This is a genomic window from Alphaproteobacteria bacterium, from assembly GCA_040218575.1.
Taxonomy (GTDB): domain Bacteria; phylum Pseudomonadota; class Alphaproteobacteria; order JAVJRE01; family JAVJRE01; genus JAVJRE01.
In genome coordinates this window covers 573,862-631,532 of sequence record JAVJRE010000007.1, presented here as the reverse complement: position 1 = coordinate 631,532, position 57,671 = coordinate 573,862, and the positions used below count along the sequence as shown (strand labels likewise).

Sequence of the window (57,671 nt, the reverse complement as noted above, 5' to 3'; positions counted from 1 at the left end):
GGCCACGCGGTCAGCGTCATCGTCCACATGCTGCGGCAGGCTGATCCGGGTGAAATCACCCTGTGCCCTGTGGGGCCTCTGACCAACATCGCCCAGGCCATGGTCATGGCGCCGGATATCGTGCCGCGCATCGCCCGCATTGTTCTCATGGGCGGCGCCACCTCGCTCGGCAATGTGACGCCGTCGGCAGAGTTCAACATCTATGCCGACGCGGAGGCGGCGCGCATCGTCTTTGAGGCCGGCGCACCCATCGTGATGTTTGGTCTCGACGTCACCATGCAGGTCATCGCCAGTCCGGCGCGCATGGCCGCCACTCACGCGCTCAAAGGGCCGGTGGCCGACGCCGTTCGCGCGCTGGAGCTGTCGCGGCCAGCGGCGGTGGAGCGCTTCGGCACTGCCGGGGTTGCTCTGCACGACGCCTGTGTCATCGCCTGGCTGCTGCAGCCGGAGCTGTTTTCCGGCCGTGAGGTTCATGTGGATGTGGAAACGCGCGGAGAGTTTACCCGTGGCCGCACGGTGGTCGACTGGTGGGGCCGGCAGAAGGACCGTGCGCCCAATGCTCTGGTTATGGACCGGGCCGACGCCGATGGCTTCTTCGCCTTGCTGGCCGACTGTATCGCCCGCTACGGCTGAGGCTGGCCGCCGGCGGCCGCCACTCTCAACCAAATGTGACGAGGCGTGGTTTGCCGCCACCGCCTGCAGCCTGTTTCCTGTGGCCTGATCCCCCCGGCCAAAAGGATGCGCCATGCCTCGCTTTTCCATCCGCCCCAAGCGGTTCCGTCTGCTGATCCGGCCGGCGCTGTTGGTCGCCCTGGTCCTTGGCCTGGCTGCCCCGGCGGTGGCCCAGGACGAGGCCGACCTTGAGAGCTATTTCGCCCGCAACTGGCCACAGACCAATCTCGCCAAGCGCTCGGTGAGCCTGTCGGAGGTGATCCCGGTGCTCCGTGCCGACGGTATTCCGTCCATTGACGATCCGACCTTTGCCGACGCCGCCGGCCACGACTCACTGGATGACATAGAGCCGGTGCTGTCAGTGGAGATCAACGGCGATGCCCGCGCCTATCCGCTGCAGATCATGACCTGGCACGAGATCGTCAATGACGTGGTGGGTGGGGTTCCCGTTGCCGTCACCTATTGCCCCTTGTGCAACACGGCACTCATCTTTCGCCGCGACGTGGATGGCCAGGTGCTGGAGTTCGGCACCTCCGGCGCGCTGCGCCACTCCGATCTGATCATGTATGATCGGCAGACGTTCAGTTGGTGGCAGCAGTTCACCGGCGAGGCCATTGTCGGTGATCAGACCGGCACGCTGCTGGACATCGTGCCGTCGCGGCTGGAATCCTTCGCCCGCTTCCGGGAGCGTCATCCCGATGGCCAGGTTCTGGTGCCGGCCAGCGGCATCCTGCGCAGCTACGGTCGCAACCCCTATCCCGAATATGACAGTGGCTCCACACCATTCCGCCAGTTCTTCGGCGGCCCCTTGCCGGAAAATATCGCGCCGCTGGCCTATGTGGTGAAGGTGGAGGATCAGGCCTGGTCACTGGACCTGCTGCGTCAGAGCGGGCGCATCGAGGCCGGCGATCTGGTCATCACCTGGACCCCCGGCATGGCCTCGGCCTTGGACGCCAGCCGCATTTCCTCCGGTCGTGACCTCGGTAATGTGGTAGTGCAACGGCAAACCGCCGAGGGCCCCCGCGATGTCGCCTACGAGCTGACCTTCGCTTTCGCTTTCCATGCCTTCAATCCCGACAGCCCCATCGTCACCGAATAGGCGCCGGCAAAGAACAGGAACCACAGCCGCCTCTTGGCAGAACCGGTCATCGGCTCCATCCTTGTGCCATGGCCGATGACCGCAAGACAGATCGCCGCTCCCCGCCGACCACCGCGTCGGATACCGCGCCGGACACCACGCCTGCGCCGACCGGCGCCGGTGCGGTGGCCGATTTTCTGGCGCAGGTGGCGGCGCTTGATGACCGCTCAACCGGTGGCGTTCGGGCACGGCGGGGCCGCCTGATCTTTGCGCTGGATGCCACCGCCAGCCGCCAGCCTACATGGGATTCCGCCTGTCACATTCAGGCCGAGATGTTTGAGGCCACGGCTGCGCTGGGCGGCCTCGACGTGCAGCTCGTCTACTATCGCGGATTTCGCCAGATCCGGGCCAGCCGCTGGATTGCCTCGGCCCGCGCCCTGACTGACCTCATGCTGCAGGTGCAGTGCCAGGCCGGCCACACCCAGATTGGCCGCCTGCTGCGTCATGTGCACAAACAGGCGCGCACGGCGCCGGTGGATGCGGTCGTCTTTGTGGGCGATGCCTGCGAAGAGGATATTGACCAGGTGGCGGACGCGGCCGGCCGACTCGGCCTGCTGGGCGTGCCGGTGTTCATTTTTCATGAAGGCAATGACCCGGCCGCTGGTCGTGTCTTTGCGGAGATTGCCCGCCTGACCCGCGGTGCCTGCTGCCACTTTGACCGGGCCAGCGCCGGTCAGTTGCGGGCGCTGCTGGGGGCGGTGGCCGCCTATGCCGCCGGTGGCCGGCCGGCCCTGGCGCGCTATGGCGAGCGCGAGGGCCAGGTGGTGCGTCTGATTGCCAGCCAGCTCGGCGCGGATGGCCCGGCGGATTGATGTGAAACGCGCTATAGTGGGCTGACATGCTTCCCTGGCTCATTCTCGTGCTCGGCGTCGGTGCCGGTCTCTATTTTCTCGCTCGCTGGTTTCTTCAGGCGGATCCGCACACCATTGCCCGGGCGCTGCGCTGGGGCGCCATTATCGCTGCAGCGGCCATTGCGGTGTTCTTCGTCTGGGCCGGGCGATGGACCTGGCTGCCGGCGGTCCTGCCCTTGCTGCTGCCCTGGCTGGCGCGGGCCAGGAATCGCTCGCGCTGGGCGCGCAACGCTGGCGGGCCATCGGCCGGCGGCCGTTCGGCGGTGGAAACCCGCTTCCTGCGCATGGCGCTCGACCATGGCAGTGGCGCCATGTCTGGCCAGGTTCTGGCCGGCAGCTATGCGGGCCGTTCGCTGGAAAGCCTCGACCTGACGGAATTGCTCGATCTCTACGGGGAATGCCGTGGCGACGCCCAGTCGGCCGCCGTCCTCGGCGCCTGGCTCGACCGGGCCCACCCCGGCTGGCGCGAGGCGGCCGGGGAAGGCGCCGCCGGCGGAAGCTCCGCGGGTGATGGCCGCCGCCAGTCGCGACCCGGGTCGCGCCGGTCGGGTGCGGCCAGCGCTGGCAGTGGCGCCATGAGCCGCATGGATGCTCTCTCTATTCTGGGGCTGGACGAGGGCGCGGATCGTGACGATATCGACCGCGCCTATCGCCGCCTGATGTTGAAACTCCATCCCGATCAGGGTGGCTCCGACTGGCTGGCCAGCCGCATCAATGAGGCCAGGTCGGTTCTGCTGGACGCCTGACCCGGCCGGGCCGCCTGACCTCTCCGCGCAGATCGTCTTTGACCAAACCGGCCGCCCCGGCTATCACCACCTCATGCCGTCCGCCGCCCCCATCCTGCGTAAAGCCGTTCTGCCGGTGGCCGGCGCCGGCACCCGTTTCCTGCCGGTGACCAAGGCCGTGGCCAAGGAACTGCTGCCGGTGGTCGACCGCCCGCTGGTGTCCTATGCGGTGGAGGAGGCGGTTGCCGCCGGCGTCAGCGAGATCATTTTCATTACCGCGCCCGGCAAGCCCGCCATACAGGACTATTTCTCGCCGGCCCCGGCGCTGGAGGCCCTGCTGGCGGAGCGCGGCGAGACCCACCGTCTGGAGGTATTGCGCGCCGCCGTGCCGGCGGGGGTGCGCTTCTCTTATGTGCAGCAGGACCGGCCGCTTGGTCTTGGTCACGCGGTGGCCTGCGCCCGCGCGCTGGTGGGCGAAGAGCCCTTTGCCGTTCTCCTGCCTGATGAATTGCTGCGCGGCGATCCGCCCTGCCTGGCGGCCATGGCTACCGCGTGGCGCCGGGCCGGCGGCAACTGTGTCGCGGCGCTGGAGGTGCCTGCCGCCGACGTCAGCCGCTACGGAGTCATCGCGCCGGCCGGTCCGGCCAATGATGACGGGTTGATCCCGCTGGCCGGCATGGTCGAAAAGCCGGCGCCGGAAGACGCGCCGTCCAACCTCATGCTGCCCGGTCGCTATATCCTGCAACCCCGCCTGTTCCATCATCTGGCGGCCGGCCGCCGCGGCGCCGGCGGCGAGATTCAACTGACCGATGCCATGGCGGCGCTGCTGGCCGAACAACCGGTCTTCGCCTACAGGTTTGACGGCCAACGCTTTGACTGCGGCGGCAAGGCCGGGTTTCTGGCGGCCAATCTGGCGCTGGCCCTTGAACGGCCGGAACTGGCGGCGGAGGTGCGGCAGCTTCTGGCGGGCCTCACGCCCGCTGCCGACGCCTAGCTCCGGAAGGAAACCGAACGATGCGCATTGCCATGGTGGGGGCCGGCTATGTGGGGCTGGTGTCGGGCGCCTGTTTTTCGGAGTTTGGCGCCGATGTTGTCTGCGTCGACACGGACGCGGCCAGAATTGCCCGCCTGCAGGCCGCCGACATGCCCATCTTCGAGCCCGGCCTGCCGGAACTGGTTCGCAACAATATGGCGGCCGGCCGGCTTTCCTTCACCACCGATCTGGCGGCGGCCGTAAACGGGGCGGATGCGGTATTCATTGCCGTCGGCACGCCGTCGCGGCGCGGCGACGGTCATGCCGACCTCAGCTATGTGGAAGCTGCCGCCAGCCAGATCGCCCCGCTGCTCAAGGGCTTCACGGTCATCGTCAACAAGTCCACCGTGCCGGTGGGCACCGGCCGTCGCGTGGCGGAGATTATCACCGCCGCTGGCGGGCGCGACTTCGCCATGGTGTCAAACCCGGAGTTTCTGCGCGAAGGCTCGGCCATTGGTGATTTCATGCGGCCGGACCGCATCATCATCGGCAGTGATGATGATCGCGCCCGCGCTGTCATGCGAGAGATATACCGGCCGCTCTTTTTGCGCGAGACGCCCATCCTGTTCACCGATCTGGAAACGGCGGAGCTGGCGAAATATGCCGCCAACGCCTTCCTGGCGCTCAAGATCACCTTCATCAACGAAATCGCCGACCTGTGCGAGAAGGTGGGGGCCGATGTTCAGGATGTGGCCCGCGGCATCGGTCTCGACGGTCGTATCGGCGCCAAGTTCCTCCATCCCGGCCCGGGATTCGGTGGCTCCTGCTTCCCCAAAGACAGCCGCGCCGTGGTGCGCACCGCAAGCGATGCGGGCGCGCCGCTGCGGCTGGTTGAAACCCTGCTGCAGGTCAACGAGCAGCGCAAGCAAGCCATGGCCGGCCGCATTATCGCGGCGCTCGGCGGCACCGTGCGGGATCGCCGGATCGCCATTCTCGGCCTGACCTTCAAACCCAACACCGACGATATGCGCGAAGCTCCCAGCCTCCATATCATTCCGGCCCTGCAGGCCGCCGGCGCCCATGTCTGCGCCTATGATCCCGAAGGCATGGACGAGGCCCGTCCGCTGCTGCCGGGGGTGCAATGGTGCACGGACTCCTGGCAGGCGCTGACCGGCGCCGACGCGCTGGTCATTGTCACGGAGTGGAATGAGTTTCGCGGTCTGGATCTGGCCCGCGCCCGCCGCCTTATGCGCCAGCCGGTTCTGATTGACCTGCGCAACATCTACAGCCCCGCTGACGCGGCGCAACAGGGTTTTCGCTATACCTCGCTGGGCCGGCCGCCGGGCATACCGGCGGCTGAGGCGCCGCCAACGGATACGCCGACAACCGGGGATCATCCGTCGTCGTGACGGCCCATCGGCTCGATCCGTCAATCCTCCGCGAATATGATATTCGTGGCATCGTCGGCGACACCCTCAACGAGCCGGACTTTGCGGCTATCGGCTGGGCCTTCGCGGGCCGGGTCATCGCCGCCGGTGGCCGCCGGGTGGCGGTTGGCTATGACGGACGGCTTAGCTCGCCGGCGCTGGAGGCGGCCCTGGTGGACGGCTTGATCGGCGGCGGCGTTGATGTGGCGCGGATCGGCCGTGGCCCGACTCCGATGCTCTATTTTGCCGTCTGGCGGCTGGATCTCGATGGCGGTCTGATGGTCACCGGTTCGCACAATCCGCCCGATCACAACGGCATCAAGATGATGCTCGGTCGTCGCTCCTTCTATGGCCCGGACATCCAGGCCCTGGGGCGGGAAGCCGATACGCTCGCCGCCGTCGCATCTGGCGGTTCGCCAGGTGTGGCGCCCGGCGTGGCGCGCGTGGAGTCGCTGTCACAGGACTATCTCGATCGCCTGCTGCAGGAAGCGCCTGACGGCGGCCGGCCCCTGGCCATCGGCTGGGACCCCGGCAATGGCGCGGCCGGTGATGCGGTGCAGGCGTTGACGGCGGCGCTGCCAGGCCGTCATCCGGTGATCAATGGCGACATTGACGGACGTTTTCCGGCGCACCATCCCGACCCCACCGTGCCCGCCAACCTGGTTGAGTTGCAGGCACTGGTGCTCGACCAGGGGCTGGAGGCGGGGCTCGCCTTCGATGGTGATGGCGACCGCCTTGGGGTGGTTGACGGGCAGGGGCGCATCCTGTGGGCGGACCAGCTTCTGGTGCTGCTGGCCCAGGACGTGCTGCGCCACAATCCCGGTGCACCCATCGTCGCTGACGTCAAGGCCAGCCAGGTTCTGTTTGACCGCATCGCCGCCATGGGCGGAAAACCGGTCATGGCGCGCACCGGCCATTCCATCATCAAGTCGCGCATGGCGGAGCTTGGCGCGCCGCTTGCCGGCGAAATGAGCGGGCATATCTTTTTCGCCGATCGCTACTATGGCTATGACGACGCGCTCTATGCGGCCATGCGCCTGCTGCGGATTCTTGCCGCCTCTGACATGACCCTGGCGGTGTTTCACGACTCTCTGCCGAAGGTGGTCAACACGCCGGAAATTCGTGTGCCGGTGCCGGCGGTGCGCAAGTTCGCCATTGTCGAGGACGTGCGGACCAGGCTGACCGCCGCCGGTGCCACCCTGTCTGATCTGGACGGCGTGCGCGTTTCCACGGCGGATGGCTGGTGGCTGCTGCGCGCGTCAAATACATCGGAAATGCTGGTCGCTCGCTGCGAGGGGCCGGACACGGCGGCGCTCTCGCGTCTGGTCGCGGCACTCTCAGACCAACTGGCGAAAAGCGGCGTTGCCCGGGATACTCTGGACGCCGTGGCGGAGTCCGCCGGGCTCTGAGAGGCCGGGCCTTGAGACGGCCGGGGCGCTAGTTGGAGGCCAGCTGGCCACCGCTGCCGGTCACCACCACCAGGCAATCCATCGAACGCTGCTGCAACAGGGCGCAGGCGCGCTGTGCGTCGTTCTGCGCCAGGCCGATCAGACGGGCGCGATAGAGGGGCCCGCTGTCGCCGGCGATCTCGTCAACGCTGATGTGCGCCGCACCGACGATGGTGGCGGCGTTGCGGAGCGCACGGGTAGCCGCCAGATGAGCTGGCGCAAAGCGAGAGAAGGCGCCCACCTGGATGCCATGGCTTCGCTCCGGTCCGTCATTGGCTATGGCCAGCGGAGGGCTACCGGGCTTCACGGCCACCAGGATGGCGGGCAGGGCGGAGATCCGGTCGAATCCGTTATTGAGCAGGGTCGCCATGTGGGCATCGCGTGACGCGGCGGTGCGCCCGCCGAGGACAACGCCAATCAGGCGGCGGTTGTTGCGCACCGCCGATGTGGCGATCTGAAAACCCGATGCGGCGATATAGCCTGTCTTCACGCCGTCGGTACCGGAAAAACTGGACAGCATGCGGTTGTGGCCGCGATAGGTCTTGCCCTGCCAGGTGAAGCTCTGCTGGCTGAACAGCGGGTAGTACTTCGGAAAGTCCCGCTGCAGGGCATAAACCAGCCGCGCCATGTCGGCGGCGGTGGTCAACTGGCCCTGGTTGGGCAGGCCGGATGCATTCTGGAAGGTGGTGTCGGCCATTCCCAGTTCCCGCGCCTTGCCGGTCATGATGCGGCGGGCGAAGTTGCGCTCGCTCTCGCCCAGCGCTTCCGCAACGACCGTGGCCACGTCATTTGCCGACTTGACGATCAGGGCGTTGATGGCGTCCCGCACCGAAATGGTGGAACCCGCCGCCAGGCCGAGCTTCGACGGCGAGCGGCCGGCCGCCGTGCGGGATACCGGCAGTTTCTGATCCATGGTCAGGCGGCCGGTCTCCAGCGCCTCGAAGACCAGATACAGGGTCATCATCTTGGTCAGCGAGGCCGGATAATTCCGCGTCGCGGCGTTCTCCTGATGCAGGATCTGGCCGGTCCGCGCGTCAATCACGATGGATGCATAGCGCGCCTCGGCAGGCGCCACGCCTACCGCCAGCACGCCACTCAGCACCATCAGGCCACCCAGCACCAGGCCAGCCAGTCCGCGCACACGCAGGCGCTGACCGCGGCGCGCCTCATGACGGGCGTCGCCGGCCTGCTCTGGGCCAGTGTGATCTGGCCGCTTATCGGATCTGGTCGTCCCCTGCACGACCCGCCTCCTGCCCTTGTATGGCCGCCACAGATCGTCCCCTCCCGGGACAGACGATATGCTAGCGAAATCAATGGGATTCTAGCTAAACTTGCAGTATTCCGTCCACCCCTGACTAAAAACCCAGTGCTTCTGCCGCCTTGCCGCCGCACCAGCCGCCGCACCACGCCCACATCTGCCCCGGTGCCCCCGGGTCGCCCCAGAAGAGCATTCTGCAACGGCGGTCGCCCGCCACTGTGCGGTGGTCGTGGTTAGGGAAGGGTAAAACCGGCCGGTCAACCGGCTCGCCATGGCCAACCGCACAGCGCTCACAACCGCCATGCCCGTTCGCCGGACCGCTCGTCACATTCCGGTCACAACGTGGCACCAATCAAGCCTTTCTTGACTGTCGCCCTTTGCGGCGGCCGGCTCCATCCCATATGATTCCCATGTGGTTAAAGCCTGCTTTACGTCTCCTGTGTCAGACTGCTGCGGCGGCGTCAGCCGCACCGTGCCGGCAGGGTGTGCCATGCGGCATGGCTGTGTGGATGAAAATGCAGTGACGATGATGTCGGTCCCGCCGGTCCCTGCGGTCCCGCCCGCACCAATGTGCGCGGCAGGGGGTTCGCGCGGGCCGATCCTGCGGTCCCGGCCGGCGCCGGGTCTGGCTCGTCCATCGGTGCCGCCATCACAGCCCGGCACGCCGGACAGGACGGATCCAGGCGGTCCTGAGGGGCCGGGCGACGCTGATGGCGGCCGCGACGGTCGGGGCGGGCGCGGCGATGATACGGGGGTCGTGGTGGAGACCCGGGTGCGGACGAAGAAGCCGTCCATGTACAAGGTCCTGCTGCTCAATGATGACTACACGCCCATGGAGTTTGTCGTTCTGGTCCTGGAACGCTTTTTTCACAAGAACCAGGAAGAAGCGACGCAGATCATGCTGCATGTCCACCGGCGCGGTATTGGTATCTGCGGCGTCTATACCTACGAAGTCGCCGAGACCAAGGTGAATCAGGTGATTGAGTTCGCGCGGGAGAACCAGCACCCGCTGCAGTGCACGCTGGAGAAGGAATAGGGCGCAAGCCCGGAGAGGAGCCGTCGCCGATGCTGTCACGCAACCTGGAGCAAAGTCTCCGTCGCGCCCTCGCTCTGGCTAATGAGCGGCGGCACGAATATGCGACTCTGGAACATCTACTGCTGGCGCTGACCCAGGATCAGGACGCGGTTGCAGTGCTCAAGGCGTGTGGCGTTGACGCGGAGCGGCTGACCCAGGACCTGACGGAATATGTGGATGGAGAGCTTGATGGTCTGCGCACCGACCACTTCATCGAGGCCAAGCCCACCGCCAGTTTCCAGCGTGTCCTGCAGCGAGCGGCGATTCATGTTCAGTCGTCGGGCCGCGAGGAAGTCACCGGCGCCAATGTGCTGGTGGCTATCTTCTCGGAGCGTGAGTCCCACGCCGTGTACTTTCTCCAGCTCCAGGATATGAGCCGGCTCGACGCAGTGCAGTATATCTCGCACGGTATCGCCAAGGTGCAGGGACTGTCGGAGCCGCGCCCGGTGCAGGGTGCCGAAGAGGAGGGTGGCGAGCCGGCGGTCAAGGGCCAGGAGGCCTTGCAGGCTTATTGCGTCAATCTCAACAAGAAGGCGCGCGACGGTCGCATCGATCCGCTCATCGGCCGCGAAGCGGAAGTGGAGCGCACCATCCAGGTGTTGTGCCGACGCACCAAGAACAACCCGCTCTATGTGGGGGATCCCGGCGTTGGCAAGACGGCCATTGCCGAAGGGCTGGCCCTGCGTATCGTCAAGGGCGATGTGCCGGACGTCCTGGCCGACGCCACGATTTACTCGCTCGACATGGGATCGCTGCTCGCTGGCACCCGTTATCGCGGCGACTTCGAGGAAAGGCTCAAGGCCGTCCTGTCAGAGCTGGAAGCCATTCCCGGCGCCATCATGTTCATTGATGAGATTCACACGGTCATCGGCGCCGGCGCCACCTCCGGCGGCTCCATGGACGCTTCCAATCTGCTCAAGCCGGCGCTGGCTTCGGGCACTGTCCGCTGCATCGGCTCGACCACCTACAAGGAATACCGCAGCTACTTCGAAAAGGATCGCGCCCTTGTCCGTCGTTTCCAGAAAATCGACGTCAATGAACCGTCGGTCGAGGATACAGTGAAGATTCTGCGCGGTCTGAAGCCCTACTATGAAGAGCATCATGGCGTGCACTACACCGCCGACGCCCTGCGTACGGCGGTGGAGCTGTCACACCGCTATATCGGCGACCGCAAGCTGCCGGACAAGGCGATCGACGTGATCGATGAGGTTGGCGCCGCCCAGAAGCTGCTGCCGCCCAGCCGGCGCAAGAAGACAATTTCGGTCAAGGACGTGGAGGCGGTCGTGGCGAAGATCGCCCGCATACCGCCGAAGACCGTGTCGAACGATGACAAGTCCGTTCTGGAGAACCTGCAACGGGACCTTAAGACCATGGTCTTCGGTCAGGACCCGGCCATTAACGCGCTGTCCAGTGCCATAAAGCTGGCCCGCGCCGGTCTGCGTGAACCGGAAAAGCCCATCGGCTCCTACCTCTTCTCCGGTCCTACCGGCGTCGGCAAGACCGAGGTGGCGCGCCAGCTTGCCCGCGCCATGGGAATCGAACTGATCCGCTTCGATATGAGCGAGTATATGGAGCGTCACACCGTGTCGCGCCTGATTGGCGCGCCGCCGGGCTATGTGGGATTCGACCAGGGCGGCCTGCTGACCGATGCCATTGATCAACATCCCCATGCGGTTCTGCTGCTGGATGAAATCGAGAAGGCCCATCCTGACCTGTTCAATATTCTTTTGCAGGTCATGGACCACGGCAAGCTGACCGACCACAACGGCAAGAACGTGGACTTCCGCAACGTCATTCTGATCATGACCACTAACGCCGGCGCGGCCGACATGGCCAAGCCGGCTATTGGCTTCGGCGGCAGTGTGCGGGTCGGCGACGACGAGGAAGCCATCAACCGCATGTTCTCGCCGGAGTTCCGTAACCGGCTTGATGCCACAATTCCCTTTGCCAACCTCTCTATGGAGGTGATGCAGCGCGTGGTGGACAAGTTCGTCATGCAGTTGGAGGCGCAGCTTGCCGACCGCCATGTCACTATTGAGCTGACCGACCAGGCGCGCCTGTGGCTGGCGGAAAAGGGGTTCGATCCGGCCTTCGGCGCGCGACCGCTGGCCCGTGTCATCCAGAGCAAGATCAAGCAGCCGCTGGCGGAAGAGCTTCTGTTTGGCGCGTTGGAGAAGGGCGGCGCCGTCACCGTCCATGTGAAGGATGACGCACTGGTCTTCGAATATCAGAAGGATGTGCCGGCGCTTGCCGCGCCAAAAACGGAGAAGCCGACGGCGAGCAAAGCGCGCTCCCGTGGCAAGGCGGGTGGTGCCGGCGGTGGCGGCAAAGAGAAAGTCACGCCACGGCGCTAGGCGCACTCAGGTGTCATCTGACTCCCGTCGCCTGGTGGATGGCCTGGAACTGCGGTTGGCCGGTCCGCAAGATGCGGCGCTGTTCGACCATATGGATGACGAGATCTTCGATCATCCCGTGGCCTACGCTCACTTGCAGGCTTATCTCGCCGCACCGGGCCACCTGATGGCCATTGCCCGGGTCGTGGCCGACGGGATGACGCCCGGCCGCGGGCCGGCCGGGCTCCTGGTCGGTCAGGCTCGCGCCATGGTTCATCACCACCCGGACGGCGCGCCACAGCTCTATGTGGACAATCTTGGTGTAGCGCCCCATTGGCGTCGTCGCGGCGTCGCCAGCCGCCTGCTGGCGATTCTGGCGGCGGCCGGCCGTGCCCGCGGTTGTCAGGAATGGTGGGTGGCGACTGAACCGGATAACCGGGCGGCCTGTGCGCTCTATCTATCGCTGGGATTGCGGCAGACCCGGGCTGCGGTGTTCGACGGCCCGCTCTAGCCGGCGGCGGACAGCAGCCCGCGGTCGTCCGGGCGGCCGTGCACAGGACGCGTATCGGGGCGCGCCACCATCTCTTCGGGCGTACGGAACACACCGGCGCGCATGACCCGCCGGCCCCATGCCTTGTCTCCAGACAGCATGATCATCGGTGCCGCCGCCACCAGGCCCAGCAGCACCGGCGCCAACCACCAGAAGAACAGCGGCGCCGCGGCCAGGGTCACGCCGCCCCAGACCAGGCCCACAAGGCCGGGCAGTCGCCCGGCGCGCAGCGCCAGGGTCCGGTCCGCCGCCCCTTCGCCGCGCCGGGGGGAGCGCCAGCCGACGGCGCGGCCGGCCAGAATCCCGGCCACGAAACGGCTGTGGTAGAGCATGATCACCGGTGCCATCAGCACGGCGAACAGGCTTTCCGCCAGGGTGCTGGCGGTCAGGGTCAGACCGCCGCCGAAGCCGGCTCGTGCGGTCTGGCTGGTCAGGGCCAGGATCAGGGCCAGGACCTTCGGCAGGAACAGCATGGCGGCGGTGGCAATGAACAACGCCCGGATTTCGTCCGGCTTGCCCACAAGCCAGTCGGGGAAGAGCTGTCGTCCGGCGGTGAAATAGTCGTGTGTGCCCAGGCTCCAGCTCATGGCTGAGACAGTGGTCAGCGCCAGGAGTCCAAGCCAGATCGGCGAGGCCAGGAAGGCCAGCGCGCCAAGCAGCAGGTTGAGCCGGCTCATGACGTGCAGGCCCGGCAGGGCCAGCAGCCGCAAGTGCTGCAGATTGCCCTGGGCCCAGCGGCGCTCGCGCGCCAGATAATCGAACAGGTCGCCTGGCAGGCCTTCATAGCTGCCGCCAAGGTCGGCCCGGACATAGGTGCGATGGCCGGCCCGCCGCAGCAGCGCGGCCTCGACGAAATCGTGGCTCATGATGTCGCCGCCCATGGGCGGCGGCCCGGGCAGCGGCGTCAGCATGGCGTGGCGGTGGAAGGGGGCCAGGCGGACCAAGGCGTTGTGGCCCCAGTAGTTGGATTCGCCGCGCTGCCACAGGGCATGGCCGGTGGCCAGCATAGGGCTCGACAGGCGGGCGGCGAACTGAATGGCGCGTCCGAAGATCAGCGACTGACCGACCGGCAGGGGCACGGTCTGGATGATGCCGGCGTCGGCCCGCCGGCTCATGTCGGTGATCAGGGCCAGGATCGTCTCGCCGGTCATCACGCTGTCGGCGTCGAGCACCAGCATGGCGTCATAGTCGGCACCGTGCGCGTGGCAAAAGGCGGCGATGTTGCCGGCCTTGCGCCCTTCATTGCTGGTCCGCCGGCGATAGTGGAAGCGCTCCGCCGCGCCAAGCCGTCTGGCCAGGGCCCTGGTTCCCTCCGCTTCGCCGTCGAACAGCGCGGCGTCGTCGGAATCGCTGAGGACGAACACATGGAAATGGGCGAACTGGCCGGTGGCTTGCAGCGAGCGGCAGGTGGTCTCCAGGCAGCCCAATGCCGCCGCCGGGTCTTCGTTGCGGATGGGCATGACGATGGCGGTGCGCAGGGTCGCCGCTGCGGCCGCTGCCGCCGGTTCCGCCAGAGCTGGCGGATAGCGGCGCAGGGTCAGCGGGTCCAGGCGCACAAGCCGCAGCACGAAGCCCGCCACCGCCGTCCAGAACGACAGGGCGATCCAGCCGAAGGTGATGACGAACAGCGGCAGGATAAGGGCCTCGGTCAGGCTCAACCCGTTGGCCCGCAGAATGTCGAACAGGATCAGCCCGCCACCAAGCACCGTGGTGGCGACCAAGGCGAAGAACAGCGGCCGGACCACCACGTCGTGGGTGGCGTCACCCACTACCGGCCGGCGGTGCTCAGCGGGCGGCGTGACGTTTCGCGGCAGGCCGTGAGCGGCGGCGGTCTCAGCGGAGGTCATGACGGCTCCACACCGCGGTCCATGTCTCGCTCAGGCGCTGGCCGTTGAGGCTCAGGAACAGACGCATGTCCACCGCATCGCCGCCGTCCGGCGTGATGGTAAACGAGACGCGCCACAGGTCGGTCCCGGGCACCGCCGCCACGTGATCCACGCGGGCCAGCGCCCCTGTCACCTGCAGGTCGGCGGCGACCGGCTGGCTCGGGTCGAGCCCGTCCAGTGCGCCGCCCGTGAAATCCACCACCAGGCGGCGCACCGTACGCGGCGGCTTCACGGCCGATCCGGGCACCGATGCCCATCCTTCGCGCGTGCGCACCGCATGGCCCATGTGGCCGTGCCCGTCCGGCATGGTCGACAGCGCATACTGGCGGTAGCGAACCTCCAGTGGCGCTTGGCGTGTCAGTGGCGCGGCCGGCTGCCAGAAGGCGACAATATTGTCGTTGATCTCTTCGGGGCTGGGAATTTCCACCACATGCACGGCGCCGGGGCCCCAGCCGTCCACCGGCTCCACCCACAGACTGGGCCGGCGTTCATAGTGCGCCTCGCTGTCCAGATAGTTGGCGAAGTCCCGATCACGCTGCATCAGGCCGAAACCGGCCGGACCGCCTGCCGCGTCATCCAGCAGGGTCGTGACCCGCAGACGGGCCGGATTGGCCACCGGCCGCCACAGCCATTCGCCGCGGGCGGTGTGCATCAGCACACCGTCGGAGTCGTGCACTTCCGGGCGGTAGTCGTCGTGATAGGGGCGGCGGTTCTCGCCATAGAGAAACATGCTGGTCAGCGGCGCCAGGCCCGGCCGCAGCGGCTCGTCCGCGCGGGCGAACAGACGAAGGCGCGTGTCCACTACCGTCTGCGCGCCCGGCCGGATGTCAAACCGGTAGGCACCGGTCAGCGAGGGGCTGTCCAGCAGGGCATAGACCGTGATCGTCCCGCTGTCCGCTGCCGGCTTGACCAGCCAGAACTCGCGGAAGGTGGGGAATTCTTCGCCCTCGGGACTGGCGGTGCCCAGCGCCAGGCCGCGTGCCGACAGGCCATAGACCTGGTTGCGCGCCAGCAGCCGGAAATAGGACGCACCGAGAAAGACTGCCACCTCATCCCGCACATCCGGCCGGTGCAGCGGATAGAGAATCTTGAATCCGGCATAGCCGATGGCCGCAGCCGCATCGCTGTTGGCGCTGCCCAGGGCCTCGCCAATACCGCTCTGGCCATAGTCGAAGAGCGTTTGGTCGAAAGGCAGGGCATGAGTCCCGGATTCGTCAACCAGATTGATCTGAACCTGTGTCCGGAACAGGAACCCCAGGTGAAACAGTTCGACGGAGAACGGTGTTTCGTCGCGCCACAGCGCCTGGTCCTTGCGGAAGCGGATGGTGCGATAGGCGTCATAGTCAATATCCGCCAGGGCGCCGGTCAGCTCCACATCGGCGGTCTGGAAGGGCGCGTTGGCCATGTTTTCGGCCTGCGCCGCCACCTGCTCGAACAGGCTATCAGCCAGGCTGCCGGCCAGGGTGCCGGCTGATGGGGTGGGGGTCTGGCCGCTGGCCGGCGGGCCGGCGAGAATAGCCGCCGTCGCCACAAGCAGCACAATCAGTCCCTTTGCCGGGCGGATGGCCGCCGGCCAAACTGTCCATCTCGTGTCCATGCCTGTCACCTGAAAGGCGGTAAATCGGGCACGCGCTGGTTCTGGCTTGTGGGGTCTGTTCCGCTCCGGAAGGCGCGGTCGCGATCATCAAGGACGGCGTGTCGTCAGCGCTGAATCAGCACTGTGATTTTGGCGCAATTGTGACAAAACCATCCCGTGACGGCGGTAATTTACAGGCCCGCTCAGTGCTTTCCGTCACCCTCCTGGCGGAACGGGGATTGCGTCGCCACCGCCTCCATCTCGTGCCGCATGGCGCGTTCCTCGCGCCGGACGAAGTTCTCCACCGCCTGGCGGAATCCCTCGTCGCGGATCCAGTGGGCGGAGTGGGTGGCCACCGGCAGATAGCCGCGCTGCACCTTGTGCTGGCCCTGGGCGCCGGCCTCGACCCGGCTCAGACCGTGGGCGATGGCATAGTCGATGGCTTGGTAGTAGCAGGCCTCGAAATGGAGAAAGCGGAAATCGGCGATGCAGCCCCAGTTGCGGCCGAACAGGCAGTCGCGTCCCACAAGATTGAGGGCGCCGGCCACCGGCTGGCCATCGTCCTCGGCCATGATCAGCACCACCTGATTGGCCATGGTTTCGCCCAGCCGGGCAAAGAACTCCCGCGTCAGATAGGGATAGCCCCATTTGCGATCGCTGGTGTCCATGTAGAAATGGAAGAAGGCGTCCCAGTGGCGCGGTTTGATGTCGTCGCCATTGAGCGCCCGCACGATCAGGCCTTCGCGCACCACCGCCGCGCGTTCCTTGCGGATGGCTTTACGTTTACGGCTGTTCAGGGCGCCGAGAAAATCATCGAACGTCTCATAGCCGTCGTTGTGCCAGTGGTACTGCATGCCAAGGCGCGGCAGGAACCCGGCCTCCACCAGCGCTGCCTGCTCGTCCTCCCGGCAGAAGGTCACGTGGACGCTTGACAGGTCCATGCGCCGCGCCACCTCCATCATGGCGGCGGCCAGCGCCTGGCGCAGGCGCGGCGTGTCAATCGCGCCGCCGGTCAGCAGCCGTGGCCCCGGCACCGGCGAAAAGGGCACCGCCGCCTGCAGCTTGGGATAATACCGGCCGCCGGCCTGCTCCCACGCCTGGGCCCAGCCATGGTCGAACACATACTCGCCCTGGGAATGGCTTTTGAGATACATCGGCGCGGCGGCGATCAGCCGCCCTTCGCCATCCTCCACCGCCAGGTGCTGCGCCTGCCAGCCCTGGCTGGCGACGGCCGATCCGCTTTCCTCCAGGGCCAGCAGAAAGGCATGGCCGACAAACGGGTTGCCCGCCGGATCGGCCAGTGCGTCCCACTGGCCGGCATCCAAAGTGGCGATGCTGTCAATGACCCGGATCTGCACCGGATCGGCGCCGTCGGGCATGGTTCAGGGCCTCCGGGGCAGGGCGCTCACCGGACCTCGAACAGGCCGTCGATCTCCACCGCCACGTCGAACGGCAGGCTCGGCGCGCCCACCGCGAAACGGGCGTGGCGTCCGGCCTCGCCGAACACCTCCACCATCAGGTCCGAGGCGGCGTTGATGATCGCCGGGTGCTCGGTAAAGTCGGCCGTGGCGTTGACGAAGCCGCCAAGCCGCAGGACCCGCACCACCCGGTCCAGATCGCCGTCCACCGCCGCCCGCACCTGGGCCAGCAGGTTGATGGCGCACAGCCGCGCCGCCGCCTGGCCGTCGGCGTTGCTGACACCGCCACCCAGCTTGCCCACATAGGGCCGCTTGCCGTCCCGGACCGGAATCTGGCCGGCGACGATGACCTGATTGCCGCTTCTCACCCATGGCACATAGTTGGCCGCCGGCGGCGGCGCCTCGGGCAATGTGATGGCGAGTTCTGAGAGACGGGCAGCAATGCGTCCGGCCATGGCGGGCTCCCTGAAATTGAAATCGGGGCCCAAGCATAGGCGCTGACCGACGCTCTAGCCAGCCGTCCACGGCAAGGCGTTGCGAACAAAAAAAGGGGCGGGAGGGTCATCGCGGTGACCTCTCCCGCCCAGTGTCAGGGAGAACGAACGGAGGGCGGTTCTCCCGTCAGCTGCAGCCCGTGGTGGAGCCGCAGGTGACACATTTGAGGCAGGTGCCGTTACGCACCAGGGTGAAGTTCCCGCACTCGGGACAGGAATCACCCTCATACCCCTTCATTCTGGCTTCGGCCCGGCGCTGCCCGGCCTGATTGGCGATGGTGCCGGCGCTGGTCACCGTCACACTGTCGGCCACCGTCGTGGCGATTGTGGCGGTCCCGCCGCCGCCGTTGATGGTGTCGCTGACGCTGCGGCTCTCGCTGTGCCGGGCGGTCACGGTCTGGCCTGCGCCATGGGTGCCGGTGGCTGCCGCTTCATCATCGTGCAGGCGCGCGGTGGCCAGCGGCCGCGACGTCTGGCCGCCTTCCACCACCGTCAGGCGGTTGCGGATGAAGCCGCTGCTGACCCGGCTGCGCCAGGCTTCCGCCTCGGCGTGCATCAACCGGCTCTGCGCCTCGCCACCGCCCATGGCGTCGTGCGCCATGTCGTCGGGCACCGCATGGGCCAGGTCATCGCGACCCATATAGCTGATGGCCAGCTCGCGGAAGATATAGTCCAGAACGCTGGTCGCCATTTTGATGGCGTCATTGCCTTCGACCATGCCCTGCGGCTCGAAACGGGTGAAGGTAAAGGCCTCTACATATTCCTCCAGCGGCACGCCGTATTGCAGGCCGATGGAAATGGCGATGGCAAAGTTGTTCATGAGAGAGCGGAAGCTGGCCCCTTCCTTGTGCATGTCGATGAAGATTTCACCGATGCCGCCTTCCTCATATTCGCCGGTGCGCAGATAGACCTTGTGGCCGCCGACCACTGCCTTCTGGGTATAGCCCTTGCGCCGCGAGGGCAGGGGCTTGCGGCTGATCCGTTCCACCACTCGCTCGATGATGCGCTCGGCCACCACCGCGGCGCGTTCGGTCGCTGGCGCGCCGGCGACCCGTTCGGCCACCGTCGCCGTCTGGTCCTCATCTTCCTCATCGGTATCCGCTTCGCCCAGCAGGCTGGCATTGAGCGGTTGCGACAATTTGGAGCCGTCGCGGTAAAGCGCATTGGCCTTGAGGCCAAGCCGCCAGGACAGCACATAGGCCGCGCCGCAATCATCCACTGTGGCGCTGTTGGGCATGTTGATGGTCTTGGATATGGCGCCGCTGATGAAGGGCTGCGCCGCGGCCATCATGCGAATATGGCTTTCCACCGACAGCGAGCGGGTGCCGGTGCGGCCGCACGGCGAGGCACAGTCGAACACCGGCAGGTGTTCGGGCTTCAGATGCGGCGCCCCTTCAAGGGTCATGGTGCCGCAGCAATAGGCGTTGGCCGCTTCGATCTCCGCCCCGCTGAAGCCCAGCGCCGGCAGCATGTCGAAGGTGACATCGTCCATCGCCGCCTTGTCGAGGCCCAGAACCCGGATGCAGAAGTCCTCGCCAAGGGTCCATTTGTTGAAGGCGAAGCGGATGTCGAAGGCGCTGGCCAGGCTGTGTTCCAGGCGCTCGATCTGCGCCTCGGCAAAACCCAGGGCCTTCAGCCGCTTGTGGTTGATGCCCGGCGCGTCCTTCAGGCTGCCATGGCCGACCGCATGGGAGATGATGTCGCTGATCTCCCGCTCGTCATAGCCAAGGCGGCGCAGGGCGTCGGGCACCGTGCGGTTGATGATCTTGAAATAGCCGCCGCCGGCCAGGGTCTTGAACTTGACCAGGGCATAGTCGGGCTCGATGCCGGTGGTGTCGCAGTCCATGACCAGGCCGATGGTGCCGGTCGGCGCAATGACGCTGACCTGGGCGTTGCGGAAGCCGTGGGTTTCGCCAAGCTCCAGCGCCCGGTCCCAGGCCCGCTCGGCGGCGAAGGTCACTTCCGGCTCGGGGCAATGAGCGGAATCCAGCGGCACCGGCGCCACCGACAGACCCTCATAGCCGCTGCCCTGGCCGTGCGCCGCGCGGCGGTGGTTGCGGACCACCCGCAGCATGGCCTCGGCGTTCCTGGCATAGCCCGGGAAGGGCCCCAGTTCGCTCGCCATCTCCGCCGATGTGGCATAGGAAACGCCGGTCATCAGCGCCGTAATGGCGCCGGCCAGGGCCCGTCCCTCCACACTGTCATAGGGCAGGGCCGAGGCCATCAGCAGCCCGCCCAGATTGGCGTAGCCAAGGCCCAGTGTGCGATAGCGCCATGACCGTTCGGCGATGGTCCGTGACGGGTATTGCGCCATCAGCACGGAGACTTCCAGCACCACCGTCCACAGCCGGACCGCATGTTCGAACGCGTCCACCTGCAGGGTGCCGTCCTCGGCCTGGAAGGCCATCAGGTTGAGGCTGGCCAGATTGCACGCGGTGTCGTCCAGGAACATGTACTCCGAACACGGATTGGACGCGTTGATGCGGCCGTCTTCGGGGCAGGTGTGCCACTCGTTGATGGTGCTGTCGTACTGCACGCCGGGGTCGGCCGAGGCCCAGGCCGCATGGCTGATCTGCTCCCACAGGGCGCGCGCCGGCAGGGTGTGCGAGACGTCGCCGTCGGTGCGCCGGATCAGGGCCCAGTCGCGATCCGCCTCCACCGCCTCCAGGAAGGCGTTGGTGACGCGCACGGAGTTGTTGGCGTTCTGACCGCTGACCGTCAGATAAGCGTCGGAATCCCAGTCCGTGTCATAGGTGGGGAAGTGAATCTCGGTATAGCCCTGACGGGCGAACTGGATCACCCGCGCCACATAGTTTTCCGGCAGCATGGCGCGCCGTGCCTCGCGGATCGCCTTCTTCAGCACCGGGTTGCGCTTGGGGTCAAAGCGCGCCGCCTCGTCCAGCGCCACCGCCTCGTGGCACGCCGCCATGATGGCGTTGAGACAACGATTGGCCAGCTTGGAGCCGGCCACCAGGGCGGCCACCTTCTGCTCTTCGATCACCTTCCAGTTGATGAACTTCTCGATGTCCGGATGGTCCAGGTCGACGCACACCATTTTGGCCGCCCGTCGCGTGGTGCCGCCGGACTTGATGGCGCCCGCCGCCCGGTCGCCGATCTTGAGAAAGCTCATCAGGCCGGATGAACGGCCACCGCCGCTCAGCGACTCGCCTTCACCGCGAATGGCGGAGAAATTGGAGCCGGTGCCGGAGCCGTATTTGAACAGTCGCGCCTCGCGCGTCCACAGGTCCATGATGCCGCCTTCATTGACCAGATCGTCGCTGACGCCCTGGATAAAGCAGGCATGGGGCTGCGGCCGGGCATAGGACGACATCGATGCCTGCGCCTCGCCGCTGGCGCCGCCGGCGGCCAGCTCGTCCACGAAGAAATGGCCCTGCGACGGCCCGTCAATGCCATAGGCCCAGTGCAGGCCGGTATTGAACCACTGCGGCGAATTGGGTGCGGCCATCTGCCGGGCCAGCATGAAGCGCATTTCGTCGAAGAAGGTCCGGGCGTCTTCCTCGGACGAGAAATAGCCACCCTTCCAGCCCCAGTAGGTCCAGGTGCCGGCCAGACGGTCAAAGACCTGCCGGGCGCTGCGTTCGCCGCCGTTGCGTGAGTCCGGATTGAGGCTGGCAAGCGCCGCACTGTCCGCTTCGTGGCGCCACAGCCAGTCGGGGATGTCAGCCTCCTCAACCGGCTTCAGCGCCGCCGGGACACCGGCCTTGCGGAAATACTTCTGGGCCAGAACATCCGATGCCACCTGGCTCCAGTCCGCGGGAACCTCAATATCCTTCTGGCTGAATACGATGGAGCCATCGGGATTGCGGATCTCGCTGGCCGCCCGGCGAAAGGCGATCCCCTCATAGGGTGACCGGCCGGCGGTGGTGAATCGGCGTTCAAAGCGCATGCTGCCCCCTGGCGTTCAGGCCGTCCTTGTGGCCGGCTCTGTTTCCCCTGTGGCAGGCCCGTCTTTGAGAAAGCCCCGCGACTCCTCATTGATCGGAAGCCTTTGTGCTTCCCGGCTTGCCACCGCACAAGATGTGCGGTCCCCGCTATATGTTGTGGGACTGGAAACGCTAAGGGCGAAACCTTGTAGGATCAACCCGGTTTAGTGTCTGATCCGGTATTTTTCTCTATATCCGGTATTGGCTGTGACTTTTTCGACTCACTTTGGCCTCATTGACGCGGCCCCGGGGTGGCGGGGCCCGACTCCCGGGTCGCCGACTGCCGGCGGCGCGGCCGGCTGACCCACACCACCGCCGCCAGCACCAGCCCGGCGCCGGCCAGGCGGACCGCGCCCAGCGGTTCACTCCACAGCCAGGCGGCGAACAGAATGGCCCATAGGGGTTCCAGATTGGCGAGCACCACTGTGCGTACCGCCCCGATCATGGCGATGGCCGAAAAGAAGCAGGTAAAGGCCACCACATAGGCCGCCGCCGCACCGACCATGCCGCCCCAGCCCGCCGCGCTGACCGGCAGCGCCGGCGCGCTGAAGACCAGGATTGCCAGGCCGACCGCCACCGCCACCCACAGGGCATGCAGGTTGAGGACGATGGCCGGGTGATGGGCGGCGTGGTGGGCGTTCCACAGCAGAATACCGCTCAACGCCAGGCTGGCGGCAAAGGCGGCGGCGGTACCGGTCAGATCCAGCTCGCCCAGGCCGGCACCCAGCGCCAGGGCCAGGCCGGCGAAACCGGCAAAGACGGCCAGCAGCCGGTCCCATGGCAGAACGTCACGGCCCAGCATACGGCTGGCGACGGTGACGATCAGCGGGAAGGTGAAGAAAATCAGGACCGCCAGATTGATCGGAATGCGCTCGATGGCGGTCAGATAGCCGGCCGAAACGGTCAGGAACAGCAAGCCGGCGCCGGCCGCCTCGATGCGTCGCGCCCGCGGCAGGCCGACCCGGCGTCCGGTCAGGCGCAGCAGGATCAACAGCACAGGGATCAGCAGCGCCATGCGCAGCACGGCGACGGTCAGGGGCGAGACCGACTCCGCATAGGCGAAGCGGGCCAGGCTGGGGGCGATGGCATAGTGCAGGGTGGCCACCACCACCAGCAGCGCACCGGCCACCGTCAGGGGCGGGGGCGTGGCCGCCGGCCGCGCCGCTGGCCGGGCCGCTGGTCGTGCGCCGCCCGCGGCCGTCTCCGTGGCGGTCCTGGCCGTGGTCGTCCCGTGGCCCGTGACGGGCGGGATCCCAGGGGCAGCCGGTCTGCTCATGGCGTGGTCCTGCACGAAGGTGATTGGCGCGCTGAAACTGGACCGCCGGCCGGCCCGATGCCATAGTCGCCGCCGCGCGCCGGGACTGCCGCAAGCGCGCCGTTTTTTCTGTCGCCCGCCCCAAGCCGCCCGCTTTATGCCGTCCGCCCACAAGCCACCCGTGATATCAGCCATGGCCAATCTCTGGACCCGTTTGTTTACCTGGACCCGCGGCCGGCCGGTCGGTCGCGACGAGCAGGGCAATCGCTATTTTGAAGAACGGCGGGCGGTCGCCGGCCGCCGCCGCCGCCGCTGGGTGGTCTATGCCGGCGAAGTAGAGGCCAGCCGGGTGCCGCCGGCGTGGCACGCCTGGCTGCATTACACTACCGACGCGCCGCTGACCGACGTGGCGGTTCATCCCTGGCAAAAACCGCACCTGCCCAACCTGACCGGCACCGCCGCGGCCTATCGGCCGGCCGGCCATGTTCTAGCCGGCGGAAAGCGGCCGGCCGGTGACGGCGACTATGTTCCGTGGAGGCCGTCCTGAGGTCTTCGCCCGCCATCGGCCCGCGCCAGCAAGCCCGCCGCACCCGCCGGGAACTGACCGAGATCGCGGCCGGCGTGGTCATCCTCATTGGCCTGGTGTGGTTTGCCTCCGGCGCCCTTGTCGGGCGGCCCGGGGGCGGTGATCAGGGCATGGAGCTGAATGCCCGGTTCGGCCGGGTGGATGGCCTGCGGGTCGGCGATCCGGTGCGTGCGGCCGGCGTTCCGGTGGGTGTCGTCTCTGCCCTCAGGCTCGATGCCAACAACCGTCCGGTGGCCACCCTAGCGCTGGATCCGCTGGTTGGGCTGACCACTGATGCCTCCGCCGCCATCCGCACCCAGGGCCTGTTCGGCGGCAAGTATGTAGAGGTTGATCCCGGCGGCTCGGACAATCCGCTCGTCGCCGGTGGTCGTATAGACTTCACCCAGGATGCGGTCGTGCTCAGTGACATCCTGGAACTGATTATTGCCGAGGCGCAGCGTGCCCGCGCCGCGCCCGACGACGGCGCTATCGACACTAACCGGACCGACACCAACGGGGACACAGCGCCATGAAGCGCAGCCTGATTGAAACCATGCTGGGTGCTGCGGTGCTGGTGGTGGCCGGCGGCTTCCTCGCCTTCACTCTGGCCCGCACCGACCTTGACCAGGGGGAAACCTATACGGTTGCCGCTCGCTTCCTGTCGGCCGGCGGCATCACCTCCGGCAGCGAGGTGCGGGTCAATGGCATCCGCGTTGGCTCCGTCGCCGGTATTCGCCTTGATACCCAGGCGTTTGAAGCGGTGGTCGATCTCAGCATTTCGCGCGATGTGCGCCTGCCCACGGATACGGTGGCGATCATCGCTTCCGATGGTCTGCTCGGCGGCAGCGTCATCAATCTGCGACCGGGCATCAGCAACGGCCAGATCGAACCGGGCGGTCAGATCAGCCACACCGAGAGCCAGCGCTCGCTGGAAGAGCAGGTGGGCGAGATTATCTTTCTGGCCACCGACCGCTAGACCGCGGTTGGCGGCGGCGCTTTTAAGAGACGGTGCGGGACTACCGATACAGGGAGGCGACGGCATGACCGAGGAGACCGCAGGCACAACCACCAGCGCCGGGCGAACCGTCTGGCGTGACCGCACCGGCGCGCCGCTGACCTGCCACGAAAAGATCAAGGTTCTGGAAGACAATCTGGAGGAAATCCGCCAGCTCGCCCAGGACGCGTTCGAAGATGGCCTGCTTATGGAGTGTGATGAACAGCAGTTACGCCAGGTCCTCCATGACATGGTGGCCGGCCTGGCCAATCCCTGGCCGGTTCGCTGATGGACGGCGTTGATGGGCAGCGCTGACATGGGGCGCTGACGTGTCGCGCCGCGGCGCCATGCTGTGCGCGGTTCTGGCCCTGGCCGTCCTGACCGACGCGCCGGTCGCTGCCGCGCCCGGCGATATGGCTGTGCTGCAGGGACTCGACAAGGTGACGGCGCGCATCTCCACCTTTGAAATCCCGGTGGGTGCCGCGGGTATTTTCGGGACACTGGCTATCACGGTTCTGGCCTGTGACCGGACGCCGCCGGAAGACCCGCCGGAGCGTTCGGCCTATCTGGAAATCGATGACCGGCGTTCCGGCGCTGCGGCGCTGCGTGTGTTTGAGGGCTGGATGTTCGCCTCCAGCCCGGCCCTCAATGCTCTCGAACACCCGGTTTATGATGTGTGGGTGACCGACTGTAAAATCTCCAGCGGCGCACAATCGGAATAGACGGGAAAGCGTGCCGTGTGCTGCACGGCCTCTTCCAGCAGGCGACGATAGGCGGCGCGTGGCACCTCGATGGCGCCGAACTGCGTCAGATGGCCGGTCAGAAACTGAACGTCCAGCAGGCGATAGCCGCCTTCCACCAGGCGCGCCGCCAGGTGGACCAGCGCCACTTTGCTGGCATCGCGCTGGCGGCTGAACATGCTCTCGCCAAAAAAGGCGCCACCCAGGGACACGCCATACAGACCGCCGACCAGCACCCCGTCACGGCGGCACTCGACGGAATGGGCGTGGCCACGGTCAAACAGCGCCCCGTACAGGTCCAGGATGGTGTCATTGATCCAGCTTTCGCTGCGGTCCTTGCCGGGCGCGGCGCAGGCTTTCATCACGGCGCGGAAGTCACGGTCGGCGGTCACCTGAAAGCGGCCGTTGCGCACGGTGCGGGCCAGGCGACGGGGAATGTGCAGGTGGTTGAGCGGCAGTATGCCGCGCTGCTCCGGATTGACCCAGTACAGGGCCGGGTCGTCGCGCCGCTCGGCCATGGGAAACAGACCCGCGCCATAGGCCGACAGCAGGATTTCAGGGGTGATCGCGGCCATCAGTCAGGTATCCGCCGCCGGTCTGGCGGCGGCGTATTCGCTGCCACGTCAGGTGCGGCGGCCGACGAATCGCTCCAGCCAGTGGATATCATAATTGCCATTGACCACATCGGCCTCGTTGACCAGCCGGGCGTGCAGCGGGATGGTGGTCAGGATGCCGCCGATGGCGAATTCCTGCAGCGCCCGGCGCAGCCGCATCAGGCATTCGTTGCGGCTGGCCCCGTGGACGATCAACTTGGCCACCATGCTGTCATAAGTGGGCGGCACGCGATAACCGGAATAGAGCGCTGAATCGATCCGCACGCCGGGCCCGCCCGGTGCGTGGAAGTCGCTGACCGTGCCGGGCGAGGGCACGAAGGTCTGCGGATCCTCCGCATTGATGCGACATTCGATGGCGTGGCCGCGAAACGTCACGTCCTCCTGGCGGATCGACAGGGGCATGCCGGCGGCGATGCGAATCTGCTCGCGCACAATATCGACACCGGTGATCGCTTCGGTCACCGGATGCTCCACCTGCAGGCGCGTGTTCATCTCAATGAAATAGAACGCGCCGTCCTGATACAGGAACTCCAGGGTGCCGGCATTGCGATAGCCGATGGCCGCCACGGCGCGGCGCGCCACCTCGCCGATCTCGGCCCGCTGCTTGTGGTTCAGCGCAGGTGAGGGCGCTTCCTCCAGCAGCTTCTGATGACTGCGCTGGAGCGAGCAGTCGCGCTCGCCCAGGTGAATGACATTGCCTTCGGTGTCGCCCAGAACCTGCACCTCGATGTGGCGCGGGTGGTCCAGATACTTCTCCATGTAGAGCGCGTCATTGCCGAACGCGGCGCTGGCCTCGCGCCGTGCCTTGAGCAGGGCCTGCGGCAGGGCCTCGCGATTTCTCGCCACCTGCATGCCCTTGCCGCCGCCGCCGGCCGAGGCCTTGATCAGCACCGGATAGCCGATTGTCTCGGCCACCTCGCGCGCTTGCGCGTCGCTGGTCACCGGGCCGTCGGAACCCGGCACCGTCGGCACGCCGGCGTCCTTGACCGTCTGTTTGGCGCGAATCTTGTCGCCCATCATGGCGATGTGGTCGGCTGACGGACCGATAAAGGTCAGGCCGTGTTCCTGGACGATGCGGGCAAAGCCGGCATTCTCCGACAGGAAACCATAGCCCGGATGGATGGCCTCGGCGCCGGTTACCATGGCCGCCGACAGGATCGCCGCTACGTTGAGATAGGAGTCACGGGCCGGCGGCGGACCGATGCACACGCTTTCGTCGGCCAGGCGCACGTGCATGGCCTCATTATCGGCGGTCGAGTGCACGGCCACCGTGGCGATGCCCATCTCCCGGCAGGCGCGATGGATGCGCAGGGCGATTTCCCCGCGATTGGCGATCAGGATCTTTTCGAACATGAGGCTGGATCTATTCGATGACCAGAAGCGGCTGATCGAACTCGACCGGGTCGCCATTGTCCACGAGGATCGCGATGACCTTGCCGCCCTTGGGCGCGCGCACTTCGTTGAACGTCTTCATGGCTTCCACCAGCAGCAGCACGTCGCCGGCGGCGACGGTGGCGCCGACGGCTACATAGGCCGCCGCACCCGGTTCCGGCGACAGATAGGCCGTACCGACCATGGGCGAGGTGACCGCGCCGGGGTGGGACTCGTGACCGGCCGCCGGCGCCGCCGCCGGGGCGGTGGCGGGCGCTGCCGGCGCCGCGGCCGCCGGTGCGGCGGTCAGCGCGCGCGCCACCCGCACCTCGCGCTCTCCCTGCCGGTAGGCGATTTCACTGAGCCCGGTTTCATCCAGCAGGTGGGCCAGCCGGCGCACCATTTCGTCGTCGATTTCAAAAGGGTCCATCAGGCGTCCGCTGTGTTGGAGAGTCGGTCGGCCGCGGCGTCAATCGCCATATCATAGCTCAGGGCGCCAAAGCCGCAGACCACGCCGACCGCGGCGGCGCTGAGCCATGAATGATGACGAAAGGGCTCGCGGGCGTAAATGTTGCTGAGATGCACCTCGATGGCCGGCACACCGGCGGCGCGCAGCGCGTCGCCCAGGGCCAGCGACGTGTGGGTCAGGGCGCCGGCATTGATGATCAGCGCCGCCGCTTCGTCGGCCGCGCCCTGAATCCAGCCGATCAGTTCCGCCTCGCTGTTGGACTGGCGGAAGATCACCGTCAGGCCATGACCGGCCGCCCGCCGGTCGCAGCGCTCGGCGATTTCGTCCAGGGTCGTCGCCCCATAGATCTCCGGCTCACGCCGGCCCAGCAGGTTCAGATTGGGGCCGTTGAGGATCAGGATGGTCGAGTTGCGTTCCACCGGCACTGGCACGGGATGGCGCCTCCGTTGCGGCACTGGGCGCCGGCCGCCGGGGCGACCGGCGGTGGCCCCGCCTTATACCATGGCGCCGGAGTCCGGCAATCGCCGGCTGGCCGTGGTTGCCGGACGCTGGCCGGTACATACCGGCCCTGTGCAGGCGGGCCTGCGGGGCGGGCCTGCGGGGCGGGGTTGTGAGGGCAGGGATCGCCGCCGACACTGGCGGTTATGACATCGCCCGTCCCGCCGCCCACTCCGCCGCCGGCCACAACACGCGCCGTCCGCCCTTACGGGGCCTGGCCGTCGCCGATCACCGCCGATCTGCTGGTCGGCCAGGTGACTCGCCTCGGCGCTCCTTCTTTTGTCGGCGGTGACCTGCGCTGGTTGGAATCCAGGCCGGCCGAAGGTGGCCGCACCGTGGTCGTGGCCCGCCCGGCCGATCAGGCGGCGGACCTGCCGGTGCGCGACCTGTTGCCGCCGCCGTTCAATGCCCGCAGCCGGGTCCATGAATATGGCGGTGGCGCGATCATGCACGCTGCCGCCGCCGACCCTTCCCATGGGGCCGGCACGGACCGCGCGGGCGCGGCCGGGGCCGGGCGTCTGTGGATCTCCAACTTCGCCGATTGCGTCGTCTATGAGGTGCCGGCCGACGGTTCGCCACCGCGTCCCCTAACGCCCGTGCCGGCGGCCGGCGCGTCGCCGCGATGGCGCTATGCGGATGGTGACTACGACGCCCGCCGTCGCCGCCTCATCCTGGTGCGTGAGGACCATGGCGACAGCGCCGCGGCACCGGTCAACACCATCGTCGCCCTCGCCACAGACGCGGCCACAGATATGGCCGCCAACGCGGATGGCGGCCGGATTCTGGTGCGCGGTGATGATTTCTACGCCGCCCCCCGGCTCGACCCGGCCGGTCGGCGGCTGGCCTGGATAAGCTGGAGCCATCCCGACATGCCGTGGGACGCGACGCGCCTGTGGCTGGCCGATGTGGCCGACGATGGCGCGCTGGAGAACCGCCGCTGCGTCGCCGGTGGTGCGGGCCAGTCGGTTCTGGAGCCGCGCTGGTCGCCTGACGGTGTCCTGCACTACATCAGCGACCAGTCGGGCTGGTGGAACCTGTACCGGCTGGGGGACCATGCGGGCGGCCGCAACCTGTGGCCGCTGGCGGCAGAGTTCTGCGGTCCTCCCTGGCAGTTCGGCGGTCGTCACTACGGTTTTCTCGATGACCGTCGACTGCTCTGCATCTATAGCCGGGACGGTCAGGACCGGCTGGCGCTGCTGCCGCCCGATGGCGGTCCCGGCCAGGACATTGACCTGCCTTTCACCGCCATCGGTGACCTGTGCGTCGCCGGCCACCGCGCCGTCTTCGCCGCGGCCGGGCCGCGCCAGCCGTCCGGCCTGTGGTCCCTCGATCTTGCCGTCCGGGCCGGGCCGGGCGCTGCGGCCCCCATGCCCCAGGAGATCGCCCTCTCCACCCGGCTGGCGCTTGATCCGGCTGATATTTCCGTGGCCCGGCCGCTGTCCTTTCCCACCAGCGACGGCGATACGGCGCACGGCCTGTTCTACCCGCCGGCCAATGGCCGCTTCAGCGCGCCGCCAGACGAGCGCCCGCCGCTGATCGTCAAGAGTCATGGCGGGCCCACCGGCGCCACCTCATCGGCTTTGTCGCTGTCCATTCAGTACTGGACCAGCCGCGGCTTTGCCGTGCTCGATGTGAACTATCGCGGCTCAACCGGCTATGGTCGTCCCTACCGCCAGCGGCTGGAGGGGCAGTGGGGCGTCTATGACGTGGCCGATTGCGTTGCCGGCGCGCAGCACCTGGCCGATCAGGGGCTGGTGGACGGCCGGCGGCTGGCCATCACCGGTGGCAGCGCCGGCGGCTACACCACCCTTGCGGCCCTGTGCTTTCATGACGTCTTTCGGGCCGGCGCCAGCCACTACGGCATCAGCGATCTGGAAACCCTCGCCGCCGACACCCACAAGTTTGAATCGCGCTATCTTGACCGTTTGATCGGTCCTCTACCGGCGGCGCGTGACACCTACCGGGCGCGCTCACCGATTCATCATGCCAGCGGGTTCACCTGTCCGGTGATCTTCTTTCAGGGGCTGGAGGATCGCGTAGTGCCGCCGGACCAGGCGCGGCGCATGGCCGACGCCCTGGGTGAGCGGGGCCTGCCGGTCGCGCTGGTGGAGTTTGCCGGCGAGGGCCACGGCTTCCGCCAGGCGGCCAATATCCGCCGCGCCCTGGAGGCGGAGTTGTGGTTCTACGGACGGGTGTTTGGTTTTTGTCCGGCCGATGTCATCGATCCGCCGACCGTCGCCAATGAGTCGGCCCTGCCGCCCGCGCCCCCGTTTGTCCCGCCGGCCGGTTCCGGCAGCGCCGCCTAACGCTCGCGCTGCTGCCGCCGCACTTCGTCCACCCGACGCTGCAGGTCGGCCAGACGCAGCGCCCACGGCGACCCCACCGGCAGCAGGGCCTCCGCCCGATCGGCGTGCAGTTTGACCGCCGCCAGGTCACCCACCGCGAAATAGAACTCCGCCAGCGAGGCGGCGGCGGGGCCCGGCTGGTTGGTGCGGCCATAGGCGATGCCCAGATCGCGCCACGATCCCACCTGGTCGGGATCGCGGCTCAGTGACTTTTCCAGATGCCCGACCGCCGCCACAAGCTCGTCCGGCTGGCCGGACTCCACCTGCACCCGGCCAAGGCCGGACAGCAGCAGCGGCTCGTCCGGCGCCAGACTCACTGCCGCCTTATAGTCGTCGAGCGCCGCCGCATTCTGTCCCGCCTCGAACAGAATCTGGCCGCGCGTCTCGCGGAACCACGGATTGTCCGGCGCCGCCGCAATCAGCTCGTCGAACAGCGGCAGCGCGCGGGCCAGATCGGCCTGGCGGCCCCACGCAATGGCCCGGGCATAGCGCGCCGGCACCGACAGGTCGCTTTCGGGATAGGCTCTGAGGGTCTCGCCGGCGGACCGGGTAAAGCCGAACAGCTTGGCGCGGGCCAGCCCATGCAGGTCGATCAGCCGCTGTGGCATGGACCGGTCCGCCGCCGGCGTTGCCGCCACGTGGCGGCGCACCACGTCAATGCGGTCGCGGGTCAGCGGGTGGGTACGCAAATAGTCCGGCTGACCACGACCGACCAGGATGCTCTGCTCGTCCAGGGTGTCGAGAACGTCAAGCAGACCGTCGGCCGGCAGACCGGCCTGGTCCAGGTAGCGTAGTGCCGCGGCATCGGCCGCGGCTTCCTGGCCGCGGCTGAAGCTCGCCACATTGGCCATGGCGATGCCGCCGCCGGTGCTGGAGATGACCCCCGTCGCGGCCGTATCGCCGGTGGCCACCCCGGCGACAACGCCAAGCACCATGGCGGCGATGGTCTGCGCCCGCGCCTTGTCCAACTCCGCGTCCAGCCGCAGCAGGTGACCGCCGGTGATGTGGCCCACTTCATGGGCCAGAACGCCGATGACGGCGCCGGGATCGGTGGTATTGAGGAACAGACCGGTATTGATGAACAGGTTTTGACCGCCGGCCACAAAGGCGTTCAGACTGGGATCGTTTATGATGAAGATGCGCACCTGACCGGGCGACAAACCGGCGGCGTCGAACACCGGCTGGAGAAAGGCACGGATCGTATTTTCCAGCTCGCCGTCGCGGACGAAGTTCAGGGCCTGGGCGGGGCCGCCGGAAAAGGCCAGCATGAGCGCGGCCAGCAGGGCGGGAATCAGCCGTCCGGTCTTGCGTCCACCGCGTTCAGGTTTCATCAAGGTGATCCGTCTGTGGTCACGGGCCGTGCCGCGCGCCGCGGGCGCAAGGTGGCCGGCGCTGATAAGCCTCCGGCGCCGGTTGTGAAGTGCCGACTATAGCAGGTCGGCCATGATCAGGGCGCGCGGGAACACGGCGCGCATAAACAGGGTGGCACGAACAGGGTGGGCAGGACGTGATGGTGGTCAGCTTCTCTTCTCCCGGCTTGCGTCGCCTGGTGCGCCGTGCCCCGTCCGGCTGCCGTCGGTCGGCCGCTGCTGCGTTGGCGGTGGTGGCCGGCATGGTCCTTTCCGCCTGTGGCCTCGGGTCCGATACCAGTGTTTTCAGCCGTAGTCTGAATGATGATTTTGTCGGCATGGCGGCAGCCAGCGAGCCGGAAGCGGCGCTGGTCGCCCGCAATATCCTGCGCGGCGGCGGCAATGCGGCCGATGCGGCGGTCGCCGGCTCACTGGCCCTGGCAGTGACCTATCCGGCGGGCGTGTCGCTGGGGGCCGGCGGCCGTTGTCTGGTGATTGACGGGCAGGCCGGGCGTTCCGGTGTGCTGGAGTTCCCGGCCGCTGGCGCTGCCGGCGTCGGCCTGCCGGCTCTGGTCCGTGGTCTGGCGGTCCTGCACGACAGCTATGGCGAAATCAAATGGCAGGGCCTGACCGGACCGGCCGTCCGCCTGGCCGGCGGCGTGGCGGTCTCCCGCACTCTGGCGGCGGCGCTGGCGGCCAACAGCCGCAAGCTGGCTGACGACCCCCTGACGGCGGCGCTTTTCCTCGACGGGTCCGGCCAGCCGCTGCAGGAAGGCGACCGCCTGGTCCAGCCGGCCCTCAGGCGCATTCTCGGCCAGATACAGTTCGAATCCGGCGGCATTCTCTACACCGGCCAGAGCGGCCGGACGCTTGCCCTGACGTTGCGGGACATGGGCCTGGCGGTGACCGCGGCGGATCTGGCGGCGGTGCAGGCCACCTGGGGCGCGGCGTCGGCTGCGGGCGCCGTGGACGGTCGCCTGCGCTGGCTGGCGGCCGGACAGGCCACAGGGGCGGCGGCCACCGGTACCCGCCATTCCGGTGGCGGGATCGTCACCGCCGATGGCAGCGGCATGGTGGTGGTCTGCGGATTGAGCCTGGGCGCACCCTTCGGCACTGGCGTGACGGTGCCCGACTGGGGCTTCCTGCTGGCCGAACCGGCGGTCACCACTTCCGGCACCACCGCCCTCGCGGCGGAGCTCAGCGACAGTGCGCGCACGGTCTACTCCGCCGTTGCGGTCATCGGCGACGCCGCCGCTGCAGAGCGGGCACAAGGCCTGCTCGCTCGCCTCGGCGATGGTGCGCCGGCGGCCGCGGCGCTTGCCGCCACGGTGACAGCGGCGACGCAGGCCGTCGCCTTTCATTGTCCCGACGGCGTCGCCAGCCGCGCGGCGCCCTGCGCCATCGCCGCCGATCCGCCCGGCCTGGCCCTGCTGGATCGACGCTGAACCGGTTTGCCGCTTCGCCCATGGCGCTCAAGTCTTCACGTCGCGGCCGCACGGCGCCGTTCCATGCCCTGGCCATGATGCGCCAGGCGCGTGAAGTGGCGGCGACCGGCGCTGATGTCATCCACATGGAGATTGGCCAGCCTGGCAGTGCGGCGCCGCGGGCGGTGCTTGCCGCCGCCCGCGCGGCGCTGGACAGCGACCGTCTCGGCTATACCGAGGCTCTGGGGCTACCGGCATTGCGGCACGATCTGGCGGCGCACTACAAGGCCATGTACGGGGTCGCCGCGGCCATGGAGCGAATGGTGGTGACCACCGGGTCTTCGGCCGGGTTCGTGCTGGCTTTCCTGGCAGCCTTTGACGCCGGCGACCGCGTTGCTCTTGCCGCGCCCGGCTATCCCGGATACCGCAATATCCTGCATGCGCTTGATTTGCAGGCTGTGGAGATCGCTACCGGGCCCGACAGCGGGTTTCAGCCGACCATCGCCCATTTGGCGGCACTCGACCCGTTGCCTGACGGCCTCATTGTCGCCAGTCCGGCCAACCCTACCGGTGCCATGCTGTCGCCTGAGGATTTTTCCGCTCTGGCCCGCTGGTGCCATGACCATGGGGTGCGCCTGATCTCCGACGAGATCTATCACGGCATTACGTTCGGCCGGGCCGCGGCCACTGCCGTGGCGCACAGCCCCAGCGCCATCACTGTTAACAGCTTCTCCAAATACTATGCGATGACCGGTTGGCGATTGGGCTGGCTGGTGGCGCCGGACGACCTGGTGGCGGCTATAGAGGCTCTGGCCCAGAACCTGTTTCTGGCGCCGCCGACCCTGCCGCAGCTTGCCGCCCGCGCCGCCCTCCACAGCCATGAAGAGCTGGACGGCCATGTGCAGCGCTACCGCGCCAATCGCGACCTCTTGCTGCATCACCTGCCCATGGCCGGTTTCGACAGTTTCGCGCCGGCCGATGGCGCCTTCTACCTCTATGCGGATGTATCCGCACGGACCGACGACAGCATGGGCTTCTGCCAGCGTATGCTGCGCGAGGCGGCGGTCGCCACAGCGCCGGGCATCGATTTCGACACCCGGCGCGGTCACCACTATCTGCGTTTCTCTTTCGCCGGCTCAACCGCCGACATGGAAGAGGGTGTGCGACGGCTCAAGGCCTGGCACTAGCCGGACATCAGCGGCCGGCTGTCAGCCAAAGGCCCGCTGCCACCACCCTTTGCGTCGCGATGCGCTGTTGGCGCCACCATCGCCCCCATCGTCGCTCGCGCTGTCGCTCGCACCATCAACATCCGCCGAAAGGCTGGCGCCGTTGACTGAGGCATGGTCGCCCGCGTCACGCCGCGCAGAAGAATGACTCTGCGTCTCAACCGCCGCTGGCGCACCGCCGGACTCGACGGCCGTGCCCCGCCCACCGCTTGCTTGGGGCGCACCGTCGCCATCGCTGTCACCGTTCGCGGCCGCTGTGCTGGCCGCTCTGGCTGGTGTCTTGCGGCGGGTCCGACTCTTGGTGGCGGGCTTTGCCGTGGTCTTGCCGGCGGTCTTGGTCTTGGCCTTGGCGCGGCTGCGGCGCGCCGGTTTGACCGTCTCGCCGTCGGTCCCGCTTGCGCTGGCCGACTCGTCGGTAGCCGTGGCGGCGATGGTATTGTCATCGCGGCTCTCGTCGCCGCTGCTTATGCCAGGGCCGTCAGCGGACTCCTCGGTGACGGCGCCATCATCGGCGCTCGCGGCACGACGTGCGCGGCTCGGCCGTCGCCGTGATCGGGGTTCTGGCGGCGTGGCTTCATCCGCCGCCGCTACGCGCCCGTCATCATCACCGGTCGGTTCCCCTCCAGCGCCGTTGGCGGCATCGCCAACCTGCTCGTCGCCCGTCTGGTCGTCATGCGCTGGTTCGCTGGCTGCCGCCTGGTCATTCTGACCGGACTCGCCGGCCTCGCTGGACTCATCGCGCCGCCGCCGGCGTCTGCCGCCACGTCGGCCACGGCGCCGCCGCGGCCGGCCGTCGCCATCCTCACTGTCGCGCGTCGTTCGCTCGCGGCTGTCCCCTTCCGCGTCAGGTGTCGCTGACACCTCCTCTTCGCCGGTCTCGGCAGATGACGCTTCGCCTTCGCCGCCGTCACGCCGACGGCCGCGACGAGGCCGTCGCCGGCCGCGCGCCTCCTCCTCGCCACGGGGTCGCTCTTCCTGGCGCGGTGCTTCTTCACTTCGTGCGCGGTCGTCGCCCCGGCTGACGCGGCTTTCCGGACGGGCCTCGCCGCTTTCGCCCCGATCGCTTTCAATGCGGTAGGCGGGCGGGGTCAGGCTGTCATCGCCCAGGATACGCAGGCGCACACCAAAACGCTGCTCGATCTGCAGCATGTCGTCGCGCTTGTCGTTGAGTATGTGCAGCGCTACCGGCGTCGCGGTGTGGACCGTCAGGTTGCCGCCACCCCGCATGCAGCTTTCTTCTGCCGCGCGCAGAACGTGCAGGGCGCTGGACGGGATGTTTCGGGTCAGGCCGGTGCCGCCGCAGGTTGAACAAACATTATAGGTTGCCTCGATCAGGCTGGGCCGCATGCGCTGACGGGACATTTCCATCAGGCCAAAGGGGCTGATGCGGCCAAGCTGGATACGTGCCCGGTCGTTGGCCAGGGCCGCCTTCAGCCGTCGCTCCACCGCATGTACATGGCGCGTATCGTCCATGTCGATGAAGTCGATGACGATCAATCCGGCCAGGTCACGCAGGCGCAGTTGCCGCGCCACTTCGTCCGCCGCCTCCAGGTTGGTCTTGTAGGCGGTCTCTTCGATATTGCGTTCGCGGGTGGCGCGGCCTGAATTGACGTCGATGGCGACCAGCGCTTCGGTCTGGTTGATGACGATGGAGCCGCCGGCAGGCAGCTTCACGTCCAGATCGTGCAGATCGTCGATCTGGCCGACAATGCCGCAGTCGTGGAACAGAGGTACGGATTCGTTCTTATACTGTTTGACGCGCCGGGCATGACTCGGCATCAGCATCCGCATGAAATCCTTGGCGGCTCGATAGCCTTCCTCGCCTTCCACCAGCAGCTCGTCAATCTCGCCGCGGTAGAGGTCACGGATGGACCGGCGCACCAGGTCGCCCTCGGCATGAATCAATGCCGGTGCCGTGGATTTCATGGTGTTTTCGCGGATGTCGCTCCACAACCGCATCAGATAGTCGCAGTCGCGCTTGATTTCGGTCTTGGTCCGGTCCTGCCCGGCGGTGCGGACGATCACCGCCATGCCGGCCGGCAGTTGCATCTCTTCGACAACGCTGCGCAGGCGCTTGCGGTCCTGTGCGCTGGCGATCTTGCGGCTGACGCCGCCGCCGCGCGGTGTGTTGGGCATCAGGACGCAATAGCGTCCGGCCAGCGACAGATAGGTGGTCAGCGCGGCGCCTTTGGTGCCGCGTTCTTCCTTGGTCACCTGAACCAGCAGGATCTGCCGCCGCTTGATGACTTCCTGAATCTTGTAGCGGCGGGCGAAGGCGCGCCGTCGCCGGTCCTCGGCTTCATCGGCATCGGAGTCGTCGGTGCCACCGACGGTCTCCACCGGCTCGCCGTCGCCATCCTCGTTGTGGCTGGCCTCACCATTGCCGTCGCTTTCGCGGTCCGCCTCGGCGGTCAGGGCTTCGCGGTCGGCGACGGGAATCTGGTAATAGTCTGTGTGGATTTCGTTGAACGGCAGAAAGCCGTGGCGATTGCCGCCGAACTCAACAAAGGCCGCCTGCAGGGAGGGTTCTACCCGCGTCACCTTGGCCAGATAGACATTGCCTTTGACCTGCGCCTTGGCGGCGGTCTCAAAATCGAAGTCTTCAAGCCTGTTGCGGGAATCCACCACCGCCACGCGGGTTTCGCCCGCGTGGGTGGCGTCGATGAGCATGCGTCGTGTCATGTATGGCTCCAGAATCCGGCGCACGGCTATCAGGCGCGGCCCGAAGGGCGCGGACAGCGGCGCGGGAAGTAAGGTCGATGGGAGAGGAGCACGCCAGCGTCGCCCTGAAGCGAAGGTTGGTGCGGGCGGGGCGGGGCGTGTCCAAGTGTGCAATGATCCTGTTGGCCGGGCCGTGGCGAAATGCCGGTGGGCACCGGATGGTCTTGCGGTACTGCGATAACGGGCCGCTGCACGAATGCCGGGAGTGGCGTTGCGGCGGTGCCGGATTATGGCGCCCCGTCCATCACCGGCCGCAGGCGGGCCGATCCACCCAGTCGGGCGAAGGTCGTCCTGCGGCATGTAACCTGGCCACCATACAGGCCGCCGCCGTCGGGCGCCAGAGTCCGTTTACCATGCCGTCGCCGGGTCCGCCGCCTGGCACGACCGCGTGACTGCCTGACAAAGGGCTTCCCATCGAGTCAAGGAATCTGCCATATGTCCTTGACATGACTGCGACTCTTGACTGCCTTCGCCGCCTTGTATCCGGCTGCCTGCTGGCCGCCCCGGTGGTCGGGCTGGTGGTCGGGCTGGCGGTCGGGCTGGTCGGCATTCTGGCGCCGCTGGCCGGTCCCGCCGCCGCTGCCGGGCCCCAGGTCATGGATGTGCGGCTCGGCGTCCATCCTGACCGCACCCGACTGGTCCTGGACCTGTCCGGGCCGGTGCCGTTCCGTATCTTCACCCTGGTGGAGCCGAGGCGGGTGGTGGTCGACTTGCCGCCGGTGGACTGGCGGTTGCCCGGCACCCTTGGTCAGACCGGCGCCGGCGTGGTGCACAGCTTTCGCTTTGGCCAGTTCGATGCGGCCACCTCGCGTCTGGTCCTTGACCTGTCGGCGCCGGCGGCGGTTAGCCAGGCGTTCCTGCTCGCCGCCGCCGATGGCGCCCCCGATCGTCTGGTGATCGATCTGACAGTCAGTGACCCGGCCAGTTTCGCCGCCGCTTCGGCCGCCACCGCCCCCCCTGCCGCCGCTGCTGCAGCGCCAGCGGCGCCTGCCGCCGGGCCGGACACGGCGACGGCCGGCCTGCCGGGGGTGCAGCGGCGGCCGATTGTCGCCGGCCCCCGTGTCATCGCCATCGATGCCGGCCACGGCGGGGTTGATCCCGGCGCCATCGGTGTCCGCGGCACCTATGAGAAGTCCGTTACCCTGGCTTATGCCCAGGCCCTGGCGGCGCGGCTGCAGGCGACGGGCCGCTACCGCGTCTATCTGACCCGTGATCAGGACACGTTCCTCAGGTTGCGTGACCGTGTGGCGCTGGCCCGGACCCAGGGGGCGGACCTGTTTATCTCGCTGCACGCGGATTCCAATCCGGACAAGGGGCTGCGCGGGGCCAGCGTCTATACCTTGTCGGAAACCGCCTCCGACGCTGAATCCGCCGCCCTCGCCGCCAAGGAGAACAAGGCCGACATCATTGCCGGCATAGACCTCAGCAGCGAAAACCCGGAAGTCTCCGGCATCCTGATTGATCTGGCCCAGCGCGAGACCATGAACCTGTCGGCCCGCTTCGCCGGCATGTTGACCGCTGAAATGGCCGAGGCGGTGACCGTCCTGCGGCACAGTCACCGCTTTGCCGGGTTTGCCGTGCTCAAGGCGCCGGATGTGCCGTCGGTCCTGCTGGAGCTGGGCTACCTCTCAAACCGGGAGGACGAGGCGCAGCTCAATGGCGCCGATCACCGCCGTGCCGTCGGCGATGCTCTGGTCCGTGCGCTCGACGCCTATTTTGCCTGGGCCGACGCCCTCAATCGCACATAGGTTGCGGGCCGCGGGCGTATGGCCGGCGCCGCCGGCCGCGGGGCCGGATACCATGCGCAATTCCTGCCATATTTGCCGCCTATGTTTGCGGCATAGGGCTAGACTGGCGACGGCGGCCGGTCCGCCGCCGCAGCAGGCCACCGCCGGCCAGTCCGCCGCCGCAGTCGCAGGAGCGCCACCGGTGCCATGAGACGTTTCTTTGCCTTTGTCCTGGTTTGCGGCCTGCTGCTTGGCCTGGCCGGCGTTGCCGGCGTGCTGGGGCTGTTCTGGCACTTTGGCCGCGATCTGCCGCGCTATGACCAGTTGGCCGACTATGAGCCGCCGACCACCACCCGCATTCACGCCGGCGACGGCCGGCTGATCGCCGAATATGCCAGCGAGCGCCGGGTCTTTGTTCCCATCGAGGCCATGCCCAAGCTGGTGGTGAAGGCCTTCCTCGCCGCCGAGGACAAGACCTTCTACAGCCATCCGGGGGTCAATCCGTTCAGCGTCGTGCGCGCCGCCATCACCAATGTCAGCCGTCTCGGCACCAACCAGCGGCCGGTCGGCGCCTCCACCATCACCCAGCAGGTCGCCAAGAACTTTCTGCTGACCAACGAGGTTTCCATAGAGCGCAAGGTCAAGGAGGCGATCCTCGCCCTGCGCATGGAGCGCGCCCTCGGCAAGGACCGTATTCTCGAGCTTTATCTCAATGAGATTTTTCTTGGCTTCCGCTCGTTCGGTGTCGCCGCGGCGGCTCTCAACTATTTCGGCAAGTCGCCGGATGACCTGACTCTGGAAGAGGCGGCGTTTCTTGCGGCTTTGCCCAAGGCCCCCAACAACTATCATCCCCGTCGCAATTACGAAGCGGCGCTGGACCGCCGCAACTGGGTCATCGGCCGTATGGAAGCGGAGGGCTTCGTCACCGCGGAGGAGGCCGCGGTGGCGCGCGACCAGCCCCTGACCATTCGTCCGCCCGGCCGGACCACGCTCGCCGACGCGGATTGGTTTGCAGAGGAGGTGCGGCGCGAACTCGCCGACTCCTACAGCGAGACCACCCTCTATGAGGGCGGGCTCAGTGTCCGCACCAGTCTCGATCCCCGCTTGCAGGCGATTGCCGACCAGGTGCTGCGCGACGGATTGGAAGCCTATGACCGGCGTCATGGCTGGCGCGGCCCCTTGGCGCGCCTGGCGGACGGCGCCGACTGGCGGGTGGAGCTGGCCGGGCTGTCGGTACCGGCGCTGGCTCCGGGCTGGCGGCTGGCCGCTGTCCTGGCCCTGGGCGCGGACGGGGCGGAGATCGGCCTGGTCGGTGGTCGCACCGCCAGCCTGCCGTGGAGCGAGATGGACTGGGCCCGCCCCTGGCAGGCGGGGCAGTCCGTGGGGCCGGCGCCGTCGCGTCCGTCGGATGTGCTGACGGTGGGCGACATCGTCGCTGTCGAGCCGCTGGTTGATGCGGTTGATGCGGCTGCCCAGGCCGGCGGTCAGGCCGACGCCCAGAGCGCTGGCCAAAGCGGCGGTGCAACCGCCGGCGCGGGGCTGGCCAGCCGCTTTGCCCTGCGCCAGATCCCGGCCATCGACGGCGGCCTGGTGGCGCTCGATCCCCATACCGGGCGGGTGCTGGCCATCTCCGGCGGCTACAGCTTTGCCCGCAGCCAGTTCAATCGGGCCACCCAGGCCGCCCGCCAGCCGGGGTCCGCCTTTAAGCCCTTCGTTTATCTGGCAGCGCTGGAGGCCGGCCTGTCGCCGGCGACCATTGTCCTCGACGCGCCCTTTGTCATCGATCAGGGGGTCGGCCAGGGGCTGTGGAAACCCAGCAACTACACGGAAGAGTTCTATGGGCCGAGTCCCATGCGTGTCGGCATCGAGAAATCGCGCAATCTGATGACCGTGCGTCTGGCCCAGACCATTGGCATGGCGCGGGTGGCCGGTGCGGCGGAGCGTTTCGGCGTGGTCGACGATCTGCCTGAACTTCTGTCCATGTCGCTGGGGGCGGCGGAAACCACGCTTCTGCGCCTGACCAGCGCCTACGCCATGCTGGACAATGGCGGCCGGCGCATCACGCCAAGCTTCATCGACCGGGTGCAGGACCGCCATGGCCGCACCGTGTTCCGCCATGACACGCGCGCCTGCGCCTGCGGTCCTGGCACGCTGAACGCAGGCGTGCCGCCGGCCTTGCCGGACCTCAGGCCAAGGGTTGCCGATCCGGTGACCGCCTTCCAGATCGTCTCCATGCTGCAGGGCGTGGTGGAGCGCGGCACCGGCGTACGCATTGCCGCTGTCGGCAAGCCGCTGGCCGGCAAGACCGGCACCACCAACGATGGCCGCGACACATGGTTCGTTGGCTTTGCCCCCGATCTGGCGGTGGGCATCTACATCGGCTTTGATGAGCCGCAGACCCTGGGCCCGCGCGAGACCGGTTCCAGCGTTGCCGTGCCCGTATTCCGCGACTTCATGGCGGCGGCGCTGGAAGACCAGCCGGCCATTCCGTTCCGTGTGCCGCCCGGCGCGCGACTGGTCTGGGTTGACGCCGCCAGCGGCCAGCCCACGGGCGGTCGCCGTCAGGGCGCCATTCTCGAGGCTTTCCGCGAGGGTGCCGTGCCCACCGAGGCCGGCGCTGTCATTGACGGCGGCGTACCGGCCGACTCCACTGCACCGGCCGCCGGCACCGGTGGGTTGTACTAGCGCTTGCGGCCATCGAGCCACGCCACCTTGCGCTGGCCCGGCCCTCTGCTAGGGTCCGGCCGGGTTCAGCACCAGCCGGAGCACGACGGATGAAGGCGGAGATTCAGGCCAAGGCGGAGGAGATACGGGAGTCTCTCGCTCTGCTGAGGAGGTTCCTTTGACTGGGACACAGCCCTGCGTCGTCTCGACGAGCTGAACGCCGCCGTCGAAGACCCGTCTTTGTGGGATGATGCGGCCCGCGCCCGCCGGATCATGAGCGAGCGCTCCACTCTGGAGCGCCAGGTCACCACCTGCCGCGATCTGGAACAGCAGCTCGCGGACTCTCTCGACCTCATCGAGCTGGCGGAGATGGAGGGAGACGATTCCGTCCTGGCCGATGCGGAAGCCACGGTTGATCGTCTGGCGGCCGAGGCCGGGCGAATGCGCTTCCTCTCCCTGTTGTCGGGCGAGGCCGACGCCAATGACTGTTTCGTCGAGATTCACGCCGGCGCCGGCGGCACCGATTCCCAGGACTGGGCCGAGATGCTGTCGCGCATGTATGCCCGCTGGGCTGAGGCGCACGGCTTCAAGGTGGACTGGCTGGAGGAAAGCCAGGGTGAGGAGGCCGGCATCAAGTCGGCGACGCTGCGTATCTCCGGCGACTATGCCTATGGCTGGCTCAAGACCGAAAGCGGCGTTCACCGTCTGGTCCGCATATCGCCGTTTGATTCCAACGCGCGGCGCCAGACCGGCTTCGCCAGCGCCTGGATTTATCCGGTGGTCGAGGACACCATAGAGATTACCGTCGATCCCAAGGATCTGCGGGTGGACACCTATCGGGCATCCGGCGCCGGCGGCCAGCACGTCAACAAGACGTCCAGCGCCGTGCGTCTGACCCACCTGCCGACCGGCATCGTCGTCGCCTGCCAGAACGACCGCTCACAGCATCGCAACCGCGACACCGCCATGCAGATGCTCAAAGCCCGGCTCTATGAGCGGGAGTTGCAGAAGCGCGAGGCGGAGGCCCAGGCCATCGAGGCCGCCAAATCCGACATCGGCTGGGGCCACCAGATCCGCTCCTATGTGCTGCACCCCTACCAGATGGTCAAGGATCTGCGCACAGAGGCCGAAACCGGCAATGTCCAGGCGGTGCTCGATGGCGACATCGACATGTTTCTGGAAGCCTCACTCGCCGCCCGGGTGGGTGAGGGCGACGGTGACGGCGCCGCCGGCGCCGCCACCTGATCCGCCGGCCGGTCTTAGTTGCCGGCCTGCTCGGCGGCGACGATAGCCGTCATCTGGCCGTGCATGCCGGTCAGCAAGGCGTGTACGGCATTCGCCGCCGTCTGCTGTTCCTGGCTGCCGATCTGTTTGGCCACATCCGCCAGGGTCTTGGCTTCCTGCTTCAGGTCGTCAAGAATCGCCAGCCGCTGGGCATTGGTGCGGCCGATGGCGCGGCTCAGATACTTGGCCGCCAGGTCGGGATTGTTGCGGGCCAGCAGGAAGACCTGCTGGTCGAACGCGTCGCCGCCCTCAATGGTCGGTTGCAGGCCGGACCGCTGGAACGACTCCATATAGCCGCGCACCTGTTCGGCCGTATGCTCGCCGCGCGGGATGGTGATCCGCCGGGTGTGCTCGGGCGGGCCACCGCGGTCGGAGTCCGTGGCCAGCGCCGGGGTCACCGACACCGGCGCAAGCACGGACATAGAAGACGGCCCTGGCCCCATGCCCGCCACGGCAAAGGCGGTGATCATCCCCGCCGCAAGGGCCAATCGCTTCGCTGCGGCCATAACCGTCTCCTTTTCATTTCTTGTTTTTGTGTCTTCGGATTCCGCTTGCTCAGCTTTCCTGCTGCTGGGCATGGGCGAAGGCCGCCAGATAATAGCACAGTGACGACAGCCAGTGCAGCGCTTCAGCCGCTTCATAGACATCGTCATCGTCACCGAATTCCAGGGCGTCGTCCAGATTGTTCTGGGCCTGCACGATCAGGCCCTCGGTGTAGGAAACCCGCTGCAGCGGATTGAGGGCGCGCGCGTTGTTGAGATAGAGCAGGGCGATCGCCGCGTTGTAGAAGGCGACCCGCATGATGATTGCCTCGTAGGGCACGATGGCGCCTTCGATGGTGATCCTGTTCATATGGCGGAACGGGTCCACCACCGACAGCATCTGGGTCAGTTGCAGCGCCGTGATGACCGTCAGGGCGACGATCAATTGCTGGCTGCTGACCACTGTGGCGGCGCCGGCCGGCGGGCCGCCGCGGTCACTGTCGGTGGCCAGCGCCGGTGCCACACCCAGACCGAAGGGAATGGTCCGGTTGGCGGCCGGCGTAAAGACCAGACTGGCGGTCAGCGCGAATGCGATGATTGCGGCGGTGATGCGACGCATGGTGATTTCCCCTGATAGAGTTTTAACGTCCTTATGCGGCCCCTAGTGTAGCGCCCATGCGGCGCAGGGGAACCCTCTCGGGGCCGCCGCCTGGTTCAGGCGCGCGCCGCAACCGCCTCGATTTCCACCAGAAATGGCGGCGCGGCCAGGGCGCTGACGATAACCATGGACGAGGCGCAGGCGACCCCGGGGAGCAGGCGGTCGCGGGTCTCCCGGAAAGCCGGAATCTGGTCGGTGTTGGTCAGGAAGGCGGTGATCTTGGCCAGATCCATGGCCGTCATCCCTGCCGCCTCGACCACCGCCAGGACGTTGATAAAGGCCAGTTCCAGTTGTTCTGCCGCCCCGTTACCGACCCGGCCGTCGGCCGCCAGGCCAAGCTGGCCGGAGACGTGCAGGGTGCGCGCGCCGGCGGGAATCACCGCGCCGTGCGCATAGGCGCTGGCCGGCTTTGCCATCGTCGGCGGTACCAGTTTTTCGATCATGGCTTTTTCTCCTCGTTCGGTTTGATGGCGTCGTCGTCGGGCTCGCCGATCAGGCTCATGAATACGGTGCGGGCCCGTTCTGTTGCCTGGCTGAGGCGTGTCGCCAGATGGTCGAAGCTGTCGCTCTGCGTCGCCCGGGTCAGCGCCGTCCTGACGCTGGCCGGCGCGGCGTCGGGATCGAAGGGCCGGTCCATGGTCAGGCGCAGGATCGCCTGCACGGCCCGCCACAGGCGGTGTGTGTCGGCCAGATCCTGTGCGGTGGCCGGCGGCAGTACGCCGGCCTCGCCCAGGCGAATGAAGGTGTCGGCCGTGCCCTGGCCCAGTACCTCGGCGTGCGCATGGCCATGGGCCAGCATCAGAAACTGCGCGATGAACTCAAGGTCCATCAGGCCGCCCGCACCGTATTTCGGACTCCAGGGTCCGCGCGGCGGGTGCTGGCGGGCAACGCGCTGGCGCATGTCGGCAATGTCGTGGCGCAGTGTGTTCCCATCGCGTGGTCGGGTCAGGACCTGGCGAATGGTGTGGTCTATGGCCCGGCGCAACGGATCCGGTCCGGTCAGGGCGCGCGCCTGGGTCAGGGCCATATGCTCCCATGTCCAGGCTGCCTCGCCATAGTAGCGGGTGAAGGCTTCAAGCGATGATGCGATGGGACCGGCATTGCCGGACGGGCGCAGACGCATGTCGATTTCATATAGCCGGCCATCGCCGGTAAGCGCGGTGATCGCGGCAATGACGCGCTGGGCGAAACGGGCATAATAGTGGCTGGGGGACAGCGGCTTCGGCCCGTCGCTGGCGGTCACGTCCGGCGGCGCGTCATAGACGAAGGTGAGGTCGATGTCAGAGGTCGGCGACAGCTCGCCACTGCCCAGCTTGCCCATGGCGACGATGGCAAAGCCGCCGCCGGGGACATGTCCGTGCTGCCGGCTGAACTCGGCTTCGACCGCCGGCTGCAACTGGTTCAGCGCCGCTTCGGCAATGTGGGTGTAGTGGCGGCCGGCCTGGTCGATGACGCTTCGTCCGCGCAGCACCTGCACCCCCACCTGGAACTTTCGCTCATTGGCCCAGCGACGCACGATTCCCAGCACGTCCTCATAGTCGGCGGCCTGCTTCAGCAGAACCGCCAGCTCGCTCTCCAGTATCGCCCGGTCGCCAGGGGGGGCGAAGAAATCGCCACTCAGCATGGCGTCGATCAGGCCCGGGTTGCGCGACAGAGTTTCGGCCAGGCGCGGTGCGTCCCCCATGATGTCCACCACCAGGCTCAGTAGGGACGGGTTGGCGGCGAACATGGAAAAGAGCTGCACCCCGGCCGGCAGACGACCCAGGAAGGAATCGAAATTGGCCAGGGCGCCGGACGGATGCACTGTGCCGGCCAGCGACTGGAGCAGGGTCGGCGTCAGCTCGGTCAGCAACTCGCGCGCGCGGGCGCTGCGCATGGCGCGATAGCGGCCGTGATGCCAGCCGCGGATGATGCCACTGACCGCCACCGGATTGTCGAAGCCAAGATCGGCCAGGGTGGCCAGCGTATCGGGGTCGTCATCGCTGCCGGTGAATACCAGATTGCCTACCGTCGCCGCACCGTCAGGGCCGGTGCTGTCGCCTGCGCCCCGACCCAGTTCCGGCGCGTCCTGGAACAGCTCGCCAAAACGACGTTCCACCAGTTGCAGCGCCGCCAGCAGTTCACCGTCGAAGCGAGCCGGACCGTCTGTCCCGCCATAGCCCATGAAACGGGCAAGGCGGGCGCGCCCGGCCGCCGTCGCCGGCAGGCTGTGGGTCTGCTGGTCGTCGATCATCTGCAGACGGTGCTCTACCCGGCGCAACAATTCATAAGCGCCGCCCAGCTCCACCGCCACCAGCGGCAGAACGCGGCCGGCGGTGGCCAGGGCGTGCAGGGCCTCGCGGGTCGGCGCCTGCCGTACGGTGGCATCGCGGCCGCCCCAGATCAGTTGCTGGGTCTGGGCGAAGAACTCGATCTCGCGGATGCCGCCGCGGCCAAGCTTCACATTGTGTCCGTCCAGCTCCAGCGTCTGGCCGCCGCGATGGGCATTGATCTGTCGCTTGATGGAGTGAATGTCCTGGATGGCGGCAAAGTCCAGATGCCGTCGCCACATGAACGGACGCAGATGGGCCAGAAAGCGTTCGCCCGCTTCAATGTCGCCGGCCACCGGCCGCGCCTTGATCATGGCCGCCCGTTCCCAGTTCTGGCCAAGACTCTCGTAGTAGGTTTCTGCGGCGTGGACCGACACGGCCAGCGGTGTCGCGGCCGGGTCCGGGCGCAGGCGCAGGTCCATCCGCATCACATAGCCGTCGCGGGTGGCCTCCTGCATGATCCGCACCAGACCGCGGGCCAACCGCACGAAGGCCGCCTGCAGTTCGTCCGGTCGCGGGCTGGCGATGGCCTCGTCGTCATAGAGGACGATCAGGTCCACGTCGCTGGAGTAGTTCAGCTCGCGAGCGCCCAGCTTGCCCATGCCCAGCACCACCAGGCCGCTGCCCGCATCGGGCTGCGCCGGGTCGCCCGGCGTGATCAGTCCGCTCGCCGCCATCTCACCCAGCAGGTGGCGGCAGGCCAGCCGCAGGGCCTCACTGGCAAAATCCGACAGGGCGGCGGTCACCTGGTCCAGCCGCCAGGCGCCGGCGATATCTGCCAGCGCGATGGCCAGCGCCGTGCGCCGCCGTGCCTGACGGAGCGCGCGCATCAACCCGTCGGTGGTCGGCGGTCCGCCATCACTGCCACCATTGACCGCCGCTGCCAGCTCGTCGCGGGCCAGTCTCACGCCGGCGTCGGCCCCCTCGCTGAATATCCGCAGCGTAAAGGCCGGGTCGGCGGTGGCAATGGCGGACAGGAACGGGCTGAAGGCGAATACACGGTCCAGAACCGCGCGGCCGGCGGCGTCGTCGGCCAGTGCCGCACACTGCCGCCGCAAGGGTTCTTCCAGTCCGTCAATGGCTTCCTGCCAGCGGTGGACGGCGGCGGTATAGGCCTCGCCGGCGGCTTCGCCCGGTTCCCTGGCCAGTGCCGGCAGAGGGTCCAGTCCCTCCGTCAGCCGGCTCACGGGCCGGACCCTCGCCGCCGCGGCGCGGGCGGCCTCTGCGTCATGCGTCCCCACATGTGCTGGGCGTTGCCTTTGTCTATGGTCATGCTGCTGTCCGGGCCCACACTGGCCGCCCGCCCGGAAGCCCGTCAACGCCGTTCCCCGCGCCACTGGCGCATGCTGACCTGGTGCCCGTGTGAACTACCGTTTCTTTCGCCTGCTGCTTCGTCTGGTGGCCGTCCTCGCCGCCGGCCTGGTTGTTGCCGGCGGGCTGCTGGCCTGGCGTCTGTCGGCCGGTCCGCTGGAGATCGGCATGCTGGCGCCATCATTCTCGCGCGGTCTGTCGGATGCCATGGGTGGCCTGGCGGTGGAGGTCGGGCCACCGGCTCTGACGTGGTCGGGCTTTGGCCGGGCCTTCGATCTGCGCCTGCCGGACGTGGTGGTGCGCGACGATTTGGGGCAGCCGCTGGTCCGCCTGGCTGATGTGGCGGTCAGCTTTTCGGCGACCGCGTTGCTGTCAGGGCGATTGCAGCCATCGGTGATCGAACTGGTGCGGCCCAACCTCCGGGCCGTACTGGCGGAAGACGGCAGCCTCACTCTTGGAATTGGTGACAGCGCGGCGCTGTCGCTTGATCGGTTGCTGTCGCTGGCAACGCCGGACCCGTCGAATCGGCAGGGTGCCCCGCTGCGGTTCGCCGTGCGTGACGGGGCGGTGCGTCTCGACGACCGCCTGAATGGCCGCTTGTGGCAGGCCGTTGATGTCAACCTGACAATCATCGCTGCCGGCGCCACCGGGCCGACCGCGCCCAGTCGCATCGGCATGGTGTCGGGCCTGTCTTTGATTCTTGATGGCCGTCCTGTGCCGTTTACGGCCACGGCCTCCTACAGTGCAACAGCAGGGCCGGCGTCGGACCGCCCTGCCGCCGTCCTCGACGGCCGTCTGGTGGCGCCGGAACTGCGCATGGGCGAGGCCCTGGCGCTGGCCAGGATCGGTTTGCCGGAGGGCTGGCATGCCAGCGGTGAATTCGCGGCCGAACTTGATTTTCGTCTGCGGGGCGGCCGTCTCGAAAGTCTGGCGGTCGGTGCGCGCGGCCGCGATGGTGTCATTGCCAATGACCAGCGCCTGCCGCGACCGCTGTCGCTGGCCTCGCTGGAGGCGCGGGGTCACTGGCGACCGGCTACAGGGAGTTGGGGGCTGGACCGGCTGGTGGCGGACCTGGGAGAATTTCGCCTCGCCGCCCAGGGCAGTCTGCGGCCGGCGGTGGACGCCACCAGCCTGACCGGGGGCGCGGGTGCGGACGGCGACGCGGTCGATCCTGACGCGGTGGTCGTGGCGCCCGACGCCGCCACCATGCAGGCGGGTTTTCGTCTGGCCGGGGAAGTATTCGTCCAGGACATACCCATGGACATGGCCAAGGCCCTGCTGCCGGACGTTGCCAGCGGCGGTGAGGTTGGGGCGTGGGTCGACGGAAATCTGGCCGACGGTCGTTTTACACGGATTGCTCTGGCGGTTGAGGCGCAATCGCCGGGCGATTCGCCTTTCGCGTTTGCTGCGCCCCGGATCTCCGGCTCGTTCGACTATAGCGGTGTTACGGTGCACTACTTCCGTCAGTTGGATGCGGCACGTGATGTAGCCGGGTCGGGCACTTTTTCACCGGAACAGCTCGATCTTGATATCGTCTCCGGCGACATCGCCGGGCTTTCCATCGGCCACGCCCAGCTATCCCTGACCGGTCTCGATACAGCCTTTCCCGTGGGTCAGGCTGATCTCGTGGTGCGCGGCCAGACGGCACAGTTCCTCCGTGTCATGGATCGCCCGCCCCTTGGCATCGCCAGCCGGCTCGGCCTGCCGCCGGCGGATGTGGCCGGGCGTGCCGCATGGCGCCTCAGGGTCGGTTTTCCGGTGGGCCCGGCCCGGCCGGGCAGCGAAACCCGGGTAATCGCCGCGGCCAATCTGAGTGGCTTGTCCCTGCCCAATATCGGTGGCGGCCTGCCGCTGGACGACGGGTCCTTCCACATGATCGTCAGCAATGACGGGATGCGGCTGGAAGGTCAGGGGCTGGTAGCCGGCATTCCGGCGGAGGTGGGTGTGCGCCAGTCTTTTGTGCGTGGCGCGCCGGTGCCGCGCCAGACCCGCCTGCGTGCTGTGCTGGATGATGCCGGACGTGCCGCCCTCGGTCTGCCGGGTGGCGATCTGCTGCGGGGTGTGGTTGGAATTGATGCCACGCTTAGTGAGCGTGCGGCCGCGCCGACCGCCGCTCTCGTCTCCCTCGATCTCTCGTCCGCAACCTTCGACGTGCCGCCGCTCGGCTGGCGCAAGCCACCGGACATGCCGGCCGAGGCGCGCCTGACATTCGATCTGACGGCGGTTGCGGACGGTCCGCCGGCTATCGCCGCCATCGACACGATCCGTCTCGTGGCCGGTGATCCGGCGGCCGGCGGCATGCTGGCCACCGGCGCCGTGACCCTGGCGCCGGACGGCGCGGTGGACAGCCTGACCCTGCGCGAGCTGCGCGTCGGCCAGACCGATGCCCGTGGCCAGATGCGGTTGGCGGCCGATGGTGTCTGGCTGATCGACGTAGAAGGCAACAGCCTGGATGTAGGTGGATTGCTCAACACCGGTGATGACGACCAGGCCGCAACCGCCGCCGCAACCACTGCCGACGACCGGCCCGCGACGGTGCCGCCCATGCGCCTCAGCGTCCGGGTCAGCTCGCTGTGGCTTGGTCCCGGGCAGTTGGTGGACCAGGCACTGCTGGCGGCTGACCATGACGGGGTGCGGCTGGCCCGCCTTGATCTGTCCGGGCAGGTCGGACGCGGCGCCCCCCTGCTGGTGCAACTGACGCCGGTTGCCGGCGGTCGTGCGCTGCGGGTTCACAGTGACGATGCCGGGGCGGCGCTGCGGGCGCTGGGTCTTTTTGATCGCGTCTTCGGCGGCCGTATGGAGGTGCGGGCCGCCTATGACGACAGCCAGGATCCGGCGCTGATGACGGGTCGGCTGCAGATGGTGGATTTCCGCACCGTCAGCGATCCGGTGGTGGCGCGGATCGCGGCATTGATGGAGATTGATGCGGCGGAGGAGTTTCTCGTCGGCGAAATCGGTTTCACCTTCGCCAGCCTCATTGTGCCGTTCACCCGCCTGGGTGACATCATCACTATCAGCGAAGGACGGGCGGTCGGCGCCCAACTGGGCCTGTCCGCCGACGGCACCATTGATCTGTCCGCCGACACACTGGACATAGAGGGTACCGCGGCTCCCATCTATGCCATTAACAGCGTTGTCGGCCGCATCCCGATCCTCGGGCCGCTCATCGCCGGCGGCCAGGACGAAGGGCTGTTCGCCGCTACCTACACCGCGCGCGGTTCGCTGGCCGAGCCCGATGTCTCGGTCAATGTCCTGTCGGTCTTTACGCCCGGTCTGCTGCGCAACATCTTCGGTATCTTCACCGGCGACCCCTCTACCGTGGATGTGCCGCCGCTGGACGCGGACAACAGGCGCTAGGTCTCACACCAGCCGCACCCTGACGTGACGTTTGCGTCCGGCCGACAGCTTGAACGCGCCATCGGTGGCTGCCGCCATGTCCACCACCAGGCCCTCGTCGCTGATCGCCTTGTCGTTGAGCCTGGCGCCGCCGCCGCGCACCAGCCGTCTGGCTTCGCCATTGCTGGCCGCCAGACCGGCCTCCACCAGCAGGGTCAGGACCCCGACCCCGGCGGCCAGTCGCTCACCCGCCAGGTCAATCTCCGGCAGGCCTTCAAGGCCGCCGCCGGCGAACACCCGTTCGGCTGTGGCCGCCGCTTCCTCCGCCGCCGGACGGCCATGGATCATGGCCGTCGCCTCGGTCGCCAGCACCGCCTTGGCGGCGTTCAGCTCGGCCCCCTGCAGCGCTTCCAGCCGGGCGATCTCGGCCATCGGCAGTTCGCTGTAGAGCTTGAGGAACCGTCCCACATCGGCGTCCTCCGCATTACGCCAGTACTGCCAATAGTCCCAGGCCGACAGGCGATCCGGGTTGAGCCACACCGCGCCGTCCGCCGTCTTGCCCATCTTGGCGCCGCTGGCGGTGGTAATCAGCGGGCAGGTCAGGCCGAACAGTTGGCGCTGATCGACGCGCCGGCCAAGCTCGATGCCGGCGATGATATTGCCCCACTGGTCGGAACCGCCCATCTGCAGCACGCAGTTATGGCGCCGGGCCAGCTCCAGAAAGTCATAGGCCTGGAGGATCATGTAGTTGAACTCGAGAAAGCTCAGGGGCTGGTCGCGCTCCAGGCGCAGCTTGACGCTGTCCATGGTCAGCATGCGATTGACCGAGAAGTGCGGACCGTAGTCGCGCAGGAAATCCACATAGCCGAGGCCGTCCAGCCAGTCCGCGTTATTGACCATCATGGCGTCGCCCGGCCCATCGCCGAAGGTGAACAGCCGGCCCATGACCTGGCGGATGCCGGCGATGTTGGCAGTGATGGTGGCGTCGTCCAGCATCTTGCGGGACTCGTCGCGCCATGTCGGATCGCCGATGCGGGTGGTGCCACCACCCATCAGGATGATCGGCCGGTTGCCGGTCTTCTGCAGCCAGCGCAGCATCATCAGCGACACCAGACTGCCGGCGTGCAGGCTGTCGGCGGTGGCGTCATAGCCCACATAGGCGGTCAACGGCCCGTCTTTCAGGGCCGCCGCCAGCGCATCCTCATCGGTCGCCTGATGGATGAAGCCGCGCTGCCGCATGACGGCCAGGAAATCACGGGTCTCGGGTGCTTGCGCCATGGTGCGCCTGCCTCTTCTGGTTGAGGCCGGGTCGCGGCAGGTCGGGGAGAGGGGTCGCCCTAACCTGGCGACCCGGCGGACTCTAGTGTGCGCCGCCGGGTCTGGCGACGGTATAGGCCCTGAAAGCGGCGGGGCGGCCGATTCTGCGGTGTCCGCGTGACATGACGGGATTGATAGCCGGTCGGGCGGCGGCTGACAAGCTTCCGGCGGGGCCGGTAGTCTGATATGGCCCCTGTGTCCCGTTACATCCGTGTGTCCCGTTCCCTATGGCCTCCGGAGGCGCGCTATTTCTGCTCCCCCAGTCCGCACCGTCATCGGCCTCATGAGCGGCACCTCGGCCGACGGCATAGACGCCGCCGTTCTGGAGACCGATGGCCGGATGGTGGTGCGTCCCGGCCCGTTCATCACTGTTCCCTATGAGCCACCCATGCGGGCGCGCCTGCTGGCCGCCCTCGGCCCTGAATCGGATCCGGCATCGGCCGCGGTGCAGGCGCTGGCCGCCGACCTGACGGCGCTGCACGGCCGCGCCGTTGCTGACCTGCTGCATGAGGCCGGCCTGACGCCGCGTCAGGTGGCGCTGATTGGCTTTCACGGCCACACCCTGTGGCATGATCCAGGACAGGGCCGCACCTGCCAGATTGGCGATGGCGCGGCACTCGCCCGCGCCACCGGGATCACGGTGGTCAATGATTTCCGCGCCGCCGACATGGCCGCCGGCGGGCAGGGCGCGCCGCTGGCGCCGCTCTATCATGCGGCCCGGGCGGCGACCCTGGCCCGGCCTCTGGCCGTGCTCAATCTGGGTGGCGTCGGCAATGTGACGTGGATCGGTAGCGACGGAGATGACGAGTGGCCAGTCCTGCTGGCCTTCGACACCGGCCCGGGCAACGCTTTGCTCGATGACTGGATGGCCGGACGGACCGGCGCGGCCCGTGATGACGATGGCCGGGCGGCGGCTCGCGGTCGCGCCGACGCGGCGCTGCTGGCGCAGCTCATGGCGCGTCCCTGGTTCGACCGGCCGCCGCCCAAGAGCCTCGACCGTCAGGACTTTGCCGGCGCGCTGGCCGCTATCACCGCCGCTGGCCTGGCCACCGACGATGGCGCGGCCACACTTACCGCCCTGACCGCTGCGGCCGTGGCCGCCGGCACCCGTTGGTTCCCGACCGCCGCGCGACGCTGGCTGGTCAGCGGTGGTGGCCGCCACAACCCGGTCCTGATGGCCGCCCTCGCCCGCCGGCTTGGCTGTCCGGCGGCGGCGGTGGCGCCGGTGGAGGCGGTCGGCTGGCGCGGTGACGCGCTGGAGGCAGAGGCTTTCGCCTGGCTCGCCGTGCGCAGCGCCGATGGCCTGCCGCTCAGCCTGCCGACCACCACCGGCGTTGCTCGCCCCACCACCGGCGGTGTGCGCCACCACCCGATGCCCTGAGTCCCGCGGCACCCGGTCCCCGCAGCGGCCGGGCCACGGAGTCGTTGCAATTCAGTGAGGCCAGCCGCACAGTTGACCGGTCCCTGATGTCAGAAGGGGCTTCGTCGGCAAGGGGTCCGGCGCGGCCGGTCTGAATTGATCGGCCTGCAACATGGGGAGCACGTCATCATGAAGCGGTTCCGTCTTTCGCACCTGGTCGTTGCCGGCGCCCTGTTCGCCGTCGCCGCGGCCGCGCCATTGGCGCTTGCTGCGGATGTTCTGCGCATCGGCAGTTTCACGCCGGTCACCGGCGTCAACAACGTCAAGTCCGTACCGGCCTTTATCGAGGCGGTCGAGGCGGCCTCCAACGGCGCCCTGACCATAGAGCACTATCCAGGCGGCAGTCTGGGGCCGAGCCCCGTCGCCCAGCTCAAGCTGGTGGAGGACGGTGTCGCCGACATCGCCGAGGTGGTGGCCAGCTATACGCCGGGCCGCTTTCCGGAGCTCTCCATTTTTGAGTTGCCCTTCCTCGCCGATAACAATCTGGAAGGCGGGCTCGCCGCGTGGGAAATGTATGAGCGGGGTTATCTCAGCGGCTTCGAGGACCTGATGCTGGTCGGCATCATCGAGTCCGGTCCCTACGGCATCCACGGCAACTTCCCGATCAATTCCCTGGACGATCTGCGTGGTAAGAAAATCCGCGCCGCCGGACCGATTCAGGGCGAGATTGTCCGCCGTCTCGGCGCCGTGCCGGTCGGCAATATTCCGGCCACCCAGATCGCCGAGTCCATCAGCCGCGGTCTGCTCGACGGCACGCTGATGACCATTTCCGGTATCTATGGCTTCGGCATCGCCGAGGTGGCCACCCATCACCTGCCGGAAATTGAGCTTGGCTCCGTCAGTGTGCCCTATCCCATGCGTCGGGACCGCTATGAGGCCCTGTCGCCGGAGGCGAAAGCCGCCTTTGACGAGTATGCCGGCGCCTGGTTCACGCGGGTTCTGGGCGAGAACCTCAATGCCAATGAGGCCGAGTTCCGCGGCACCCTGGCCAGCGACCCCACGCACACGATCTATACGTGGAGCGTGGCGGAAATGAACAAGGCCCGTGCACTCCTCGCCGGTATAGAGGCGGAGTGGGACCAGCCCAACGCCGCCGGCGTCAACCTGTATCAGGAGCTGCAGCAGATCCTGGCCGACGTCCGGATCATGAACTAGGGGCGTCGGGCGTGCCGACGGACTTCTCGTCACTGTCAGAGAGCGTGGCGCGGGCAACCCGCGTCATCGCTCTCGTCGGCCTGCTGGGCCTGTTGGTGATTGCCGGTGCGACCATCATTGACGTGCTGATGCGCTGGCTGTTCAACGCGCCGCTCGACGGGCTCAGCGACATTGGCGAACTGGTCATCGTCCTCATGGTTGCGGCGTGCTTTCCGGCGGCCATCGCCGGTCGCCATCACATCACCATCCGTTTTCTTGGCAAGGTGAGCGGCGTGCGCGGCCGCGAGGTGCTGGACATGTTCGGCCAGCTCATGACTCTCGCCTTCTTCACGGTCACCGCCTGGCAATTGGTGGACTATGTGGTGGACCTGATGGGTAATGGCCAGACCACCTGGCTGATCGGCCTGCCTCTGTGGCCGTCGTGGACGGTGGCCGCCCTGCTCATTGTGCTGTGCGTTCCGGTGCAACTGGTCATTGTCGCCGGCCAGGTCGTGCGCCTGCGTCTGGCTTTCGCTGGTGTGGATCTGGCCGAGGCGCGCCGTCTCGATGTCACCAGCGACACTCTCGATCTCGACCGCGAACCCGGGCTGTAAAGGGCCGCCATGGATCCTTTTTTCATCGGCGCTCTGGGGCTCGCCGGCCTGTTCATTCTTATCCTGCTGCATGTGCCGATCGGCATCTCCATGGCGATGGTGGGTTTTGCCGGTTTCTGGGGCCTGACCGGCAATCTGTCGGCGGCCGCCTCCCTGTTCGGCACGGAGGCGGTATCCGCCTTCTCCAGCCCCGAACTGGCGGTTATTCCGCTGTTCCTGCTGATGGGAGCGTTCGCCGGCTCGGCCGGACTGTCGGCAGATGTCTATCGCTTTGCCGAGGCCTTTATCGGCCATCGTCGGGGCGGCCTGGCCATGGCCACGGTGGCCGGCTGTGGCGGTTTCGGCGCGGTCTGCGGCTCGTCCATCGCCACCACCGTCACCATGGCGCGCATCGCCCTGCCGGAAATGGAAAAGCGCAACTACTCCCCGTCGCTCGGCGCCGGCGCCATCGCCGCCGGCGGAACGCTGGGCACCCTCATTCCACCGTCCATCATCATGGTCCTGTATGCCGCCCTGACCGAGCAGTTCGTCATCAAGCTGTTCGTCGCCGCGATCATCCCGGGCGTCATCACCATCGCGCTCTATTTCGCCGCCGTCGCGGTCTATGTGCGGGTGCGGCCGTCGGCGGCGCCGCCGGGGCCGAAGATGCCGTGGCGCCAGCGGTTGCAGGTAGCCTCGCAGACCTGGGGCATTCTGGTCATCATCACCGCCGTCACCGGCGGCATCTATGGCGGCATCTTCACGGTGACCGAAGCGGCGGCGGTGGGCGTCGGCCTGACTCTCGCCTTTGCCTGGGCGCGCGGCAAAATGCGCGGCGAATCCTTCTGGCAGGCCCTGTTCGAGACCGCGGCCAATGTGGGCATGCTTTATCTCATCCTGATCGGCGCGCGCATCTTCACTTACTTCATCACGCTCACCCATGTGCCGTCGGCTTTTGTTGAGGCCATCACGGCGCTGAATCTGGCGCCGCTTGCGGTGGTCTTCCTGCTGGTTGCCATGTACATCTTTCTGGGTGCCGTGTTTGACGCAGTGGCGGCCATGGTGCTGACCCTGCCGTTTGTCTTTCCACTGATTATCGGCATGGGACTGGACCCCATCTGGTGGGGTGTCGTCATGGTCATCGTTATCGAGATCGGGCTGATCACGCCGCCCATCGGCATCAATGTCTTTGCCATGCACAGTGTGCGGCCGGACATTCCGCTGCCCACCATTTTCCGCGGCATCGTGCCGTTTCTTGGCGCTGATATCATCCGCCTGGCGCTGGTTATCCTGATCCCGGGGCTGGCCCTGTGGCTTCCCTCGACGATGTAGCGTTCACAAACCCCGGTAGATTTCGAACGCCGGCTCGCCCGCATCCTCTTCGCGGACGGTGAGCCACGGACCCGGCGCCGGACTTGTGCCTTGACGCCGGCCGGTTTTGCGCCGCCCGGCGCCAGCCCTTATTGTGGGATCCCGCTCCTGACCCCATATGCGATCTATGCGAGGCACGGATATGACCGATCCTGTTGAGACCTTCGGCCGCAAGGCCCATGACATCCTGCGGGCGGAGCCTGGCCCCGCCGGCGTGGAAAAGGTGCGTGCCGCGCTGGAGCCGGTGCTCACCGACGCGGCTGTGCGCCGGCGCTACTTCGGCCCCGACAACACCGCCGCGCGGACGCCGATCTATGAGGACAAGGATCTGGGCTTTGTTGTTCTGGCCCATGTGTCAAAGGACAGCGGCGTATCGAAACCCCACGACCATGGGCCCACCTGGGCGATCTATGGCCAGGTCAGTGGCGAGACCGAGATGACCGAGTATGAAGAGGTGGCTCCGGCCCGGGGCGACACCCCGGGCACGGTCCGCCCGACCCGCACCTATCGCATGACCCCGGGGGTCGCCGTTGCCTATGGGGTAGGGGCCATCCATGCGCCGACCACCACCGGTCCGACGCAGCTCATTCGCATCGAAGGCCGCGACGCGACCCGGTTGCCGCGCCGCTCCTATGCCCGGCCCGGCGACTGATCCGGCGGCGCCTCTTTGGCTACCTCTGTAGTGCTTCCCCGTGTGCTGAATTCATTGCATTCTGACAAGCCGGA

45 protein-coding genes (1 of these 45 running past the window's edge) are annotated in these 57,671 nt (G+C 67.5%); 27 read left to right on the top strand and 18 right to left on the bottom strand.

Annotated elements, in window-relative coordinates:
* The 7 genes from RIE31_12255 to RIE31_12225 all read left to right on the top strand — a co-directional run.
* Positions 1-633: the 3' portion of a nucleoside hydrolase gene (locus RIE31_12255; protein MEQ8641359.1), read on the top strand. Its footprint begins 309 nt before the window's first position; 633 of the gene's 942 nt are visible here — the last part of the coding sequence; its start codon lies off the left edge, out of view; its stop codon occupies positions 631-633.
* Between the two features lie 112 nt (positions 634-745).
* On the top strand, positions 746-1,771 hold the full coding sequence (locus tag RIE31_12250) for a DUF3179 domain-containing protein (GenBank protein MEQ8641358.1): 1,026 nt from the start codon (positions 746-748) through the stop codon (positions 1,769-1,771).
* 68 nt (positions 1,772-1,839) lie between these two features.
* Complete coding sequence (locus RIE31_12245; GenBank protein ID MEQ8641357.1) at positions 1,840-2,622, top strand: VWA domain-containing protein; 783 nt, start codon at positions 1,840-1,842, stop codon at positions 2,620-2,622.
* A gap of 26 nt (positions 2,623-2,648) precedes the next feature.
* Entirely contained in the window at positions 2,649-3,407 is a 759-nt protein-coding gene (locus tag RIE31_12240) for a DnaJ domain-containing protein (protein MEQ8641356.1), read from the top strand.
* 73 nt (positions 3,408-3,480) lie between these two features.
* On the top strand, positions 3,481-4,380 hold the full coding sequence (locus tag RIE31_12235; protein ID MEQ8641355.1) for a UTP--glucose-1-phosphate uridylyltransferase: 900 nt from the start codon (positions 3,481-3,483) through the stop codon (positions 4,378-4,380).
* 20 nt (positions 4,381-4,400) lie between these two features.
* Entirely contained in the window at positions 4,401-5,768 is a 1,368-nt protein-coding gene (locus RIE31_12230) for a UDP-glucose/GDP-mannose dehydrogenase family protein (protein MEQ8641354.1), read from the top strand.
* Positions 5,765-7,195: a phosphomannomutase/phosphoglucomutase gene (locus RIE31_12225; GenBank protein ID MEQ8641353.1), complete on the top strand. Its 1,431-nt coding sequence runs from the start codon at positions 5,765-5,767 to the stop codon at positions 7,193-7,195. The genes RIE31_12230 and RIE31_12225 overlap by 4 nt, the downstream gene beginning before the upstream one ends.
* 28 nt (positions 7,196-7,223) lie before the next feature.
* Here RIE31_12225 and RIE31_12220 read toward each other — a convergent pair whose 3' ends face one another.
* Positions 7,224-8,375: a D-alanyl-D-alanine carboxypeptidase family protein gene (locus tag RIE31_12220; protein ID MEQ8641352.1), complete on the bottom strand. Its 1,152-nt coding sequence runs from the start codon at positions 8,373-8,375 to the stop codon at positions 7,224-7,226.
* 874 nt (positions 8,376-9,249) lie between these two features.
* Here RIE31_12220 and clpS point away from each other — a divergent pair.
* Genes clpS through RIE31_12205 form a run of 3 tightly spaced genes read left to right on the top strand, consistent with a single transcriptional unit; the run spans position 9,250 to position 12,411 of the window.
* Positions 9,250-9,528, top strand: coding sequence for an ATP-dependent Clp protease adapter ClpS (gene clpS / locus RIE31_12215; GenBank protein MEQ8641351.1), 279 nt, complete (start codon positions 9,250-9,252; stop codon positions 9,526-9,528).
* 29 nt (positions 9,529-9,557) lie between these two features.
* On the top strand, positions 9,558-11,921 hold the full coding sequence (clpA, locus tag RIE31_12210; protein ID MEQ8641350.1) for an ATP-dependent Clp protease ATP-binding subunit ClpA: 2,364 nt from the start codon (positions 9,558-9,560) through the stop codon (positions 11,919-11,921).
* A gap of 10 nt (positions 11,922-11,931) precedes the next feature.
* Positions 11,932-12,411 carry a GNAT family N-acetyltransferase gene (locus RIE31_12205; protein MEQ8641349.1) on the top strand — a complete coding sequence of 160 codons (480 nt, stop codon included), beginning with the start codon at positions 11,932-11,934 and terminating at the stop codon, positions 12,409-12,411.
* Here the strand turns inward: RIE31_12205 and mdoH are convergent.
* The 6 genes from mdoH to RIE31_12175 all read right to left on the bottom strand — a co-directional run bounded on the left by mdoH (position 12,408) and on the right by RIE31_12175 (position 23,044).
* The gene (gene mdoH / locus RIE31_12200) at positions 12,408-14,297 is read right to left on the bottom strand and encodes a glucans biosynthesis glucosyltransferase MdoH (protein MEQ8641348.1); all 1,890 of its coding nucleotides are present in this window, start codon (positions 14,295-14,297) and stop codon (positions 12,408-12,410) included. The genes RIE31_12205 and mdoH overlap by 4 nt on opposite strands.
* Positions 14,284-15,933 carry a glucan biosynthesis protein gene (locus RIE31_12195; protein ID MEQ8641347.1) on the bottom strand — a complete coding sequence of 550 codons (1,650 nt, stop codon included), beginning with the start codon at positions 15,931-15,933 and terminating at the stop codon, positions 14,284-14,286. The genes mdoH and RIE31_12195 overlap by 14 nt, the downstream gene beginning before the upstream one ends.
* Positions 15,934-16,115: 182 nt before the next feature.
* Complete coding sequence (locus RIE31_12190; protein ID MEQ8641346.1) at positions 16,116-17,291, bottom strand: GNAT family N-acetyltransferase; 1,176 nt, start codon at positions 17,289-17,291, stop codon at positions 16,116-16,118.
* 26 nt (positions 17,292-17,317) lie between these two features.
* Positions 17,318-17,785 (bottom strand): RidA family protein, encoded by a 468-nt coding sequence (locus RIE31_12185; GenBank protein ID MEQ8641345.1) that lies wholly within the window; start codon positions 17,783-17,785, stop codon positions 17,318-17,320.
* A gap of 166 nt (positions 17,786-17,951) precedes the next feature.
* Positions 17,952-21,731 (bottom strand): vitamin B12-dependent ribonucleotide reductase, encoded by a 3,780-nt coding sequence (locus RIE31_12180; protein MEQ8641344.1) that lies wholly within the window; start codon positions 21,729-21,731, stop codon positions 17,952-17,954.
* A gap of 269 nt (positions 21,732-22,000) precedes the next feature.
* Positions 22,001-23,044, bottom strand: a complete 1,044-nt coding sequence (locus RIE31_12175) for a DMT family transporter (protein ID MEQ8641343.1) — start codon at positions 23,042-23,044, stop codon at positions 22,001-22,003.
* A 172-nt stretch (positions 23,045-23,216) separates the two neighbouring features.
* On the opposite strand from RIE31_12175, the gene RIE31_12170 reads away from it, so the two are divergent.
* The 5 genes from RIE31_12170 (at position 23,217) to RIE31_12150 (ending at position 25,304) form a co-directional block, all read left to right on the top strand.
* A complete protein-coding gene (locus RIE31_12170; protein ID MEQ8641342.1) occupies positions 23,217-23,570 on the top strand; it encodes an NADH:ubiquinone oxidoreductase subunit NDUFA12 in 354 nt (117 codons plus the stop codon).
* Positions 23,555-24,121, top strand: a complete 567-nt coding sequence (locus RIE31_12165; protein MEQ8641341.1) for an MlaD family protein — start codon at positions 23,555-23,557, stop codon at positions 24,119-24,121. The genes RIE31_12170 and RIE31_12165 overlap by 16 nt, the downstream gene beginning before the upstream one ends.
* Positions 24,118-24,564: an MlaD family protein gene (locus tag RIE31_12160; GenBank protein ID MEQ8641340.1), complete on the top strand. Its 447-nt coding sequence runs from the start codon at positions 24,118-24,120 to the stop codon at positions 24,562-24,564. Before RIE31_12165 ends, RIE31_12160 begins: the two co-directional genes overlap by 4 nt.
* Positions 24,565-24,628: 64 nt before the next feature.
* Entirely contained in the window at positions 24,629-24,871 is a 243-nt protein-coding gene (locus tag RIE31_12155; protein ID MEQ8641339.1) for a hypothetical protein, read from the top strand.
* A gap of 40 nt (positions 24,872-24,911) precedes the next feature.
* On the top strand, positions 24,912-25,304 hold the full coding sequence (locus RIE31_12150) for a DUF2155 domain-containing protein (protein ID MEQ8641338.1): 393 nt from the start codon (positions 24,912-24,914) through the stop codon (positions 25,302-25,304).
* On the opposite strand, the gene aat is transcribed toward RIE31_12150, so the two are convergent.
* The 4 genes from aat to aroQ are packed head-to-tail and all read right to left on the bottom strand — an operon-like array spanning position 25,250 to position 28,207.
* Complete coding sequence (aat, locus tag RIE31_12145) at positions 25,250-25,897, bottom strand: leucyl/phenylalanyl-tRNA--protein transferase (protein MEQ8641337.1); 648 nt, start codon at positions 25,895-25,897, stop codon at positions 25,250-25,252. The genes RIE31_12150 and aat overlap by 55 nt on opposite strands.
* Before the next feature lie 48 nt (positions 25,898-25,945).
* Entirely contained in the window at positions 25,946-27,289 is a 1,344-nt protein-coding gene (gene accC, locus RIE31_12140; GenBank protein ID MEQ8641336.1) for an acetyl-CoA carboxylase biotin carboxylase subunit, read from the bottom strand.
* A gap of 10 nt (positions 27,290-27,299) precedes the next feature.
* Positions 27,300-27,737 (bottom strand): acetyl-CoA carboxylase biotin carboxyl carrier protein, encoded by a 438-nt coding sequence (gene accB / locus RIE31_12135; GenBank protein MEQ8641335.1) that lies wholly within the window; start codon positions 27,735-27,737, stop codon positions 27,300-27,302.
* Positions 27,737-28,207 (bottom strand): type II 3-dehydroquinate dehydratase, encoded by a 471-nt coding sequence (aroQ, locus tag RIE31_12130; GenBank protein ID MEQ8641334.1) that lies wholly within the window; start codon positions 28,205-28,207, stop codon positions 27,737-27,739. Before aroQ ends, accB begins: the two co-directional genes overlap by 1 nt.
* 213 nt (positions 28,208-28,420) lie before the next feature.
* Here aroQ and RIE31_12125 point away from each other — a divergent pair, with 213 nt between their 5' ends.
* Positions 28,421-30,580 (top strand): S9 family peptidase, encoded by a 2,160-nt coding sequence (locus RIE31_12125; protein MEQ8641333.1) that lies wholly within the window; start codon positions 28,421-28,423, stop codon positions 30,578-30,580.
* Here the strand turns inward: RIE31_12125 and RIE31_12120 are convergent.
* Entirely contained in the window at positions 30,577-31,950 is a 1,374-nt protein-coding gene (locus RIE31_12120; GenBank protein ID MEQ8641332.1) for a M48 family metalloprotease, read from the bottom strand. The two genes, RIE31_12125 and RIE31_12120, sit on opposite strands and share 4 nt — an antisense overlap.
* Positions 31,951-32,129: 179 nt before the next feature.
* On the opposite strand from RIE31_12120, the gene RIE31_12115 reads away from it, so the two are divergent.
* Together RIE31_12115 and RIE31_12110 are read left to right on the top strand one after the other, a co-directional pair.
* Complete coding sequence (locus RIE31_12115) at positions 32,130-33,413, top strand: gamma-glutamyltransferase (GenBank protein MEQ8641331.1); 1,284 nt, start codon at positions 32,130-32,132, stop codon at positions 33,411-33,413.
* A 20-nt stretch (positions 33,414-33,433) separates the two neighbouring features.
* Positions 33,434-34,579 (top strand): aminotransferase class I/II-fold pyridoxal phosphate-dependent enzyme, encoded by a 1,146-nt coding sequence (locus tag RIE31_12110; GenBank protein MEQ8641330.1) that lies wholly within the window; start codon positions 33,434-33,436, stop codon positions 34,577-34,579.
* Positions 34,580-34,600: 21 nt separating this feature from the next.
* On the opposite strand, the gene RIE31_12105 is transcribed toward RIE31_12110, so the two are convergent.
* Entirely contained in the window at positions 34,601-37,300 is a 2,700-nt protein-coding gene (locus tag RIE31_12105; GenBank protein MEQ8641329.1) for an Rne/Rng family ribonuclease, read from the bottom strand.
* Between the two features lie 485 nt (positions 37,301-37,785).
* Here RIE31_12105 and RIE31_12100 point away from each other — a divergent pair, with 485 nt between their 5' ends.
* The 3 genes from RIE31_12100 to prfB all read left to right on the top strand — a co-directional run bounded on the left by RIE31_12100 (position 37,786) and on the right by prfB (position 42,975).
* A complete protein-coding gene (locus RIE31_12100; protein MEQ8641328.1) occupies positions 37,786-39,087 on the top strand; it encodes an N-acetylmuramoyl-L-alanine amidase in 1,302 nt (433 codons plus the stop codon).
* Between the two features lie 186 nt (positions 39,088-39,273).
* Positions 39,274-41,751 carry a penicillin-binding protein 1A gene (locus RIE31_12095; protein MEQ8641327.1) on the top strand — a complete coding sequence of 826 codons (2,478 nt, stop codon included), beginning with the start codon at positions 39,274-39,276 and terminating at the stop codon, positions 41,749-41,751.
* An 89-nt stretch (positions 41,752-41,840) separates the two neighbouring features.
* A protein-coding gene (prfB, locus tag RIE31_12090; GenBank protein MEQ8641326.1) for a peptide chain release factor 2 occupies positions 41,841-42,975 on the top strand; the annotation gives its coding sequence in 2 pieces (ribosomal slippage) (positions 41,841-41,909 and positions 41,911-42,975; 1,134 coding nt in all).
* Between the two features lie 14 nt (positions 42,976-42,989).
* On the opposite strand, the gene RIE31_12085 is transcribed toward prfB, so the two are convergent.
* The 4 genes from RIE31_12085 to RIE31_12070 form a co-directional block, all read right to left on the bottom strand.
* The gene (locus RIE31_12085) at positions 42,990-43,520 is read right to left on the bottom strand and encodes a hypothetical protein (protein MEQ8641325.1); all 531 of its coding nucleotides are present in this window, start codon (positions 43,518-43,520) and stop codon (positions 42,990-42,992) included.
* Between the two features lie 49 nt (positions 43,521-43,569).
* Positions 43,570-44,115 (bottom strand): hypothetical protein, encoded by a 546-nt coding sequence (locus RIE31_12080; protein ID MEQ8641324.1) that lies wholly within the window; start codon positions 44,113-44,115, stop codon positions 43,570-43,572.
* Between the two features lie 95 nt (positions 44,116-44,210).
* The gene (locus tag RIE31_12075) at positions 44,211-44,597 is read right to left on the bottom strand and encodes a RidA family protein (protein MEQ8641323.1); all 387 of its coding nucleotides are present in this window, start codon (positions 44,595-44,597) and stop codon (positions 44,211-44,213) included.
* Complete coding sequence (locus RIE31_12070) at positions 44,594-47,650, bottom strand: bifunctional [glutamine synthetase] adenylyltransferase/[glutamine synthetase]-adenylyl-L-tyrosine phosphorylase (protein ID MEQ8641322.1); 3,057 nt, start codon at positions 47,648-47,650, stop codon at positions 44,594-44,596. Before RIE31_12070 ends, RIE31_12075 begins: the two co-directional genes overlap by 4 nt.
* A gap of 175 nt (positions 47,651-47,825) precedes the next feature.
* On the opposite strand from RIE31_12070, the gene RIE31_12065 reads away from it, so the two are divergent.
* Positions 47,826-51,131: an AsmA-like C-terminal domain-containing protein gene (locus RIE31_12065; GenBank protein MEQ8641321.1), complete on the top strand. Its 3,306-nt coding sequence runs from the start codon at positions 47,826-47,828 to the stop codon at positions 51,129-51,131.
* 3 nt (positions 51,132-51,134) lie between these two features.
* Here RIE31_12065 and tyrS read toward each other — a convergent pair whose 3' ends face one another.
* The gene (tyrS, locus tag RIE31_12060; protein ID MEQ8641320.1) at positions 51,135-52,388 is read right to left on the bottom strand and encodes a tyrosine--tRNA ligase; all 1,254 of its coding nucleotides are present in this window, start codon (positions 52,386-52,388) and stop codon (positions 51,135-51,137) included.
* 286 nt (positions 52,389-52,674) lie between these two features.
* On the opposite strand from tyrS, the gene RIE31_12055 reads away from it, so the two are divergent.
* The 5 genes from RIE31_12055 (at position 52,675) to RIE31_12035 (ending at position 57,597) form a co-directional block, all read left to right on the top strand.
* Positions 52,675-53,808: an anhydro-N-acetylmuramic acid kinase gene (locus RIE31_12055; GenBank protein ID MEQ8641319.1), complete on the top strand. Its 1,134-nt coding sequence runs from the start codon at positions 52,675-52,677 to the stop codon at positions 53,806-53,808.
* Positions 53,809-53,976: 168 nt separating this feature from the next.
* Positions 53,977-55,002: a TRAP transporter substrate-binding protein gene (locus RIE31_12050; protein ID MEQ8641318.1), complete on the top strand. Its 1,026-nt coding sequence runs from the start codon at positions 53,977-53,979 to the stop codon at positions 55,000-55,002.
* A gap of 11 nt (positions 55,003-55,013) precedes the next feature.
* Positions 55,014-55,595, top strand: coding sequence for a TRAP transporter small permease (locus tag RIE31_12045; GenBank protein MEQ8641317.1), 582 nt, complete (start codon positions 55,014-55,016; stop codon positions 55,593-55,595).
* A 9-nt stretch (positions 55,596-55,604) separates the two neighbouring features.
* On the top strand, positions 55,605-56,906 hold the full coding sequence (locus tag RIE31_12040; GenBank protein ID MEQ8641316.1) for a TRAP transporter large permease: 1,302 nt from the start codon (positions 55,605-55,607) through the stop codon (positions 56,904-56,906).
* A gap of 181 nt (positions 56,907-57,087) precedes the next feature.
* Positions 57,088-57,597: a hypothetical protein gene (locus RIE31_12035; protein ID MEQ8641315.1), complete on the top strand. Its 510-nt coding sequence runs from the start codon at positions 57,088-57,090 to the stop codon at positions 57,595-57,597.
* The last annotated feature ends 74 nt before the right edge of the window (positions 57,598-57,671 follow it).

Coding starts and splice junctions, on each gene's coding strand:
- RIE31_12080 (MEQ8641324.1), bottom strand. CDS start 44,115: ATGCGTCGCATCACCGCCGCAATCATCGCATTCGCGCTGACCGCCAGT.
- aat (MEQ8641337.1), bottom strand. CDS start 25,897: ATGGCCGCGATCACCCCTGAAATCCTGCTGTCGGCCTATGGCGCGGGT.
- RIE31_12235 (MEQ8641355.1), top strand. CDS start 3,481: ATGCCGTCCGCCGCCCCCATCCTGCGTAAAGCCGTTCTGCCGGTGGCC.
- RIE31_12185 (MEQ8641345.1), bottom strand. CDS start 17,785: ATGGCCGGACGCATTGCTGCCCGTCTCTCAGAACTCGCCATCACATTG.
- accC (MEQ8641336.1), bottom strand. CDS start 27,289: ATGTTCGAAAAGATCCTGATCGCCAATCGCGGGGAAATCGCCCTGCGC.
- clpA (MEQ8641350.1), top strand. CDS start 9,558: ATGCTGTCACGCAACCTGGAGCAAAGTCTCCGTCGCGCCCTCGCTCTG.
- tyrS (MEQ8641320.1), bottom strand. CDS start 52,388: ATGGCGCAAGCACCCGAGACCCGTGATTTCCTGGCCGTCATGCGGCAG.
- RIE31_12035 (MEQ8641315.1), top strand. CDS start 57,088: ATGACCGATCCTGTTGAGACCTTCGGCCGCAAGGCCCATGACATCCTG.
- RIE31_12245 (MEQ8641357.1), top strand. CDS start 1,840: ATGGCCGATGACCGCAAGACAGATCGCCGCTCCCCGCCGACCACCGCG.
- RIE31_12085 (MEQ8641325.1), bottom strand. CDS start 43,520: ATGGCCGCAGCGAAGCGATTGGCCCTTGCGGCGGGGATGATCACCGCC.
- RIE31_12100 (MEQ8641328.1), top strand. CDS start 37,786: ATGACTGCGACTCTTGACTGCCTTCGCCGCCTTGTATCCGGCTGCCTG.
- RIE31_12170 (MEQ8641342.1), top strand. CDS start 23,217: ATGGCCAATCTCTGGACCCGTTTGTTTACCTGGACCCGCGGCCGGCCG.
- RIE31_12050 (MEQ8641318.1), top strand. CDS start 53,977: ATGAAGCGGTTCCGTCTTTCGCACCTGGTCGTTGCCGGCGCCCTGTTC.
- RIE31_12175 (MEQ8641343.1), bottom strand. CDS start 23,044: ATGAGCAGACCGGCTGCCCCTGGGATCCCGCCCGTCACGGGCCACGGG.
- RIE31_12125 (MEQ8641333.1), top strand. CDS start 28,421: ATGACATCGCCCGTCCCGCCGCCCACTCCGCCGCCGGCCACAACACGC.
- RIE31_12230 (MEQ8641354.1), top strand. CDS start 4,401: ATGCGCATTGCCATGGTGGGGGCCGGCTATGTGGGGCTGGTGTCGGGC.
- RIE31_12095 (MEQ8641327.1), top strand. CDS start 39,274: ATGAGACGTTTCTTTGCCTTTGTCCTGGTTTGCGGCCTGCTGCTTGGC.
- RIE31_12240 (MEQ8641356.1), top strand. CDS start 2,649: ATGCTTCCCTGGCTCATTCTCGTGCTCGGCGTCGGTGCCGGTCTCTAT.
- RIE31_12105 (MEQ8641329.1), bottom strand. CDS start 37,300: ATGACACGACGCATGCTCATCGACGCCACCCACGCGGGCGAAACCCGC.
- RIE31_12040 (MEQ8641316.1), top strand. CDS start 55,605: ATGGATCCTTTTTTCATCGGCGCTCTGGGGCTCGCCGGCCTGTTCATT.
- RIE31_12110 (MEQ8641330.1), top strand. CDS start 33,434: ATGGCGCTCAAGTCTTCACGTCGCGGCCGCACGGCGCCGTTCCATGCC.
- RIE31_12075 (MEQ8641323.1), bottom strand. CDS start 44,597: ATGATCGAAAAACTGGTACCGCCGACGATGGCAAAGCCGGCCAGCGCC.
- RIE31_12190 (MEQ8641346.1), bottom strand. CDS start 17,291: ATGCCCGACGGCGCCGATCCGGTGCAGATCCGGGTCATTGACAGCATC.
- RIE31_12180 (MEQ8641344.1), bottom strand. CDS start 21,731: ATGCGCTTTGAACGCCGATTCACCACCGCCGGCCGGTCACCCTATGAG.
- RIE31_12195 (MEQ8641347.1), bottom strand. CDS start 15,933: ATGGACACGAGATGGACAGTTTGGCCGGCGGCCATCCGCCCGGCAAAG.
- mdoH (MEQ8641348.1), bottom strand. CDS start 14,297: ATGACCTCCGCTGAGACCGCCGCCGCTCACGGCCTGCCGCGAAACGTC.
- RIE31_12160 (MEQ8641340.1), top strand. CDS start 24,118: ATGAAGCGCAGCCTGATTGAAACCATGCTGGGTGCTGCGGTGCTGGTG.
- RIE31_12250 (MEQ8641358.1), top strand. CDS start 746: ATGCCTCGCTTTTCCATCCGCCCCAAGCGGTTCCGTCTGCTGATCCGG.
- accB (MEQ8641335.1), bottom strand. CDS start 27,737: ATGGACCCTTTTGAAATCGACGACGAAATGGTGCGCCGGCTGGCCCAC.
- RIE31_12155 (MEQ8641339.1), top strand. CDS start 24,629: ATGACCGAGGAGACCGCAGGCACAACCACCAGCGCCGGGCGAACCGTC.
- RIE31_12120 (MEQ8641332.1), bottom strand. CDS start 31,950: ATGAAACCTGAACGCGGTGGACGCAAGACCGGACGGCTGATTCCCGCC.
- RIE31_12115 (MEQ8641331.1), top strand. CDS start 32,130: ATGGTGGTCAGCTTCTCTTCTCCCGGCTTGCGTCGCCTGGTGCGCCGT.